Source organism: Roseobacter sp. OBYS 0001 (assembly GCF_019654895.1).
Taxonomy (GTDB): Bacteria; Pseudomonadota; Alphaproteobacteria; order Rhodobacterales; family Rhodobacteraceae; genus Roseobacter; species Roseobacter litoralis.
This window is the reverse complement of record NZ_BPES01000001.1, coordinates 172,728-229,862: the sequence shown is the minus strand read 5'-3', so window position 1 is coordinate 229,862 and position 57,135 is coordinate 172,728. Positions and strand designations below refer to the sequence as shown.

Below are 57,135 nucleotides of genomic sequence, written 5' to 3'. Positions count from 1 at the left end.
CCGTGACCATATTCAGCCCGCCGTGGCTTCGGATCAGAAAGCTCGCGTGGTGGATATAGTGAATTCGGACGGTTTCCTCATCGACCGGCGCGAGGCTCGCGGGCACGATGTATTCAATGCCCGGTGTGGCATCGGCCAGCGCCAAACAATGGCTCGGCGTGCGCTCAAGGCCCTGCGCTTGCGCAATCCCGGTCGACAGAATGAAGATAAAAAGGCTTCGCAATATCATGTCATGTCCCCTCCGCTAGCCTTAAAAACTAGCACAGAGCCGTGAAATTCCAGACCGTGGCGCGCACAAATTATCGTTGCTTGACGAAGATCTGCCCAAATGACGGGCAGATGTCTTCCTCACGACGCGGTGGTTTTGCCCCGTCGGTCAGAGCGCAGCGCCGCATAGAGCACATGCGTGCGCCAACGGCCATCAATCTGCAGATAGCTTTGCGCGACGCCCTCGTATTTGAACCCTGAGGTTTCCAACAGTCCGCGCGAGGCTTTGTTTTCCGGCAAGCATGCCGCTTCGATCCGACTGAGGTCAAGGCGCGTGAAGGCATGGTGCACCAGCGCCGTAATCGCTTCGCGCATATATCCCTGCCGGGCAAAAGGCTCACCCGTCCAATAGCCCAATGTGCCGGCTTGCGAAGGCCCGCGCCGGATATTGTCGAGCGTGATTGCGCCAAGCAGTTGTTCATCCTGTCTGCGGATCAGAAACAAGGGCAAAGCCGATCCACCCGATACGGACCGCTGCGCCCAGTAGACGCGATTGGTGAAAGCCTTTCTGCTCAGATGGTCTTCGGCCCAGTTTGGCTCCCAGGGGGTGAGGTAATCCATGCTTTGCGCGCGCAGTTGCGACCACGCGCGAAAGTCCGAATGGATCGGCGGACGCAGTGTCATCCGCTCGGTCTCAATCCTGAGTTTGCGACGACCGCGAAGTATCACGCTGCACGGCGCTCCTGTAATGCAGCAAGCGTCGGCGCGCCCTCGACCGGCCCGTAAAGGGCAAGTGCTGCCGGTGCGCTTTCCGCAATTTCGCGGGCAAATTCGCGCACATCCCCGGTGGTCACCGCATCAATCATCGCGACTGTTTCGTCCAGCGGCGGCACACGGTCCCAGATCTGGACCAGACGCGCGAGCCGCTCCGCACGGTTGGACGGGCTTTCCAGTCCCATCAAAAGACCCGCTTTCATCTGTGCACGCGCGCGCGCGACTTCGGCAGGCGACATGTCATCCACGGCGCGTTTCATCTCGTCGATTGTGATCTCGGCCAGTTGGCCGAGCTGCTCTGCACTGGTTCCGGCATAAATCGTCGTCATGCCGGTATCCGCATAGGCCCCCGCCTGCGCAAAGATCGAATAACACAGCCCGCGGTTTTCGCGGATTTCCTGAAACAGGCGGCTCGACATACCGCCACCCAAGGCGGAGGCGTAGATCTGTGCTGTGTAAATGCGATCGTCCCGGTAACCGGGGCTTTCGAAGGCCAGCGCGAAATGCGCCTGCTCCAGCGCTTTGGTCTGGCGCCGCTCGCCGCCCAGAAACTGTGCAGCATCCACATCGAACATCGGCTTGGCCTGCATGCCGCCAAAAAGCTCTTCGGCCACGCGCACAATCGCATCGTGATCGACCGCCCCCGCAGCAGACAGGATCATCTGTTCGGGTCCGTAGTGTTGCCCGATGAAGTGCTGCAAATCGGCCCGTGAGAATTGCGAAACCCGTTCGGTTGGGCCAAGAATGGTACGGCCCATCGGATGGTCGGGATAGGCCTCTTCTTGCAGCCAGTCGAAAATCACATCGTCCGGCGTGTCCAGCGATTGGCCAATTTCCTGCAGAATAACGCCGCGTTCGACTTCAATCTCGGCCTCTTCCAACGTGGGGTTAAGCAGAATATCCGCAATCACATCCAGCGCCAGCGGCACATCATTCTGCAACACCCGCGCGTAATAGGCCGTCACTTCGCGACTGGTATAAGCGTTGATGTAGCCGCCCACATCCTCGATGCTTTCCGCAATCTGCAAGGCCGTGCGCTGCTTTGTTCCCTTGAACGCCATATGTTCGAGAAAATGGGCGATGCCGTTTTGCTTGGGCGTTTCGTGACGGGCCCCCGCAGTGACCCAGACCCCGATAGAAGCCGAGGCAAGGCCCGGCATATGTTCGGTTACGATGCGAAAGCCGTTCGGCAGGCGGTGTTGGTTCAATGTCACGCTCAGATGTGCCCTTTTATATGTTTTTTCAGGGCGTCCAGATCGTTTGGCACGCGGGTCACCCTTTCGCTGCGCTCATACAGGTCAGACATACGTGCAGGCAAGGGTGGATGTATGCCCGATGCCGCCTCGACGGCTGCCGGGAATTTAGCCGGGTGGGCGGTCGCCAGCGTGACCATGGGCGTGCCGATGACGCGTTCCTCATCGGCGACTTTGACGCCAATGGCCGAATGCGGGCACAGCAACTCGCCGCTGTGTTTCAGCGCCCGCGCAATAGTATCCGACGTTTCCTGTTCAGAGGCACGCCCCGACGTGTAATGCGACTGCAGGACCTGCATCGCGCCTTGGCTTACGTCAAACCCACCGGCTTTCAGTTCGTCCATCAACTGAACGATGGCCGGTCCTTCGCGGTCATAGGCATCAAATAATGCGCGTTCAAAATTTGAGCTGACCTGAATATCCATCGACGGGCTGATCGAGGGCACTGTTTCCCCCTTGTGATAGCCCAGCCCGTTCAGACAGCGGTGCAGGATGTCGTTCTGGTTAGTTGCCACCACCAGCCGGTCAATTGGCAGGCCCATCTGCTTGGCGATATAGCCTGCGAAAACGTCTCCAAAATTGCCGGTGGGCACTGTAAAGCTGACCTTGCGGTGTGGTGCGCCCAATGCGACGGCTGCCGAAAAATAATAGACCACCTGCGCCAGCACGCGGCCCCAGTTGATCGAGTTCACCCCAGCAAGGCGCACGGTATCGCGGAAGTCGAAATCGTTGAACATATCCTTGAGCCGCGCCTGACAGTCGTCAAAGTCACCATCCACGGCCAAAGCATGCACATTGCTTTCGGTCGGCGTGGTCATCTGGCGGCGCTGCACCTCGGAAATGCGGCCATGGGGATACATGATGAACACATCCACATTGCTCAGGCCCCGGAATGCTTCAATCGCGGCGGAGCCGGTGTCACCGGATGTGGCCCCAACAATCGTCACGCGTTCGTTCTTGCGCCCCAATGCTGTTTGGAACATCTGCCCGATCAGCTGCATGGCAAAGTCCTTGAAGGCCAGCGTAGGCCCATGAAACAGCTCCAGCAGAAAATGCCCCTGATCCAACTGCTTGAGCGGCGCGCGCGCGTCATGGCCAAAGACCGCATAGGCACGCCCAATGATCTCGCGAAATTCCGTGTCCGTGAAAACATTCCCTACAAAGGGGCGCATTACGGTGTAGGCGATGTCTTCATAGCGCTGGCCTTCCATCGCGCTGATGGTATCGGGCGACAGCTGTGGGATTGTTTTGGGGACATAAAGACCGCCATCACGGGCAAGCCCGCTCAACATCGCCTCTTCAAAATTCAGCACAGGCGCCGTGCCACGGGTCGAGATGTATTGCATATCGTTCAGCTTTTGGTTGCGCCGGATTTCCGGCGGAGAAAGAAGAAAGTCATCAAGGACCAGATCGTCGCAAGGGAAAACCACGTCACCGCATATTGCAAGTGATCGTTGGGAATTGCGCGCGTGTCCACAGGCATTGGCGACAAAGGCCCGCCAAGTTGCGGCGCATCACGGCGCACGACAAGGATAGGTCGCGTTCCGAGCGCTGCTGCCATGGCGTCCACATCGCGGGCAAACCAGATGTTATTCTGCAGGTCCGGCTCGGGTGTGAACCCGTCGACTTCCTGTGGCCATTGCAGATTTCCCACAATGCTCAGCGGCGGGCCCTCTTCGAATTTCAGACCGCTGGCATTTTCCGTTGTGACAAAACCCAGATCAATCAGAATGTCACCGTCAGGATGCAACATGGGCCGGATGATCCGGTACCCGGCGCCAACGTCTTTTTTGGAAACAAGGACCCTCAGGAAATCCGCGCGCAATGTCCCCGTCACTTGCACGGGCAAATAGGCGTCGCGCGCCCGATCAAGTTGCGCCGGCAACGACACAGGGTCGGCTGCAATGCGGCTGTCGATTTCAGCGATCACGCCTTCTTTCCATGCAAGGCGCTGTATTTGCCAGACGCCGAGGCTGATCAGGATCGCGGCCCCGCCCAGTCCGATAACCACCAGAAACGCCAACCGGCCCATTCGGTGCTGCCTTTCCCAAAGAAAAGCGCGCGAAAACCGCGCGCTTTGATTTCAGAGCCTGAAGCGGCGGTTAGTGTCCGCCCGGCATCACGCTGACGCCCCAGATGTAGACCGACAAGAAGAGGAACAGCCAGACCACATCGACAAAGTGCCAGTACCAGGCTGCCGCCTCAAAGCCGACGTGTTTCTCAGGGGTGAAATGCCCCTTGATGGCACGCACAAGACATACGGTCAGAAAGATCGTCCCGATGATCACGTGCAGCCCATGAAACCCTGTGGCCATGAAGAAGTTCGAGAAGAACTTGTCGCCGCCAAACTCCCAGCCCTTGTAGAGCAGATAGGAATATTCATACGCTTGCAGTATTGTGAACAAGACGCCGAGGATGATCGAGATGGCGAGGCCCCAGATCAGGTCGCGCCGGTTGTTCTCGTGTACCAGCGCATGGTGCGCCCAAGTCACGGCACAGCCTGACAAAAGCAGAACCAGTGTGTTGATCAACGGCAGGTGGAAAGCGTCAACGTGATAAATTTCCGGCTGAACGTACTCCGTGCCCGCATATCCGCTCATCGGATAGATCGCATGTTTGAAGAACGACCAGAACCATGCCGCAAAGAACATCACCTCGGACATGATGAAGAGGATAAACCCATATCGCAGACCGATCCGCACCACCGGCGTGTGATCCCCCACTTTGCTTTCCGCGACGACCTCGGACCACCACGCGAACATCACGTAAAGCACAGCGGTAAAGCCAATCAGAAACATCCATGGGAATTGACCCTGCATCCACAGCACGGCGCCAAAGAGCATGAAAAATGCCCCGACCGCGCCAAGCAATGGCCAGATCGAGGGGTTTAAAATGTGATAGTCATGGTTCTTTTCATGCGCCATGGTTTCGTCCCTTACCTTATATTGGTCAGTTCAGACTTGTGTCTGAATTTTCTTCAGTGTCCTGCACGTCGGCGAATTCTTCGGGCAGGTCGATTTCATAGAAAGTATACGATAGCGTGATCGTGTGAATGTGCTTGCCGTCCCGGTCATCGACGATTTCCGGGTCCACGTAAAAGGTCACGGGCATCTGCACCCGCTCACCCGGTTGCAGCACCTGCTCTTCGAAGCAGAAACACTGGATTTTATTGAAAAACCCACCCGCTTGATAGGGCGTCACGTTATAGCTTGCCGATCCCGCGATTGGTCGGTCTGTCGGGTTATACGCCTCGTAGAATGCCAGACCGGATTCACCAATGCGCACGTCCATTTCGCGGACGACCGGTTTGAATTCCCACGGCATGTGATTGTTCAGCGAGCCATCAAAACGGATGGTGACGGTTTGATCAAGAATGTCCTCGGGCGCAACCTCGGAAACACCTGTTACGCCCCCAAATCCGGTCACCCGGCAAAACCAGTCATAGAGCGGTACCGATGCCCAAGCCAAAGCACCCATGAAAACCACGACACTCACGGTTTGAGCGACGGTTTTTGCAGGTCCTTGCAGAGCCATCAGTTCGATACCTCCGATGAAGCAGGCACAACAAAGTCATCACTGGTAACTTTGGCGAATGTGATGGCCAGAACAAGCACGACAAATCCGGCCAGCATTAGGCCGACGCCTACATTACGCCCCTTGCGACGCGTGTGGATCTCATGTTCAGCGCGAATAGCCATATTTTACCAGCCTCCCAAGCCGAACGGGCGCAGCGCCGCTTCCAAAAGGATGACGCCGAAATGTGCAAAAAGATACCACAAGGATAGGCGGAAAAACTTTTTCTCCACGCGGTATTCGTCAGCAATCGCCGTGTCTTCGTCGCGCCGCCAGATATCAACCGCGCCCTTGAGAAACAGAGCATTCAGAACCACCGCCGCTGCAAGATAAATCGGGCCACCAATCGCGGTGAAGCCTGTACCGACGGCAAGCACCGCCAGCAGGACCGTGTAGACGATGATGTGCGCGCGCGTCTTTTTACGACCATGGGTGACTGTCAGCATCGGCACACCAGCATCGTCGTAATCAGACTTCATGAACAGCGCGAGCGCCCAGAAATGCGGCGGCGTCCACATGAAAATCACCGCGAACATCAGCCATGCTTCAATCGACAGGCTGCCGGTCGCGATTGCCCAGCCGATCACGGGCGGGAATGCCCCTGCGGCACCACCGATCACGATGTTTTGGGGCGTCCATCGCTTGAGCCACATTGAATAGATGACGGCGTAAAAGAAAATCGTGAAAGCCAGAAGCCCCGCCGCCAAGAAGTTGGCGGTCAACGCCAGCATCATGATCGACAATCCCGACAGGGCCGCCCCCAGATTTAACGCCTCACCGGGCTGAATACGTCCGTCAGGTATCGGGCGCTTAGATGTGCGACGCATGATCGCGTCGATGTCCGCATCCCACCACATGTTCAGCGCACCAGAAGCGCCTGCACCAATGGCGACAAACAGGATTGACGCAAACCCGATGACCGGATGCACCGGTGTTGGCGCGGCCAACAATCCGACCAGTGCGGTAAAGACCACAAGTGACATCACGCGCGGCTTGAGCAGCGCGAAGTAATCGCCCAACTGCGCCTCGTACTCTTTCGCCGCCGGGGATGATGTGTAGCCTACGTCAGCCATTTTTGTGCCTCACGGTACTCTAAAGCCAAAAGTGATATCTGCGAAACCAGACCCATGTACGTCAGTTGGACGCCACGAGCCGGTCACGCGGGATGCCGGCGTATTCCTCGCGCGCTCCCTCAAGCCATTCAGCGTAGGCCGCTTCTGACACGACCTTTACCGTGATGGGCATATAGGCGTGGTAGAAACCGCACAGTTCCGAACACTGGCCGAAATAGATGCCTTCACGCTCTGCGTTGAACCACAATTCTGCCAGGCGACCGGGCACCGCGTCCTGCTTCACGCCAAAGGCAGGGATCGTCCAGGCGTGGATAACATCTGCAGCAGTGACCTGCATGACCACTGTGGTACCGACCGGCACAACGATGGAAGTGTCCGTTGCCAAAAGGAATTCGTCCCGGCTGTAGCCTGCATCGATCAACTTGGCCTCCATGTGCTCGTCCAGCACAAAGGGCGTCACATTTGCATCATCCGGACGCGCGTTTTCGTCCAGTGTCGCAGGCGAGCCGAGCATGTAGCTTTCGAACTCAAAACCTTCGTCCACATACTCGTAACCCCAATACCACTGGTATCCAGTGACCTTGATCGTCAGGTCAGCCTCAGGGATTTCCTGTTGTTTGAACAGGATAGGCAGTGAAAACGCGCCAATGAACACGAGGATCACAATCGGTACGATCGTCCATGCAATCTCAACCGGTGTGTGGTGGGTAAAACTTGCCGCTTCCGGGTTGCGTTTTGCGTTATAGCGTATCGCCACCCACGCCAGCAGCCCTGTCACGAACACCGTGATGATCGTGATGATCACGAGAATCATACCGTCCAGCCACTGCAGATCGGTTGCGAGCTCTGTCGCTGCGGGCTGAAAGCCCATCGCGCCATCAACCGGTGTTCCGATGATCTCAAGACCATCCTGTGCCCACGCAGCACTCGTCGTTGCTGCAGCCGCGAAAGCTGCCATTGAAAATAGTCGTGTCATTTGCCGTCCTGATCTTGAGCTGATCTTGGGATCATGTTGCGCATTGTGGTCGGGGTAATGGTGTGCGCACCTGCCCGCCCGTTGTAATCTGCATCCTTACAATCATATTCTGTACGTAAGATAAAGACTTCATAGCTGCGAACTTCCGACGCAGTTCTTCCTGATCACAACCCCGGACGGAGCTTTCCATGACTTCAACATCATTTTCGCCCTTTGAGGACGCTCTGGACCGGGATGCCGCCCTGCGGGTTCTCAAAGAGGCAACGGACGGCGCGGACGATGGTGAGCTTTTTCTGGAACGCCGCCGCTCTGAGTCGCTGGTTTTTGATGACGGGCGCCTCAAGACCGCCAGCTATGACGCATCCGAAGGGTTCGGTCTGCGCGCTGTGCGCGGCGAAGTCGCAGGCTATGCCCACTCCACCGAGATAACTGAGGCTGCGTTGCGCCGCGCCGCGCAGACCGCGCGTTTGGCCGTCGGCGACGGGGGCGGGACATGGGCGGATGCACCTGTTGCGACGAACAAGCGTCTGTACACGGATGTGGACCCAATAGCGGGCGCGGAATTTCCTGTGAAGGTTGAGACGTTACGAGAAATCGATGGCTTTGCCCGGGGTCTCGACAGTCGAGTCGTTCAGGTTTCGGCGACGGTGGCAGCAAGCTTGCAGGAAATCGAAATCCTGCGCCCGGATGGCTATTCGGTCCGGGATGTGCGGCCCATGACGCGCGTGAATGTTTCCGTGATCGTCGAGGAAAACGGGCGACGCGAGGCAGGCTCTGCAGGCGGTGGCGGGCGCGTCGGGCTGGACGGACTGCTCGATCCGGCGGATTGGCAGGCCAAAGCGCGAGAGGCGCTGCGGGTGGCCTGCGTCAACCTTGAGGCCGTCGCAGCGCCCGCAGGCGTGATGGATGTGGTTCTGGGACCGGGCTGGCCGGGCATTTTGCTGCACGAAGCCATCGGTCACGGGCTTGAGGGCGATTTCAACCGCAAGGGGTCATCGGCTTTTGCCGGGTTGATGGGCCAGCAGATCGCCAGCAAGGGCGTCACGGTGCTGGATGACGGCACGATCCCGGATCGGCGCGGGTCTATCACCGTCGATGACGAAGGAACGCCGTCGGGTAAAAATACCCTGATCGAAGACGGCATTCTGGTCGGTTATATGCAGGATCGCCAAAACGCGCGCCTGATGGGTGTTGCCCCCACCGGCAACGGTCGCCGCGAAAGCTATGCCCATGCGCCGATGCCGCGTATGACCAATACCTATATGCTGGGCGGCGATGCCGCGCCGGGCGAAATCGTGTCAGACCTCAAGGATGGCATCTACGCTGTGGGGTTTGGCGGCGGTCAGGTGGATATCACGAATGGAAAGTTCGTGTTTTCCTGCACCGAGGCCTACCGCGTTCAGAACGGGAAGGTTGGCGCCCCTGTAAAAGGGGCAACACTGATCGGGGATGGTGCAACGGCACTGAAACAGATCCGGGCCATCGGCAACGACATGTCGCTTGATCCGGGCATGGGCAACTGCGGCAAAGCGGGCCAGTGGGTGCCGGTGGGTGTGGGCCAGCCGACCCTGATGATTGGCGGTCTGACGGTCGGAGGGTCTGCGGCGTAAGTCAGCGCGCAAAATTAGTGCTGAATACAAGGCATTTCGTTCATCCGTTGTTAACCAAGTCGGCTTAAACCTGATTCTGCAACGGACGGAGCCTCGGATGACTGACAGGGACCACAATCCTTCTTCCACTCACCCCCCACTCCCACCCACCTCGGAAGATGAACAGTTTTCCAGGCTCCGTCTGTTGCGATCTCGCCGGGTTGGCATAGCGACGTATAAACGACTGCTGACTGAACACGGCACTGCGCAGAACGCGCTGGCCGCGCTACCTGAGGTAGCGCGTGCCGCCGGCGTTGAAAAATACGAAATTTGTCCCGAAGCGGTCATTCAGACGGAATTGAACAAGGCGCATGCCGCGCAGGCGCGCCTCGTGATGCAAGGCACCGACGCTTATCCCAAGCTGCTGAACGAACTTCAGGACGCACCGCCTTTTTTATGGGTGATCGGCGACGTTGAACTATTGAAAAAACCAATGGTGTCTCTGGTTGGGGCACGCAATGCTTCGTCGCTGGGGACCCGTATGGCCCGCGCCTTGGCACGCGATCTCGGTGCTGCGGGCTACACAGTCGTATCCGGTCTCGCGCGCGGCGTTGATGCGGCGGCCCATAACGCAGCGCTGGAAACCGGCACAATCGCGGTGCAGGCTGGTGGTGTGGACGTAATTTACCCGGCGGAAAACACCGAACTGGCACTGTCGATGGCCGAGCATGGGTTGCGCGTCTCCGAACAACCGATGGGTCTGCAACCGATGGCGCGCCATTTTCCAAGCCGCAATCGAATCATCGCGGGTCTCAGCCAGGCGACCGTTGTGGTCGAAGCCGCCGCGAAGTCCGGAAGCCTGATCACCGCACGCGATGCCTTGGATCAGGGGCGCGACGTTTTGGCTGTGCCGGGCAACCCATTCGACGCGCGTGCGGCGGGGTGCAATCAACTGATCCGCGACGGTGCGACATTAATTCGCTCTGCAGCGGATGTGATCGAAACGCTCAGCCCGATGCATCACGACGCGCCGCAATTGCCGATACCTGCCCCGACACCGCGGCGGGACAGTCCCCCGCCAGCAAAGATGAAAACCAAGTTGAAACAAGCGGCAGCGTTACACCGTCAAATCCTGTCAAGACTAAGCCCCGCGCCCGTGCCGGAGGATCAGTTGATTCGCGATTTGGCCGTCACGGCGTCGGAGGCGGCCCCCGCCCTGCTTGATCTGGAGATGGATGGCCAGATTACGCGTCAGTCAGGTGGCATGTTATCGCGCAGCTGAACCTTTCGCAGAGGCGTCACAGACATCCAACCGCGCGCAATCGCCTCTGGTCCGGCCGGGCAAAAACAGGCGTCACGACCCGCGATGGAACAATCAAAACAGGTGCCATACACTCCGGACCAGAGGGTTTGACCGCCTGTCCCGATCAGGCCCACCCCCATCGGGCAAAACAGCGTAAAATTCGATCTGCCATTGAAAATAATTACTTGCGCACCACCTGTCTCACGGCCATAGACACAAGATATTTTTGATCAGAGGTGCCTCAGTACATGCCGGTTGTTGTCGTCGAATCCCCTGCTAAAGCCAAGACAATCAATTCGTATCTGGGTGACAATTATACTGTCCTCGCCTCTTACGGTCATGTGCGGGATTTGCCCCCCAAAGACGGCTCCGTTGACCCCGACGCCGGTTTTGAGATGCTTTGGGAAGTCGGTTATGACAGCCGCAAACACGTCAAGGCCATCGCTGATGCGCTGAAAGAAGACAATGCGCTGATCCTTGCAACTGACCCCGACCGTGAAGGCGAAGCGATAAGCTGGCACCTCCAGGAGGCGCTGACGAAACGCAAATCCATCAAAAAAGATACGCCGGTCAGCCGCGTGGTGTTTAACGCGATCACCAAAGCCGCCGTGACGGAAGCAATGCAGAACCCGCGTCAGGTGGACATGCCGCTGGTTGAGGCATACCTCGCCCGCCGCGCGTTGGACTATTTGGTTGGTTTCAACCTCAGCCCGGTGTTGTGGCGCAAACTGCCCGGTGCGAAGTCTGCAGGCCGCGTGCAATCGGTTACCCTACGCCTGATCGTTGAGCGCGAGATGGAAATCGAAGCGTTCCGCGCGCGCGAATACTGGTCCGTCAAAGCACTCCTTGCCACCCCGCGCAGCCAGGAATTCGAAGCCAGGCTCACCGTTCTCGCAGGCAAGAAGCTCGACCGGTTCGACATCGAAAACCAGACGCAGGCCGAACTGGCCGTGCAAGCCATCACCAGCCGCGACCTGAGCGTCAAATCGGTGGAGGCAAAACCGGCCAACAGAAACCCCTCGGCCCCCTTCATGACATCGACGCTGCAACAGGAGGCAAGCCGCAAGTTCGGCATGGGCGCGCGCCAGACGATGAGCACCGCGCAGCGGCTTTATGAAGCGGGCTATATCACCTACATGCGGACCGACGGGATCGACATGGCCCCCGAAGCGGTGAGTGCTGCGCGCGATGCGATCAAGACGCTGTATGGTGCCGATTACGTTCCAAAAAGCCCGCGCATATACAAAAACAAGGCCAAGAACGCGCAGGAAGCGCATGAATGTATCCGACCGACGGACATGATGACAAAGGCCGAGGACCTCAAGACATCTGACGCGGATCAGCGCAAGCTCTATGACCTGATCTGGAAACGCACCCTTGCATGCCAGATGGAAGCGGCGCGTCTGGAGCGTACGACGGCCGAAATCGCAAGCGAAGACGGACAGATCGGCCTGAGAGCAACCGGTCAGGTCATGTTGTTCGACGGTTTCCTGCGCGTCTACGAAGAAGGCCGTGACGACGTGGCCGTGGTGGATGATGACGACAAGCGCCTGCCACAGATTGATCAGGGCGACCGCTTGGACAAACGCACCGTCACCCCGGAGCAGCACTTTACCCAGCCGCCGCCCAGATACACCGAAGCCACACTGGTCAAACGCATGGAAGAGTTGGGCATTGGCAGACCCTCAACCTATGCCTCTGTTGTGACGACGATTCAGGACCGTGAATACGTCCGCAAGGACAAGAACCGCCTCATCCCCGAGGACAAAGGCCGGTTGGTCACTGCGTTTCTAAGCAATTATTTCCGCAAATACGTCGGGTATGATTTCACAGCCGACCTTGAGGATCAGCTTGATACGGTCAGCGCGGGAAATGCGGATTACAAGGAAGTGCTGGGGCGGTTCTGGCGCGATTTCTCGGCTGCAATCGCCGAGACGGCAGATCTGCGGATTACTGAGGTTCTCGAAAAAATCAACGAGGTGCTTGAACCACATCTGTTCCCGGCGAATGAAGATGGAACGGACCCGCGCCTGTGCCCCAACTGCGGTGCGGGGCGTCTGAGCATGCGAACGGCCCGGTCTGGCGGTGCGTTTATCGGCTGCTCGAACTATCCGGAATGCCGTTATACCCGCGCCTTCGGCCCGCCCGGCGAAGAGGATGACAGCGGCATCCCTCCCGAAGGAAAGCTGCTGGGCGAAGATGGCGAAGATAAGATCTACGCCTTCAAGGGGCGTTTTGGCCCCTATGTTCAGCGCGGCGAAGTGACCGAAGACAACAAGAAGCCACCGCGCCAATCCATTCCAAAGGACTGGCCGCCGGAGGACGTCGACTTGCCACAGGCGCTGAAACTGCTCTCGCTGCCACGCGAAATCGGCCCTCACCCCGAAGACGGTATAACTGTCTGGGCCAATATCGGTCGCTATGGCCCCTATATCAAACACGCGCCGTCCACTTCGGACCGCGGCGGCACAAACGCCAACCTCGACGGCATTGACGAGGTCTTTACCGTCGGCATGAACCGCGCGGTCCAGCTTTTGGCGGAAAAGCTCGCGTCGCGCGGCCAGCGTGGCGGTGCGGCTAAAACCCTGCGTGATCTTGGAGAACATCCCGAAGAAGGTGGCCCCATCGCGATCATGGAGGGCAAATACGGACCTTACGTCAAATGGGAAAAGGTAAACGCCACCCTGCCCAAAGACAGTGATCCCGCCGAGTTGACCATGGAAGCCGCCGTGGCCCTGATCGACGAAAAGGCCGCATCAAAAGGCAAAAAGCGTCGCAAGGCAGCCCCCAAGAAGACAGCGGCCAAAAAGACTGCGACAAAAAAGACCGCACCAAAAAAGACCGCACCCAAGAAAAAGACCCCGGCAAAAAAAGCTGAAGAGTAACGAAGGCTTGACCGGGCGCACGGTTTTGCCCGGATCGCTCGATAAGCCGTGTTAATATCTTGTGCTACGCTCACACGTGAAATAAAACGTGGGCAACACCGGCCTGCACCGTGGCAAAATATTATGTTCATTGCCATTGGCTTCCGGTTCGCAGACTAGATGTGAGGAAGCGCGATGAATAAAGTGTACGGGTCGGCCTCTGAGGCGCTTGAGGGGGTTTTGCACGATGGCATGCTCATCGCGGCGGGTGGATTTGGACTGTGCGGCATCCCTGAATTGCTGCTCTCGGCGATCCGCGATGCTGGTACCAAAGACATGACCTTTGCGTCCAATAACGCCGGTGTTGATGATTTCGGCATCGGCATTTTGCTTCAGACACGACAGGTCAAGAAAATGATCTCTTCCTATGTTGGCGAAAACGCGGAGTTCATGCGCCAATACCTGTCGGGCGAACTGGAACTGGAGTTCAACCCGCAAGGAACTTTGGCCGAACGCATGCGCGCAGGCGGTTGCGGCATACCAGGGTTTTATACCAAAACCGGTGTTGGCACCGTGATCGCCGACGGCAAAGAGCACAAGGATTTCGACGGCGAAACGTATATTCTGGAACGCGGCATCGTTGCGGATCTGTCCATCGTAAAGGCATGGAAGGCCGACGCGACCGGCAATCTGGTGTTCAGAAAAACTGCGCGCAACTTCAACCCACCCGCCGCGATGTGCGGCAAAATCTGCGTGGTCGAGGTGGAAGAGATCGTGCCAACAGGCAGCCTTGATCCCGACAGCATCCACCTGCCCGGCATCTATGTGCATCGCCTCATTCAGGGCGCACATGAAAAACGGATCGAACAACGGACCACTAGGGCTGCGTAAGGCGCACAGCATGGCAGATACGAAAACAAAATCGCGCGCCGATGCGAAGCAAAATTCAGAGCCGTTTTCAGAACAGGACTTCGGTGGGTTTTCCCGCTCACAGGTTGCGATGGTATTGACCAACCCGAACCTTGACGACAATCCCATCGTCTATGCAAACGAAGCTTTTGTCCGCACCACCGGCTATGCCCATAGCGCTATTGTGGGGCGCAATTGTCGGTTCTTGCAGGGCGAGGATACGGACAAGGCCGCTGTGGATGTGCTGCGCCATGCCATCGAACTCGATCAAAATGTGACGGTCGATATTCTGAATTACAAAGCCAACGGCGCGCCCTTCATGAACCGTCTGGTTGTGTCGCCGATTGTGGATTCGCAGGGCAAGACCGAATATTTCATCGGCATCCAGAAAGAGTTGCGCAACGGTGAGCGGGATCCGAGTGCCGAGAAGGTGCATGATCACCTGATGGAAGTGCAAAACCGGGTTCAATCCGATCTTTCCATGATCATCACGATGATCCGAAACCAGTCGGCGGCAACCTCGGTCCCGGATGATTTCGCGGCCCTGAAGCGGCGTGTCGAGACGTTGGAATTGCTCTATGAAGAGATGAAACTGGCGGATCGGCATGCAAACCGCGATACCGTGCAGATGGGCAGCTTTGTGTCTCGGCTGGCCAGCGCGATTGCCCATACCGAAGGGCGGCCCGGCATACGGATGAACATGCAGATCGAACCGCTTGAGGTCTCCATTGAGGTGGCAACACGCGTGGGTCTTGTGGTGTCGGAATTGCTGACCAACACGTTTCAGCATGCGTTTGAGCGGATGGAAACCGGTCTTGTGGAAATCCGGATGTCGCAGTTGAGCGCGGGCGGGCTGCGCCTGATTGTGTCAGACGATGGCATCGGCATTCCGCGCTCAATGGAATGGCCCTCCAGTGCTACGGTTGGCGGACGGATCGTCTGCGGCCTGATTGAAGGTCTCGAAGGAACATTACACCTCGGCCGTGGGGCTGCGGGCAGCTTTGTAACAATTGATGTGCCAGCAGGCGCGTCAGTCACCGAATAGGATAGGACTGTTATGCCTTGGGATCGAAACCAGATGGCGGAGCGCGCGGCGCAAGAGCTTGAAGACGGCTGGTATGTAAACCTCGGGATCGGCATTCCGACGCTGGTCAGCAATTACATCCCTGACGGCATTGAAGTGACGCTTCAGTCCGAAAACGGCATGCTGGGCATGGGCCCCTTCCCGGTTGAAGGATCTGAGGACGCAGACCTCATCAACGCGGGCAAGCAGACCATCACCGAACTGCCGCAAACTGCTTATTTTGACAGCGCGCAGTCCTTCGGTATGATCCGGGGCGGCAAGATTGCAATGGCGATCCTTGGGGCGATGGAAGTGGCCGAAAACGGCGATCTGGCGAACTGGATGATCCCGGGCAAACTCGTGAAAGGCATGGGCGGCGCGATGGACCTTGTTGCGGGCGTCGGGCGCGTTGTCGTTGTGATGGATCACACCTCGAAACATGGCGATAGCAAAGTGCTGCGCGAGTGTACCCTGCCCTTGACGGGCAAAAATGTCGTGGACCGGATCATCACCAATCTGGGCGTGTTGGACGTGGTCGAGGGCGGGTTGAAAATCGTCGAGACGGCGGACGGCGTGAGCGAAGAAGACCTGCGCGCGGCAACCGAGGCCACAATCATCTGAGGTCGCGTCGGGCCAGACCGGAGCGTCCCGGGGTACCTCGTGCCTCAGCTACGTCGTCAAACCCTCTAGTTGAGCCCGGCAAAAACACATCCGTCCGACACAAGTTCGGGCGGGGTGAGACACAGCCCTCGGGCCACCTGAAATGCGCTGAGGACCTTGGGCACGTAGTCGCGTGTTTCGGGGAACGGCGGCACACCGTCATGTTTGGCCACTGACCCCTCGCCCGCGTTATATCCAGCCAGCACCATGATCGGGTCACCGTCAAATTTCTCCATCAGCCAGTCGAGATAGCGCACGCCGCCTTGGATGTTCTGACGCGCAGATAACACATCCTCGACACCAAAGCGTTCGGCTGTGGCAGGCATCAACTGCATCAAGCCTGTCGCGCCCGCTGTACTGACCGCCCCCGGATTGCCTGAGGACTCCACCGAAATCACCGCCAGAACCAAGGCGGGCGACACGCGTGTCCCCACGGTCGAGCGCAGAATGGTCGCACTGTTGTTGCGTGCGATTTCCTGCAAATGCTGCAGCCTTGGCTGGGGGATACTCCCGCCACCGCCAAGCACTGCCATCGCCTCGTGCAAACGCCCCGGCCCGGAATCCTTCAGCTGAGGGGAAATCCGTGACCAAAACCAACTGTATGCCCCGATCTTCAGGTCATCGAGAAGGGCCGCATCCTGCAATGCTGGCGTCTGAATGACAGGTACGCGGGGCCGAGCCAGCAGGCGCGCCTGCTCTTCAGGATCAATTTGCACGATCTGTGGCCGTTCGCCTGCTTTCGGCACACCCACACGTTTGGCACTGAAATCAGGAAAGGTTGCCGGGGTATCAGCCCATGCGGCGCACCCAACCGATAACGCTGCCAAAAGCGACAGTAAGAAACGAATGCGCATGATTTCTGCTCTCAGTATTTTTGGTTTTGTTTTGCGCGAAGTATCACAGATTGCCCACTCTCTGACCAGAAACCCGAGCCGGGATCAGGGCGATTTTGCCATAATCCAAACAGTGTCAGCCGACGCAAAACACAAGGTTACTTATTTTTTCAATTTTAAATCAGTGCCTTAAAGTGAAATCCGGCTATACATCAATAGATACGCAAAAGTCACAATTGGTGTCAAAATGATGCCCCAATCGCCCAGCTATATGTCCCTGTACCAAGTCGGGCCGACCAAAACACGCAAACGGTCACTGAGATCGACAAGGTGAGTACGTTTAAATCAAGTGATCCTTTGGAGGGACAAGGCATGATGAAATTTATCAATAACTTCCGCAAAGACGAAGATGGCGCCGTTACGGTTGACTGGGTCGTTTTGACCGCCGCCGTTGTTGGTCTGGCTGTTGCGGCATATAGTTCGATCAATACTGGCGCCACAGAACTGACGGGTAAGACAAGCACGTTCCTCGGCGCACAGGATCCCGCACTCGCAGCTGGCGGGAACATTCAGGGCGCTGCCGGCGGCGGCACAACAACTGACACGACCACACCGACTACGACAACACCGACTACGACAACACCGGACTAATAATCCCAGCCTGATAAAGACACAGGGGCCGCAATCTGCACGCAGAGCGCGGCCCCTTTTTTTCCGAATGCTGTTATTTGAAGAGCAGAGGATAGTTTGATGTCGATTGATTTGAAAAAATTCATGATAAACGAAAACGGCGCGATCACCGTGGATTGGGTTGTTCTAACCGCTGCCGTTGCCGGATTATGCATCGCTTTCATTGTGGAACTACGAAGTGACGCCAGCAATCTGAGCTTTTTGACACAGCGATACCTTGAGGCGCAGGACCCTCAGGCAGCCGCAGGCGGCAATATTCAAGATTGAGGATGGCGCATGAACAATCGCCTTTTCAGAAGTAATCACGGGAGGCACGCGCAACAAACCTCTGAGTTACCACGTAAAAATCGTGAAATTGCCGCATTTCGGCACCACTTTTAACGCAGCACTGAACATGCGCGCCCCAAAAAGGCGCATCGGCAAAACGAGGTGACATTATGCGAGTGATATTTGGAATGGTCCTTCTGGCGGGCGTCGCGCTCGCGGGTGGCGCCGTATATATGGCCAAAGGGTACATCGGCCAGTATCAGGCCGAGCTTGCCCGCGCACAGCAAATGCAAAGCGCGATTGTGCCGACCCAGCCCGTATTTGTCGCAACCCGCCACCTGCGTTACGGCGACACTTTGAACCCCGAAGATGTGCGGGCCGTAAACTGGCCGACAAATGCCATTCCTGAAGGGGTTTTCACGGATATTGCAGTGCTTTTCCCCGAAGGTACGGACGAACCGCGCCTGATCATACGCCCCATGGAGCCGAACGAGGCGCTGCTTGCCGTCAAGATCACCGAGCCGGGCGAGGATATTGGCCTGACCACGCGGCTCGAAAAGGGCATGCGCGCATTCGCCATTCGCGTTGACGTAGCAACCGGCGTGTCGGGGTTTCTGCGGCCCGGAGACAAGGTTGATGTGTATTGGACCGGCGGCGTCCAGACCAGCAATGGCCGTGAGGACGTCACCAAACTGATCCAGAGCGCTGTCCGCCTGATCGCGGTGGACCAGACCGAAGATCAGATGAATGGCGCGCGCATTGCCCGCACGGTGACGGTCGCTGCAAGCCCCGAACAGGTCGCAGCACTGGCGCAGGCGCAATCCACTGGCAATTTATCCTTGTCCCTTGTGGGCGCAGGTGATGATGCCGAGCTGGATGAGATCAAGGTAAATCAGGTTTCCCTGCTCGGCCTGCAACAGGCCGCCCCAGTGGTCGCAGCCCCCGTAGCCCGTGTTTGCTCGATCCGCACCCGTCGCGGCGCTGAAGTCGTGGCAATTCCCATTCCCTGCACAAACTAAGTAAATCCATGGGCTTACAAGGGCGCAATTGCATCAGTTGCGCCTTTTCCCGTTTTGCGTGTTGCCATTTATCCACATAAGGACAACCGCGGAACCCATTGATTCTTGCAAAAAATTCAAAACCTGCGCAAAGTATCGCCTATACGGGCAAAAAGACCCGAAATTGAGGCGTGATCAACAAAGGCAGGTCACATGAAAACCAATGGAATACTCAAGGCAGCCCTTCTCGGGCTGACGCTAAGCGTGAGTCCTGTTGCCTTTATGGCACCTTTGACGGCTCAGGCTGAAGCGCTGCGGATCATCGCCAGAGAAACCAGCGAAACGCTGAATGTTTCGCAAAACCGTGCTGTGGTGGTGGAAAGCGAAATCCCTTTCGCCGAGCTCAGCATCGCCAACCCCGGAATTGCGGACATATCATCCTTGTCGGACCGCAGCATTTACGTGCTTGGCAAAGTGCCGGGCATCACAACGCTGACCCTTCTGGATGCGGCCGGGCAGTTGATCACCAATGTCGAAGTCCGCGTTGCCCCCGATCTGACCGAGTTCAAGGAACGCCTCCGCCAGATCCTGCCCGGTGAAGCGATCGAAGTGCGCACCGCCAATGACGGCATCGTTCTGTCGGGACAGGTATCGAGCAGTCAGCGGCTGTCAAAAGCGCTTGAACTGGCCGCACGCTATGCGCCGGATCGCGTCTCAAACCTGATGACGGTCGGGGGTGTTCAGCAAGTGATGCTGAAAGTGCGCTTTGCCGAAATGAGCCGCGGTGTGTCCAAACAGTTGCAAAGCTCCCTTAGGATTGGCGGCACAGAGGCTCAGGCGGGGATCGGTCGCGGCATCGGCGGCATTCCAAATCTGGCCGCAGATACGGCGCAAGGCGCTGTGTTCTTTGATTTCGGGCTGGGATCAACACAGGTTCAACTGCTGTTGGAGGCACTGGAAACAAAAGGGGCCGTGCGGACATTGGCCGAACCCAACCTCGTGTCGCTGTCCGGCCAGGAAGCGAATTTCCTCGCGGGCGGCGAATACCCGGTTCCGGTTCAAAGCGAAGACGGCATCAGCGTTGATTACAAACCATTCGGCATCGAACTGAACTTTGTCCCCCGCGTTGTGGATGGCGATCTGATCAATCTGCAACTATCGGCTGCGACCTCCTCGATTGACCCCTCGAACGGGATCAGCGTTGGTGACAGCTTTACCGTGGATGCGTTTATCCGCCGGGAAGCGTCGACCACGGTCGAAATGCGCGATGGCGAGAGCTTTGCGATTGCGGGACTGCTGGAGGACAACTTCAATGATAATATCTCACAGGTGCCCTGGCTGAGCGATGTTCCGATCCTCGGTGCCCTGTTCAGAAGCACGGATTACATGCGCAACCAGACGGAACTCGTCATCATCATAACCGCACATCTGGTAACCCCGACCCGTGGCGAAGCCCTCGCCCTGCCGACGGACCGGATCAGGCCCCCAAGCGAAAAGGATCTGTTCCTGAACGGGCGCACGATCCAAACCCTGAACGCGCGCGGTGCGGCGGGCGAAGTGGCCAAACAGGACTTCGGCGGCTCTTATGGCTATGTGATGGAGTAATCAGATGTCTCTTTTCCTCACCACACCCGCACGCGCCGTTGCCATTCTGATGGGATTGGCCGCGCTGAGTGCCTGCGCACCGGACACCGGGGTTGGTCAATTTTACCGCGAGGCCGGATCACAAGTTGACTCAGGCGAATTCGGGAATGCGACGCTACACAACCAGCTTTCGCAAATCTGCCGCACAAACAGCGCGGGCGTAGGCAAAGTTGGTGGTCAGGCGGGTGATCCGCTCGTGGTACTTGACCCCGAAAGCACGTTGAACCGCAAAGTGTATCGCGTGCACTGCGATGGCACCCTGGATGGTAAGTTTGCGCAGGTTGTCTACCGCGAGTATGTCGGCAGCAGCGTGCAGACATCCAATGTGGAACAGGCCGACGCGCAATAACGCGCGCCCCGATTGCCTCGATTACACCGAAACGACAGGCAGAGCATTGCAACTCTGCCTTTTTGGTTGGCGCGGGCTAACCCAACAATTTGACAATGCTTACGCCATTGTGTCTGCAAACCCAACAATTGGGCGAATTCAGCCCTAATTATGCCCAAGTTCACTGCGACTTTCCCTCCAATGGGACACGCACGTCCGGCAGAAGCAGCCGGGCGTGAGCGTCAAAGGGGAACACGCAAAGCGCTCTTGGTGCGCCATCCTCCTTTGACCCTCTCTGGAACACGAAGGAAGACGAGGCAATGACCGGCACACCGCCAAATTCGGAGTTATCACCGATCGTCGCTTGCACGGTCAGCCGCGATGTCCAGAACTTTGATCTGTTGATCGAAGATATGGAACTGGCGCTTGGTGAAAACTGGGGCGACCTTGGGTTTGCCGAGGCGCTGGCCTTCTTTGGCCAACCCGAGGCGCAAGCGCTTGAATTCATTGCCCTTGCGATTGACGAGACCGATGAGGAAAACCTCAACCATATGGGTGAAATCATCGGGCAGGCCAAGGCGCGCGGCATCAAGGTGATCCTGATTGCCGAAGACGTGACGCCCGCCGCGCTACATTCACTGCTCAGGCAGGGCGCGGATGAATTTGTGCCCTACCCTCTGCCCGAAAATGAACTGTCCGAGGCGATCGAGCGCGTGCGCGCCGCCGAGCAAGCATTGCAGGCAAGCGCCAATACCCCCGCGTTGCATTCTGGTGCCCAGAAAGAAGGGGCCGTGATCGTCGTGCATGGGTTGGCAGGCGGCACCGGGGCCACAACCCTCGCCGTGAACCTCGCGTGGGAACTTGCGACCCATGAAAAGAAAGACGGGCCGCGCGTCTGCCTGATTGATTTCGACCTGCAATACGGCGCGGTGGCCACCTATCTGGATTTGCCACGTCGTGAAGCGGTCTACGACATGCTGGCCGACACGGAAAACATGGATGACGAGATATTTGGCCAGTGTTTGCTGACCTTTGAGGACAGGCTCGAGGTTCTGACCGCCCCTGCGGATATGTTGCCGCTCGATCTGATGTCGGCGCAGGATGTCAGTCGCATTCTGGCTATGGCGCGACGCCATTTTGACTATGTCGTCATTGATATGCCCTCCACGCTCGTGACGTGGTCCGAGACGGTGCTGAATGCGGCGCATGTCTATTTCGCGACCATGGAAATGGACATGCGCTCGGCTCAAAATGCGCTGCGTTTCAAACGCGCGCTGCAATCCGAAGACCTGCCCGTCGAAAAGCTGCGCTATGTGATGAATAAAGCACCCAAGTTCACCGATCTGTCCGGCAAAAGCCGGATCAAACGAATGGCGGAAAGCCTCGATATCTCAATCGATCTGCAAATGCCCGATGGCGGCAAACCCATCACGCAGGGGGCGGATCACGGCATACCGCTTGCCCAGTCTGCCGCCAAAAACCCGTTGCGTCGTGAAATCGCCAAGCTCGCGGCCTCCATCCTCGCGCTTGGCAGTACCGACGTCAAAGCCGCCTGATTTTCAAAGGAAGCCCTGCATGTTCTCAAAATACAAAAAAGCCAAAGCAGAAATGCCTGTCGGGCTGGATGCCTCAATCCAGAAAGCACCACCGGGCGACGCCCCGGACAACACGGCTGTGCAAAACGTCATGCGCAAGGCACCACAGGCTGCCCCGGCGCAGGTGGCCCAGATGGACAAAGAACGCAAACGCAAAGAGCGGATGGGCGAGATCAAGCTGGACCTGCATCACGTGCTGCTCGACAACCTCAACCTTTCTGCGCTTGAACATGCAACCGAACAGGATTTGCGTCAGGAAATCAGCGCCATCACCAGCGAACACCTGCAAGCCCAGAGCATCGTTCTCAACCGCGAAGACCGCCAGACGCTGACATCCGAACTCTATGATGAGGTCACAGGGCTCGGGCCCCTTGAGACGCTTTTGAAAGATGACACGGTCAACGATATTCTGGTCAACGGACCCCAGCAAATTTTTGTGGAGCGGGATGGCAAACTGCAACTCACAGACGTCATCTTCAAGGATGAACGCCACCTGCTGCGCATTATCGACAAGATCGTCTCGGCCGTTGGTCGGCGCGTCGATGAAAGCAACCCCTACGTGGATGCGCGCCTTAAGGATGGGTCGCGGTTTAACGCGATGGTGCCACCCGTGGCCGTTGACGGCAGCCTCGTGTCGATCCGGAAATTCAAGAAAGACAAGCTGGGCATTGATGATCTGGTGCACTTCGGCGCCTTTACCGAAGAGATGGCCGCCTATCTGCAGGCGGCCGTGGCGACGCGCCTCAACATCATTGTCTCGGGCGGAACGGGTTCGGGAAAAACCACAACCCTGAATGCTCTGTCGTCCTTCATCGACAACGCGGAACGTATTCTGACCATCGAGGACACGGCGGAACTGCAATTGCAGCAGACCCATGTGGGCCGCATGGAAAGTCGCCCGCCCAACGTCGAGGGCAAGGGCGAAGTTTCCCCCCGTGATTGCCTCAAGAACGCGCTGCGGATGCGGCCTGATCGCATCATTGTGGGCGAGACACGCGGCGAAGAGGTGATTGATATGCTGCAGGCGATGAACACGGGCCACGATGGATCAATGACGACGATCCACGCGAACTCTGCCCGCGACGGGGTGTCTCGACTGGAAAACATGATCGCCATGGCCGGGATCGAAATGCCGCTCAAAGCGGTGCGCAGTCAGATCTCATCGGCGGTTAATCTGATTGTTCAGGCCTCGCGCCTGCAGGACGGCTCACGCCGCATGACCTCGATCACCGAAGTGACGGGGATGGAGGGCGAAGTCATCTCGATGCAGGAAATTTTCCGCTATCAGCGCGTGGGGCTCACACCGGAAAACAAGATCATCGGCCATTACACGGCCACCGGCGTGCGCAGCGCATACGCCGAACGCTTCCGTATGTGGGGCTACGATTTGCCAGCTTCCATCTATGAACCCACCGCGGCCCAGTAAGGGTTTTCAACATGACCTACTGCTTCGCCACTTGAGGATTTGAACATGAGCCCAGAACCCATCATCTATGGCCTGATCTTCATCGGCGTGCTCGTTCTGGTCGAGGGTCTTTATCTGGTGACCTTCGGCAAATCCATCAGCCTGAACAGCCGGGTGAACCGCAGACTTGAGATGCTGGACAAGGGCACGGGCCGCGACGAAGTGCTGGAAAAGCTGCGCAAGGAGATGCAGCAGCACATGAAATCAAAGTCGATCCCGCTCTATTCCCTGCTCGGTGAAAAGGCGCAAAAGGCGGCGATTGCCTTTACCCCAAGCCAGCTGGTCATGATCATGGGCGTGCTCGCGGTCGTCGCTTTTCTGGGCCTCAGCGTGGGCACGGAATCATCCCTGCCCGTGCGGATCATGATGTCCATCGGCATTGGTGTGGGTGCGGTCTATTTCTGGGTCTCCAGCAAGGCCAACAAGCGTCTTGCCATGATCGAAGAACAACTGCCCGATGCGGTTGAACTGATGGTCCGCTCCCTGCGGGTCGGGCATCCGTTCTCCTCAGCGGTGCAAATCGTCTCCAAGGAGGTGCAGGACCCGCTGGCGTCGGAAATGGGTGTTATCGCGGATGAAAGTGCGTATGGGCGCGATGTCGGTGACGCCCTCAAGGAAATGGCGGAGCGTCTGGACATGCAGGATCTGCGCTTTCTGGCGGTTGCGGTGAACATCCAACAGACTTCCGGCGGCAACCTTGCGGAAATCCTCGCCGGGCTGGCCAAGGTGATCCGGGCGCGCTTTCGCCTCTTTCGCCGGGTCAAGGCCATCACCGCCGAGGCAAAATGGTCAGGCAAGTTCCTCTCTGCCTTTCCGGTCGTTGCGCTGATTGTGATCAATGTTGGCGATCCGAATTACTATGACGCGGTGCGCGATCATGCGTATTTCATCCCCGCCTGTTTCCTTGTGGGCGTCTTCCTCGCACTGAACCTTTTCGTCATGCGCATCCTGACCGATATCAAAGTATAGGGAATATTCCGATGGGCTTCTTGAACAATATCAACGCTTTGATTGTCGAATTTCTTGGCCCCCTTGGCCCCATGATCCTGCTGGGCACGCTGGGTCTGATCATGATCGGTGTGACTGTGGCCCTGATGCTGGCTCAACCCGAAGACCCGATGGAAAAGCTGAAAAAACAGATACAGGCCCCAGGTTCAAGCGCGCCGGAACAACGACTGCGTCAGGGGGAGCGCAATGAACAGTTGCAGAAATTTGCGTCCTTTCTCGAACCACAGGACGTCGCCGAACTGAGCGCGCGGCAATTGATGCTGCGCCAGGCCGGGTATCAAAGTCAGGACGCTGTCCGCTTTTTCCATTTTGCACAGTTTGCCCTCGGTCTTGCGGGGCTGCTGCTGGCTTTTGTCTACCTCAACCTGCTGGGCCATGGTGAGGGGTTCACCACGCAGAAAATGATGATCTTTACGATCATTCCCGGCGCGGTGGGGTATTATCTGCCGGTCTACTGGGTGCGACGCCGGGTCGATACCCGCAAGGATGAGATCACACGCGGCTTCCCCGACAGCCTTGATATGATGCTGGTCTGTGTCGAGGCGGGCCAGTCGCTGGATCAGTGCATCGTGCGTGTCTCCAAGGAATTGCATGCCTCCTACCCCGCCCTTGCGCAGGAATTTGATGTGGTGGCCTATGAGATGAAGGCGGGTAAGGACAAAACCACCGTGCTGAACGATTTTGGTGAACGCTGCGGTGTGCAGGATGTGTCGTCCTTTGTGACCGTGCTGAACCAATCCCAGCAATTCGGCACATCCATCGCCGAGGCCCTGCGCGTTTATGCGGGTGAAATGCGCGACAAACGCGTGATGCGCGCCGAAGAGGCCGCAAACAAGTTGCCAACCAAGATGACCCTTGCCACTATGATGCTGACCGTTCCGCCCCTGCTAATCATTCTGGTTGGCCCATCGGTGCACGGGATCACACAACTGGGGAATCTGGGCGCCGGACAATGAAAACAGCAAAACGGCGGGCTTTTGCCTTTGCCACCTTTGCGATCGCTGGATTGGCCGCGTGTGAAAACACAAGCAGCCTGTCGCTGCCCGAAGATCAGGTCATGGCACCGGGCGTGGATCTGCGCGCGGCGGCCAAACAGGACAGTTCAGAGGCGGTCGAAGCCGGGCACAGGTTGATTGCCGCCGGGGAATACGAACTTGCCCTGCGCGCCTTCAACCGTGCAGCTCTCAGTCGCGGCGCGTTGGATGCGGAAATCCTGTCCGGTCTCGGCACTGCCAATCTGGGCCTCGGCCGGCTCGGACAGGCCGAAGAATTGCTGCGGCGGGCCGTGCGTGACGATGCGGCACAGCCCGTGGATTACAACAATCTTGGCGTTTTATTGATGGAACAGGGCAAGACCAACGAGGCATTGCAGTATTTTCGCCGCGCCTTCGCACTCAGCAATGGCGAAAACATCGCAATCCGGGATAATCTGCGCTTGGTACTCGCAAAAACAGAAAATTCTGCTACGATTGAGCCTGAGAAAAGCAGCGAATACAAGTTGGTGCGCCGCGGAAACAGCGATTTTATCATCCGCCCGACACCATAAACGAGGCTAGAGCAGAAAAAGGACGCAAAAATGCGCCACCCTTTCGTTTTTTCCGCCTGCATTGCAGGCGCTATAATTGTTGCCGGTTGTGCCCCAAAGCCATCGGATGAGGAAACCGTCGAACGCGCTTTTCAGGACGTCAACGTTGTCGATGAAACCAACCTGTCCGAAGTCATGCTGACAGTGACGGACCCGAATGAAGCGATCTCATATTACCAGCGCACCCTGCAGAGCAGCCCCGACCGGATCGACCTGCGTCGCGGACTTGCCGCGTCTTTTGTGCGCGCCAAACGTTTCACTGAAGCAGCAAGCGCATGGGAAAAAGTCACGGAACTAAAAGACTCAACCAGCGAAGACAGCGTGAATTACGCCGACGCCCTGATCCGCAGTGGCGATTGGGACAAGGCGGAGAAGGTGTTGGACACGGTCCCCCCGACTTATGAGACATTCAAACGCTACCGCCTCGAAGCGATGATGGCAGACGCCAACGAAGAATGGAAAAAAGCCGACAGCTTTTATGAAACGGCGATCGGGCTGACCACGACACCGGCCGGTGCCTTCAACAACTGGGGTTATTCCAAACTGACGCGCGGTGATTTCGCAGGGGCGGAAAAGCTGTTTGGGCAGGCGATCCGACAGGACACCACACTGTTTACTGCCAAGAACAACCTTGTTCTGGCCCGCAGCGCACAGCGTAAATACACGCTGCCCGTGGTGCCGATGACACAAGCAGAACGCGCGCAACTGCTGCATACGATGGCGCTGTCGGCGGTCAAACAGGATGATATCCAAACCGGCAAAAGCCTGCTGCGCGACGCGATTGACACGCACCCGCAACACTTTGAAGCCGCCGTGCGTGCGCTGGAAGCCCTCGAAAGAAGCGGCTGAGGCGACATGGCATTTTCGTCGAGTGCTGCGCTGTGGTTTTTGCCCTTTGTGCTGCCGCTTTGCCTTTACGTCGCCTATACCGATCTGGCGCTGATGAAGATCACCAACAAGGCGGTTGTCACACTGGGGGCCATTTACGTGATCCTTGGCCCTTTCGTCCTGCCCTCCATTGAGGCTTATCTTTGGGGGTTTGCCCAGTTTGCGATCGCACTGGGCATTGGGTTTGTACTGAATGCCATCGGGGCAATGGGCGCGGGGGATGCTAAATTCATCGCCTTCGCAGCACCCTTTATTGCACCGGGCGACCTGCCCCGCGTTGTTTTGCTTTCCACCTGTATCCTTTTGGCGGCCCTGCTCACACATCGCGGTGTGCGCGCGAGCCGATTGCGCGACCTCGCGCCCGACTGGGTCAGCTGGTCACAAGGCAAGCGCTTTCCCCTCGGGCTCGCGCTTGGCCCCACCCTCGCCCTTTATCTGTGCCTTAGCGCGCTCAATGGTGCCTGAATTACGCCATTTTCCTATAGTATCTCACAGATAACGGGTGCCAGACGCCTCACGGAAAATGACGATAGCAAGGTCCGCAAGATGAACATGCACACCACCGACGTGATGTCGCCGCCCGCCCCAAGCAGGCTGGCCGATATGAAACTTTCGACTGTGATGATGCGCGACATTATCCTCAAGACCATGTTTCGCAAGAACGTCGATGTGGTCAGCGAACTCAGCGCCACAGTCTGCCTGCCCGTCCCGGTCACGCAGGAACTGGTTGACCTCGCCCGCAGCCAGCAATTGCTCGAAGCAACGGGGACGCTGAATGCCAACAACGGGGACGAAATGGGGTATCAGCTGACCGAACAGGGCAAAGCGCGCGCGCTGGATGCTCTGGCGCAGTCTGAATATTTCGGCCCGATGCCTGTGCCGCTGGATGTCTACCGCGCGCAGGTGAAACGGCAGTCGATCCGAAACATCATGGTCACAAAAGGCCAGTTGACCGATGCGATGGGGCATTTGGTGTTGCCAAATGATCTCTTGGGCCAACTTGGCCCTGCGGTCTCGGCCGGTCGGTCGATCCTGATGTATGGCCCGCCCGGGAACGGCAAATCCTCGATTTCAAACGGCATTCGCGACGCGCTCGGGGATCAGATATACGTGCCGCGCGCCATCGAATACGCCGGACAGGTCATCACCGTCTATGATCCCATCGTACATGTCGCCGTTGAGGACGAAGCCGAAGACCCCACATGCCTGCGCCGCCGCACCCGCTTTGACAAGCGCTACGTGAAATGCGAACGCCCGACGGTGATCACGGGCGGTGAGCTGTCACTCAATATGCTGGATCTGGTCTATAATCCAACGGCGCGCACCTATCAGGCCCCACTGCAATTGAAATCGACGGGCGGCATTTTCATCGTGGATGACCTTGGCCGACAGGCAGAACCGCCGCAGGCCCTCGTCAACCGCTGGATTGTGCCGCTGGAAGAGGGCAAGGATATTCTGGCGTTGCAGTCGGGTGAAAAATTCGAAGTGCCCTTCGACACTCTGGTGATTTTTTCCACAAACTTTCACCCCAACGAAATTTTCGATCAGGCCGCCCTGCGCAGGATCTTTTTCAAAATCAAAATTGACGGTCCAAATCAGGAAGACTTCCTGAAGATATTTGCCATGATGGCCAAGAAACGCGGGATGCCGCTGGATGAAGCGACGCTCGTGCATCTGCTCAAGGTAAAGTACCCGGAAATCGACAACGTTTACGCCAATTACCAGCCGATATTCCTGATCGATCAGATGATCGCAATTTGCGAGTTCGAAGGCATCCCCTATCAGATGCGACCCGACTTACTGGATCGCGCCTGGGCGAACATGTTCGTGAAAAGCGAAAAGATTGTGAAATAGACGCTGAAACGCCGCGCGGTATTGGCCTGACTGCCGCGCAGCACTACACTTGTCTTATGACCGGCGTACCACAACAATTTACCGATTGGTTCGCCTCAAAGGGCTGGCAAATCCATCCGCATCAGCTTGACATGCTGGCGCGCGCGGATGATCCGGCGTTACTGCTCATTGGGCCAACCGGCGGCGGCAAAACACTTGCGGGCTTTCTGCCGACGCTGATTGATCTGGCCACTGCGCCGCACGAAGGATTGCACACGCTTTACATCTCTCCTCTCAAAGCCCTCGCGGCTGATATAAAGCGCAATCTGACAACCCCTGTGACTGAAATGGACCTGCCCATCCGGGTTGAGGACCGAACAGGTGACACATCGGCCACGCGCAAGAAGCGTCAGCGCGCTGACCCCCCGCATATTCTGCTGACAACACCCGAAAGCCTTGCGTTGCTGACAAGTTACGAGGATGCGCCGCGCATGTTCAAAGGGCTGCGGCGCGTTGTGGTGGATGAGATACACGCACTGGCAGAATCCAAACGTGGCGATCAGTTGATGCTGGCCTTGGGTCGCCTGCAGCGGCTTTGCCCGGACCTGCGCCGGGTGGGTCTGTCTGCGACCGTCGATGATCCGCAGGCCATTGCACAGCTTCTGGCAAAACACCCCGACCCCTGCGAGATTTTGCTGGCCGATCCCGGCCCTGCCCCGGACATCTCCATGCTGACCACGCCCGAGGCGCCGCCTTGGTCGGGCGGCAATGCAGCCTATGCCATTCCGGCGGTGCTGGCGCAGGTCAAGGCGCATAAAACGACGCTGATTTTTCACAATACCCGCGCGCAGGCCGAGATTTTCTTTCACAATCTATGGCTTGCCAATGAGGACGGATTGCCGATCGGCATCCATCACGGATCGCTGGATCGCCAACAGCGCGAAAAGGTCGAAGCGGCGATGGTGCGGGGCGATCTGCGCGCAATTGTCTGTACCGGCAGCCTTGATCTGGGCATCGACTGGGGCGATGTGGACCTTGTCATACAGATCGGCGCACCCAAGAACGTCAAACGTCTGGTGCAGCGGATCGGACGGGCAAATCACCGCTACAACGCCCCGTCCAAGGCGCTGCTGGTTCCAGCGAACCGGTTTGAAGTTGTCGAATGCCACGCCGCTCTGGATGCGGTTTACGCCGGGCAGCTTGATGGCGAGCCACGCGGACGCGGGCCGCGCGATGTGTTGTGCCAACATGTCCTCATCACCGCCTGCGCAGGGCCCTTTGATGCGGATGCGCTTTATGGTGAAGTGATCACCGTTGGGGCCTACGCTGGCCTCAGCCGCGCGGAATTCGACGCTTGCCTGACGTTCTGTGCAACGGGCGGGTATGCGCTGCGCGCCTATGATCAGTGGCAGCGTCTGATGCAGAATGCTGACGGGTTATGGCATCTGCGCGACCCGCGCGCGGCGCAGAAAATCCGAATGAACATCGGCACGATACAGGACACGGACACGCTGAAAGTGCGCCTGCAACGCAGCCGTGGCGGCAAACCCTTGGGAGAGATCGAAGAAGGGTTCGCAGCAACGCTGACGCCCGGCGATACCTTTTTGATCGGCGGACAGATCGTGCGCTACGAGGGTTTGCGCGAAATGACAGTTGAGGTCAGCCGCAACGCTGCCAAAAAGCCCAAAGTCGCCACGTTCCTCGGAACAAAATTCGCAACCTCTACGCAACTCAGTGCGCGCGTTGTCGAAATATTTCAAGACACTGACTGGCCCTATTTGCCCGCGCATACAGCCGACTGGCTCGCACTACAACGCAAACGCAGTCAATTGCCAGCTCCGGGGCGGCTGCTGATCGAAAGCTTTCCGCATGACGGGCGCGCGCAGACTGTGGTTTACGGCTTTGCCGGGCGAAACGGGCAACAGACCCTTGGCCTTTTGCTGACCAAACGCATGGAGGAGATGGGGCTCGACCCGTTGGGGTTTGTCGCGACCGATTATGCGACGCTGATCTGGGGGCTGCAACCTGTCACAGACCCCGCACCACTGTTCGACCTTGAAGCGCTTGAAACCGGGCTGGAGACTTGGCTGGCGGGCAACGCCGTCATGAAGCGGACCTTCCGCGCCAGCGCGACGATTGCGGGGCTGATCCAGCGCAACACACCAACAGCGCGCAAATCAGGCCGGCAAGCGACCTTCAGTTCGGATATTCTCTATGACACATTGCAAAAGTATGATCCGGATCATCTTTTACTGGAAATCACCCGCGAGGAAGCCTTGCGCGGCTTGGTCGATTTTGGCCGGATCAAGGAGATGGCGGAGCGCGTTGCAGGTCGCATCGACCATGTAACCCTACCCCGCGTCAGCCCGCTTTCCGCGCCCATGCTGTTGGAAATGGGCCGCGTTCCCGTCAAGGGCGCGGCTGAGGAACGGCTGCTCGCCGAAGAAGCTGAGCGTCTTATGCACGCCGCAGGTCTGGCACAGATCACACCGCCGCCGAGCGACAAACCGAAATGGCGCGTCGGCTGGTAACCCCTTGCCAAGGTCGACCGAGTGCGCGATGGACAAATCATGAACTTTTACGATTTATCCTTTTGTGGCATTACGCTCAGGGCGATGCCTTCGGGCGCGCTTTTCTGGCCGGACGAGAACCTTCTCTGCGTTTCTGATCTTCATCTGGGAAAGTCCGAGCGGGTAGCGCGGCGCAGCGGGCAAACCCTGCCACCTTATGAGACGCGCGACACACTTGCGCGACTAGGGGATGATCTGGCCCAAACCGGTGCCCGGATCGTCATCTGTCTGGGCGATAGTTTTGATGACGTTACGGCCGCTGAGAACCTGACAGAAGAGGATCGCCACTGGCTGATGCGGCTGCAAGCGGGGCGGCACTGGATCTGGATTGAGGGCAATCATGACCCGGGCCCGGTTGAATTTGGCGGGCAGCACGTGCATCAATTGGTGCACAAAGGCCTGACCTTTCGCCATATCGCTGACCCCGGTCAACACGCTGAGATTTCCGGGCATTATCATCCCAAAGTTCAGCTTCAGACCAGAGGGCGTATGATTTCACGCCCGGCTTTTCTGGTTGATGACAGACGCCTCGTGATGCCGGCTTACGGGACATATACGGGCGGGCTGCGTACAAATCACCAAGCGCTTGACCAACTGATGGGCCCGCATGCTCTTGCAATTCTGACCGGCCCGGTGCCCACTTGTGTTCCAATGCCACGATAGGACCAGACGATGGATCAAGCAGAATTGGACCGCATTCAACACAGCTTTGAAGCGCAAAGCATGATGCATACCCTGGGCGCGGAACTGGCCAGCGTGCGTACAGCCAATGTGACCATTAAAGCACCGATTTTACCGGGCAGTCGCCAGCAGCAGGGGTTTGCCCACGCCGGGTTAACCTTTGCCATAGGGGACAGCGCTGCGGGATATGCCGCCCTGACAACCCTGCCCCTTGATCGTGAAGTCGTGACGGCTGAAATGAAAATCAACCTGCTGGCCCCTGCGCTTGGTGATTACCTCATCGCAAAGGGCAGGATCATCAAAGCAGGCCGCCAGCTGATTGTGGTGGCTGCGGATGTCTATGCGGTGACCGGCACGGACGAACGGCATATTGCCGCTCTGCAGGGCACGATGGTGCCGGTTCCCGCGACACCACAGCGTCCGGCTTAAGCGGTCAACCCTTCGGGTTCTTCCAGACCATTTGCACGACAACATGCCGTGACCGTATTGGCCAGCAGGCAGGCGATGGTCATTGGACCCACACCGCCGGGCACAGGCGTGATGGCCCCGGCAACCGCCGCACAGCTGTCGAAGTCCACATCCCCTACCAGACGCGTTTTGCCTTCGCCCTTTTCCGGCGCATCCAGACGATTGATGCCCACGTCAATCACCGTCGCACCGGGTTTGATCCAGTCACCGGGCACCATTTCAGGTCGCCCAACCGCCGCCACGACGATATCGGCGCGCCGCACGACATCCGCGAGGTCCTTGGTGCGGCTATGCGCGATGGTCACGGTGCAGCTGTCACCCAGCAAAAGCTGCGCCATCGGTTTGCCCACGATGTTTGAGCGACCGACAACAACGGCATCCATCCCCGAGAGTGAGCCATGGTAATCGCGTAGCATCATCAGGCAACCCAGTGGCGTGCAGGGCACCATGCTTTTCTGACCCGTGCCCAACAGCCCCACATTTGAGATGTGAAACCCGTCGACGTCCTTTTCTGGCGCAATGGAATTGATCACGAGGTCCTCATCAAGATGCTTTGGCAAGGGCAGCTGCACCAGAATGCCGTGGATTTCAGGGTCCTTGTTGAGTTGATCCACAATCGCCAGCAGATCGGCCTCGGACGTGTCAACATCCAGCTTGTGCTCAACTGATTTCATACCGACTTCTGTGGTCTGTTTGCCTTTGGAACGCACATAGACCTGACTTGCCGGGTCTTCCCCGACCAGCACAACGGCCAGCCCCGGTGTGATCCCATGATCGGCCTTGAGACGCGTTACATGCTCTGCAACCTGCGCACGAACGCGCGCGGCAAAGGCTTTTCCGTCAATGAGTGTAGCTGACATTTCTGATCTTCCTGTTATCTGATAAAATCGACCCGGTGAGCCCAGTTTTGGCCATCACTGATGATCAGCTCGTCAAAGGCCATCAACTGCAAAAGGTCGTAAAAAGTGGCAACGTATTGCAAGTCTTCCTGTCGGAAATACCCGCCTTGCCTGACGCTTGTCGTAAGCTGTGCAAGGATCGCACGCGCGCGATAGATGGTTGAAAACACGTCGTCATCAAGGGCCACAAGGATAAGCGTATCTGCCCCTTCGCCCTTGGTGAAGAATACGAATCTCGGGCTTTCCGGCGCTTCCAGCTGTGCTTTGGTCAGAACGTTCACAAAATCTATGCGCACGCTTTTGTTTGCACCTTCCGAGCTGCGCACAACCCGGTCAAACGTTTCCGAGGTCGCCACCTCGGGATAGTAATACCCGACATATCGGTCCTCAGCCGCTGCGTCGCCAGCAAGCAACACGGCTGCGACAAAAGCAATCCATCTCATCATTGTGGTTCCTTTCCACTCTCTGAGCGACCAGCCTGCCCGACCTGCGCACTGCGGGCAAGGTAATTTGCCCGCAGTGTTCTTTGTGAGATCAGACGATCAGAAAAGCCCTTCAACGTCTCCATCTGCGTTCAGCTTGATTGCCTCAGCCGACGGCACGCGCGGCAGCCCCGGCATGGTCATGATCTCTCCGCAGATGGCGATCACAAAACCAGCACCCGCGCTCAGGCGGACTTCACGCACCGGCACCGAAAAGCCGGTGGGCGCACCGCGCCGCTCAGGGTCCGTGGTAAAGCTGTATTGCGTCTTTGCCATACAGACCGGCAGATTGCCGTAGCCCTGCGCTTCCCAGTCCTTCAACTGGTTGCGCAGTTTTTGATCCATCAGAACCTCATCTGCGCGGTAGATACGCTTGGCGATGGTATCGATTTTGTCAAACAGGCTCATGTCATCGGGGTAGATTGGCGCGAAGTTTGCCATATCCGCATCCGCAATCTCCGCTACCCGTGTCGCCAGTTCCGCAGACCCTTCCGAGCCCAATTCCCAATGGCGCGACAGGATCGCTTCGGACCCGTGTTCTGAAACGAAATCCTTGACCGCCTGCACCTCTGCATCCGTATCCGTCACGAAGTGGTTGATCGCAACCACAACCGGAACACCAAAGGATTTGACGTTTTCGATGTGACGCCCAAGGTTCGGGCAGCCTTTTTTGACGGCATCAACATTTTCCGCACCGAGGTCCGCCTTGGCGACACCCCCATTCATTTTCATCGCCCGCACTGTGGCGACGACAACGACGCAGGACGGCGCAAGGCCAGCCTTGCGGCACTTGATGTTGAGAAACTTTTCCGCCCCGAGATCAGCACCGAAACCCGCTTCGGTCACGACGAAATCCGCCAGCTTGAGCGCTGTCGTCGTCGCGATCACCGAGTTACACCCATGCGCAATATTGGCAAATGGTCCGCCGTGCACAAAGGCAGGGTTGTTTTCAAGCGTCTGCACGAGGTTGGGCTGCATGGCGTCTTTCAGCAGCACCGTCATCGCACCGTCGGCTTTGATGTCACGCGCATAAATCGGTGTGCGGTCGCGACGGTATGCAACGATCATATCACCGAGGCGCTTTTGCAGATCTTCAAGATTATTGGCGAGGCACAGGATCGCCATAACCTCGGATGCCACCGTGATGTCAAAGCCGGCTTCACGCGGGAAGCCGTTTGCCACGCCACCAAGTGAGGCCGTAATGGTGCGTAACGCCCGATCGTTCATGTCCAGAACGCGGCGCCATACGACGCGGCGCGTGTCGATTTCCAGCTCATTGCCCCAGTAGATGTGGTTATCAATCATCGCGCTCAGCAGGTTGTGCGCTGAGGTGATCGCGTGGAAATCGCCCGTGAAATGCAGGTTCATTTCTTCCATCGGAACAACCTGCGCGTTGCCACCCCCGGCGGCGCCACCCTTCATCCCAAAATTCGGGCCCAGCGACGCTTCACGAATACAGACGGCTGCCTTGCGACCGATCCGGTTGAGACCATCACCAAGACCAACCGTCGTTGTCGTTTTTCCTTCACCGGCAGGCGTCGGGTTAATGGCGGTCACCAGGACCAGTTTGCCATTCTTATTCCCTTGTACGGAATTGATGAAAGACTGCGAAACCTTTGCCTTGTCGTGCCCATAAGGCAGCAGATCGTCACTGGATATGCCCAGCTTTGCGCCGATTTCCTGAATGGGCAGTTTTGTTGCGGCCCGCGCAATTTCGATATCGGTTTTAAAAGCCATGGAATGTCCCCCTGAAAATGCCGATTAGGCTGTGTTCTATGTTCTGCATACAGGGGTGTACCGTCAACGGAGAGTCGCAATTCCGACGTTTTCCACTCATGATGCGGCGACGAAGGCCGCATTCGTTTCTTTTCGGAAACCTGAACTTAGCTTCGTGCATCCCCCAACATCTGCCAAACCGGCTGATCCGGAATGTGCAGGCGCACAGAATCCCCGACCTTAACGGAGCCTTCACGCTCAACCCAGGCTGTCACACCGCGCCGGTTTTTAGCGGCGGGTTTGAACTTGGGCCCAAGGCCGGGGCGGTCTTTTTCAATCTCCCTGCCGGGGTAAATGCAGGGCCGGTTTTCCATATCGACCGCAAGGCTGGCCCCGCTTTCGACCTGCAACCGTGAGGACGGAGGGACATGGCTAAAGTCTGGAATTCCCTCGATGACCATCGACGCCCCGAGCCATGCCGGATCAATATCAGCCATCCCCATATCCTCGGCAATCGCGTCGAGCTCCTCTTGCGACAATATGGTGAGTTGGCGCACGTTGCGAATTTCGGTGCCCTCAGGATATTGCGCCTTGGTGCGCACGCAGGCAGGCCGTGTCAGCCCACCGTGGCATTCGCCTTCTATCCCGGAAAATTTCAAATCCGCTAAGGGCAGTGTTTCAGATCGCAGTGTTTCCTGTGTGTTGATCACGCGCCCCAGCCAAACGACGCGACCTTGAAACTTTGTCGGCACAAGTGCTGGCATGTGTCAGCCTCCGCTGTTGAGTTTACAGGCACGATGCCGAAACGACACGCAAAAGAAAAGGCCCCGCATCAGCGAGGCCTTTCTTTTCAAACGTTGGTCTGGTCAAACCGAGGGTTCAGGCTCAAGACCACCTTCTGATGGGGGTCTTTTGTTTGCCTTCGCTTTGGGAATAGCGGTAACACTTGTTGTCGCGCCGCTGTCAGGTTTATCTGCCTGATCCGCGGGTGGCACAGGTGGATCACCATTCATAACCCGCTTGATCTCTTCACCGGTCAGTGTCTCGTATTCAAGCAAGCCCTGCGCGAGGCGTTCGAACTCGACCTCGTTTTCCTTGATGATCTTGCTCGCCGATTCATAGCCGTCCTGAATGAAACGCTGCACTTCTTCTTCGATCAGCTCTTTGGTGTTTGCCGAAACCGAGAAGCCCGCTGTGTTGCCCTGATACCCTTCAGCCGCTTCTGAGTAGTCGATATTGCCGACCTTGTCAGACATGCCCCAGCGCAGCACCATTGCACGCGCCAGTGCCGAGGCCTGCATAATATCGCCAGCGGGACCATTCGATACAGAATCCGGACCATACTTGAGGATTTCCGCCGCCTTACCCGCCATCGTCATCGCGAGGCGCTGGTGACATTCGTCCTTGAACATGTTCAGGCGATCAATCTCAGGCAGGCTCATCACCATGCCCAACGCACCGCCGCGTGGAATGATCGTCGCCTTATACACAGGGTCACATTTTGGCAGCTTGATACCGACCAACGCGTGCCCCGCCTCATGATAGGCCGTCATCTCTTTTTGTTCCGCGGTCATGACCATCGACCGGCGCTCCGCGCCCATCATGATCTTGTCCTTTGCCTGCTCGAAATCAATCATCGTGACAAAGCGGCGGCCAACACGCGCGGCACCCAGAGCCGCCTCATTCACGAGGTTTGCCAGATCAGCACCGGAAAATCCGGGCGTACCGCGCGCGATGATGCGCAGATCAACATCCGGACCCAGCGGCGTTTTGCGCGCATGCACACCGAGAATTTTCTCGCGCCCCTTGATGTCGGGATTGCCGACGGTAACCTGACGGTCGAACCGACCCGGACGCAGCAAAGCAGGGTCCAGTACGTCTTTGCGGTTGGTTGCGGCGATGATGATCACGCCTTCGTTCGCCTCAAAGCCATCCATTTCGACCAGAAGCTGGTTCAATGTCTGTTCACGCTCGTCATTACCGCCGCCGTATCCAGCGCCACGATGGCGACCGACAGCGTCAATTTCATCGATGAACACGATGCAAGGCGCGTTTTTCTTGGCCTGCTCGAACATGTCACGGACACGCGAGGCACCCACACCAACGAACATTTCTACAAAATCCGACCCTGAGATCGTAAAGAACGGCACACCTGCCTCGCCCGCGATGGCGCGCGCCAGCAGCGTTTTACCGGTTCCGGGAGGGCCCTCAAGCAATGCACCTTTGGGAATTTTGCCCCCAAGGCGGCTGAATTTCTGCGGGTTGCGCAAGAATTCGACAATTTCTTCCAACTCTTCCTTGGCTTCATCAATGCCTGCGACATCGTCAAACGTGACGCGCCCATGCTTTTCGGTCAGCATCTTGGCCTTGGATTTTCCGAAGCCCATCGCGCCGCCTTTGCCGCCGCCTTGCATCCGGTTCATGAAATAAATCCAGACACCGATCAACAACAGGAAGGGCAGCAGCGACATCAGAAACGTCTGAAAGCCGGATTGCTGCTGCTGTTCAGCACGCACTGACACGTCGTTTGCGATCAATAACTGTGTGATCTCAGCGTCAGATGGCTTGATCGTGACATAGTCTGTCCCGTCTTCCTGACGGAAGCGCACATGCTCCCCATCCAGTGTCACGTTGCTGACATTGCCGGATTCGACCGCTTCAACGAATTCAGAGTAGCTGATTTCGCGGCTTTGCATGGTGCTGCCGGGGCCGCTGAACAGGTTGAACAGCGCCAAGATCAACAGAAATAGTACAACCCAAAAGGCTATATTGCGTGCATTTCCCAAGGAAAGTCTCCTAATACCGTTTGTGGTCTTGATCCGCATGATAAAGCCACACTCTTAAGATAGACGTACCACGGATATGTTCAATGGCCGAATACCCGATCGAAAAGACAGCCCGGCCTTTTTATCACTTCCGCGCGCCAGGCTGATGTGCTTTGAGCCACGGGTGCGGCGATAAGGACATCGCCCTGCCAGACGGCAGGCGTGGCAAGCAACAGCGCGCGCGGCAGGTCGGTGCCACGCCATTCAGGGCACTGCAGCAGACCATCTTCGCCTAACGCCCTGATTTCGCTGACTTCTGTGTTTTGATCGCCGATAATTTGCCACCTGTCGTCCCAAAGCGCTGAGGCATCAGACCTGATGTGCGCCACGGCCCGAAACTCCCTGAAAATCCAGAACGTATCGCCCACCCGGATCAGACGACAGCCCGCTACTGTTGCGCTGTCGCTGGTCTCCACAGCCGCCAGAGCAGCTTCGAGGGCTTTTTGTCGCGGCGCATGTGATGGTGCGGCGATCCAGTCGATGGCCGCCACCAGCAACCGGCGGGCGATCTCTTGTGGCAAACCTAGAAACCCGGACCAGGGCATTGCCGCTCCACCGCCCCGCAGGCAGACGAGATCACGAACGGCCTGCATCGTCTGGTGTTCAAGAGCGCTGCGCGCCTGCGCCATGTTCCCCGCCACCTGTGCCAGCGACGCGCGATCCACGCCCAGATCCGCCAACGTCGCAAGCGCGCGACGCGCCTTTATCCGCTCAAATTGATCGTCCTCATTGCTCGGATCCTCGCACCACACCACGCCGCGCCCCCGCAGAAATCCGCGCAATTGCGCGCGCGACATTGCCAACAGGGGCCGGTGCCAACACAGGCCCCGGTCATCGCGCCGCGCCGCCATGGCGCTGAGCCCATCAACGCCGGACGCACGCGCCAGCCCCATCAGCACGGTTTCGGCCTGATCATCCTGCGTGTGACCCAGCGCGATATCCGTAATGCCCTGCCCGCGCGCCCAATCCGCCAGCAGCCGATAGCGCGCCACGCGGGCAGCGTTTTGCGTATTGCCTTTGCCGTTCCAACCCGTCCATTTCAGAGTGACATGTGGCACATCATGCGCGGCGCAATAGGCTGCGACACCTTCCGCCTCGGCAGCTGCCTCGGGCCTCAGCCCATGATCCACGGTTGCACAGGAAAGCGCGATCCTGTTGCGTGCAGCATAGTCGCGCAGCAAGACCAGCAGCGCCATTGAATCGCTTCCCCCCGACACCGCAACGCCAAGAGCTTTTGGGATGTCAGGCGAAAAATGGGCATCGATCTCGCCTTCAGGATCGGACATGATGCGTTACGGACAGGCCAGCGTGCGACGGGCCTCTTCGGCCTGCACCACTGCCGGATCACCTGCGAACCGAATACCCACCTCTGAAAGCGTGACACAGGCTTCGGCGACCTGATTCAACGCACCCAGTGATCTGCCCAGCCGGAAGAGCGCCTGTGGCGCCACCTGCCCTGTTGGTTCTGCGCTGAAACTATCCAGATAGGCGCGCGCTGCTTCGCGTGTGCGCCCCAGCCCTTCGAGCGCCTCACCACGGCCCAGATCAGCGCCCGCCGCCAGAGGACCCCCGGGGTAATTCATTGAAAAGGCGGCAAACTGGTCCGCGGCGGATTGATAATTCCCATCTGCCAAGGCGGCCTGCGCGTTTTTGAAATCATCTTCTTCACCGACCGCAAGTTGCGACCCGCCGGGCACAACCCCGGAAGACGCAGGCGGCTGGGGCGCTGCAGTGCCGCCGGTGGTTGGCACCGAGGTGCCCGTGTCGCCGCCAAGCGTGGTGGTTTCCCCCAAGGTGCTGATATCGCCGCCTTCGAGTTCAACCAGACGAAATTCCAGATCGCCAATCCGGTTGGTCCCATCCTCAACGATCCGGTTGACCCGAAACTCCAGTTCTTCCGTTTTCGAGGTCAAACGCTGCATCTCGTTTTCCATCACGGACAACCGATCCAGTACCGTATCGCCGCCAACGGCCACCGACGGGCCGCCGGTGGTGGAAAGCTCGCGCTTCAACCGCTGCATTTCGACGTAAAGCACCGTGAGTTCCTGCCGGATGTCGGCAAGGGTCTGGTCATCCTGCGCCGCCGCCGGGAGGGGAGCAAGCAACAAAGCTACGGCACAGAGTACAACAAAACGCATCGTATTATCCGGACAGGCCGCTGGCCAGAACCGTCACAGCCCGGCGGTTTTTCGCATAGCACTCTTCGCTGCTGCAAATCTCAATCGGGCGTTCCTTGCCGTAGCTGACGGTCTGCAACCGGTTGCCCGCAACCCCGCGCGAAATCAGATATTCGCGCACCGCATTTGCCCGCCGCGCGCCAAGGGCGACGTTATATTCGCGCGTGCCCTGTTCATCTGCGTGACCCTCGATCACCGCCGTGTAATCCGTATTCGCCAGCAGCCACTGCGCCTGACCCTCTACCGTGGTCTGACCGACCGCATTGATCGCGGATTCGTCCACAGAGAACAGCACCCTGTCACCCACGGTCTGATTGAAATACGCGGTAGAGGTCGGATCATTGGCGCTGCCCGGCACAATCGCACCACCGCCAGCCCCGCCGATGCCACCAGCACCACTGCCGTCGGTGCCAAAGCGGTCCGGATCGGTACAGGCCGCCAGCGCAAGCCCCGCCACAAGTAAAAGAATATTCCGTGTAAGTTTCATGCTCTTTGCCTCATTCGGTCAAATGTTATTATTATGCGTGATATTTTATCACATGCGCGCCGCCAATAGAAATTGTTTCGCGCATATCCTTCATCTCTGCAACGGGGACCATGACGGGTCAGACCCCCCTTCGGGCGTGCGCACAGGGCGCAGGTTTCTGCCCGTGATATCCACGGAATAAAGCGTGGCGCGTCCCTGTGCGCCCTGCGTTTCGCGCGAAAACATGATCACGCGACCATTGGGCGACCATGTGGGTCCTTCGTCAAGAAACGAAGCTGTGAGCAAACGCTCTTCCGAGCCATCAAGACGCATCACGCCGATATGGAACCGCCCCGCATTTTGTTTGGTGAAGGCAACCAGATCGCCGCGCGGCGACCAGACCGGTGTGCCATAGCGCCCCGGTCCGAACGAAATACGGCGCGCCTCGCCGCCGCTTGCGGGCATCACATACAATTGCTGTGACCCCGAACGATCGCTTTCAAACACGATTTGCGTGCCATCAGGTGAATAACTCGGTGCCGTCTCAATCGAGGGGGCCGCCGTCAGCCGGGTCGCGGGCCCACCATTTACATTCATCCGGTAAATATCAGTATTCCCGCCCTGGCTGAGCGAAAAGACGATGGTTTCGCCGTCCGGTGCAAAACGCGGTGCAAAGCTCATCGTGCCTTCCTGGCTTTCCAGCGCGCGGCGCTGCACCGAGGTCACATCAAGCACATAGATGCGCGGGAATCCTGTTTCATAGCTGGTGTAAAGCACCCGCTGACCATCTGGCGAAAACCTCGGGGCCAGCACGATCGAACTGCTATCGGTGAGGTATTTCACATTTGCCCCATCGTAATCCATGATCGCCAGCCGTTTTTGACGTGCATCCTTGGTGCCGGTTTCAGAGACATAGACGACGCGGCTGTCGAAATACCCGCCCTCACCCGTGATCCGGCTATAGACCGCATCCGCCACCTTATGCGCCATGCGCCGCCAGCCTTCGGGCGTGGCGGAAAACTGCAACCCATCGCCCATTTCCGCCCCGGAAAACACATCGTAAAGCCGGAATTTCACGTTCAGCTGGTTGCCCTGCACGGCCACGGCACCTGTGATCAGCGCTTGGGCGTTGATGGCTTTCCAGTCCGCATATTGGATCGGCGCGGCAAAGCTGCTGACATTGCTGATAAAAGCGCCCGGTTCAATTTCACGAAACAGCCCGGTGCCTGTCAGGTCGGCAGAAATCACTTCAGTGATCTGTGCCGCCACGCCCGTGGCATCGGCGGTCTCGGCTTCGAAGACCGGCAATGCAAAGGGCAAAGGCTCGATCACGCCTTCCGTGATCTCAATGCGCAGCGGTCCGCTGTTCTGGGCCAGCACCGGCGCTGTGAAAAGCGATAGAACAGCCAGAATTGCTGTGAATACTCGTATCTGAAAACTCATTTGACCCGCATCCTTTCGGGATTGAATGTCATCTCAATGTCTTGCCATTGGCTGTATTTCTCAACCGGTAAATTGAATCCGCGCGCGCCACAGCGAATGATTGCACGGCGCGCCGCCTCAAATGCCTGTCTTGCGGCCGCTTCGGAACCACCGGAACTCGACGCCATCCGGATCGACCCGGTGATCGGCCTTCCGTCCTGTGACATCGACACTTCGACCACGACCGTGGTGTTAAGCGCATCCGTTGAAAGTGAACCGACGTTCCAGCAATTGGACACCTCCACCCGCAGCGCATCTTTTTCACCCGCCGACAGCGGCGGGCCTTGCGGCACGGCAGGCGCGGGCGTTTCATTCGACAGCGCCTCTTGCAGGGCGGCGTTCACGGCATCATCCGTTGATGGCGTTTCTGGTGCGGCGGGCGGTGCCACAGCAGTGCGTACGGGCGCTTCGGGTCGCCGCGCGGGCGGGCGTTGTGATTGCTCGGGCGCCCGCGCGGGGCGGTCGGCTTCGGTCACGATCTCGGTCGCGGCGGCCTCCGGTGCGGTCGCATCTGCGGGGTCCTGCGTTTCGTCCCCTGTGGCATCCGGCGCGACCGCGTCGCGCTCAACAGGGTCGGGCAAAGCTTCGGGCGCAGGCGGGGCAAAGGCTTCGGGTGCCACACGTTCTGCGGCTTGGGGCACCGGCGTGTCGCTGATGTCAGGCGCCAGAACGGCGATGTCCGCCTCGGGCTGATCGAGAACAGGCGCTTGATCCGAGATGTCGGCGCGCGGGGGCAAGGGTTCAATCTCGGACACATCCGGCGGCGTTTCCGCCTCCGGCGTGAGGGTCGCCTGCGGGGTCGTCAGATCGGTCTGATCTTCTGGCTGATCCGGCACTTGCGGTGCGTCCGGCACCACGGAGGGTGTCGCAGGTTGCGCAATCTCTGTCACGGATTGCGGCGGTTGCACCGCAGCGACCAGTGCGGCGTATTCAGCGCTGGAAACGACCGACACATCAGTGGTCTGGGACGGCAAAGGTTCAGCGGCAAAGACATCGCCAAACGCCATCCAGCCCAGCAAAACGAGATGTCCCGCCCCTGAGATATAGTGACCGGTGTGCACCGCGCGCCTACCGATCTGCCCCGTCGGCAGCCCCGTCGCGCCCATCGAGCGTTGGGCCACCAATATCCGTCACCAAACCGATGTTGGAAAATCCACCGGCGTTCAAGGCCCCCATCACTTCCATGACGCGCAGATAAGGCACCGAGCCATCGGCACGTAAAAACACCCGGTCCGAGGTCCGCTCCGCCGCGATGGCGCGCAGTTTCGGGATCAGTTCGTTGCCTGCCGTCTCAGTGGTCTGGATTTGAATGGATCCTTCCGCCGTGATCGTAACGGTCAGGGGTTCCTCCTGATCCGTGGGCAATGCGCCTGCGGCCGTCTTTGGCAGTTCAACCGGCACGCCGACTGTCAGCAGCGGTGCGGCAACCATAAAGATGATCAACAGCACCAGCATCACATCGACGAATGGCGTTACGTTGATCTCAGACATGGGCTGCGCGCGCGTGGTCCGCCTGCGCCGCTTGGTGCTGCCGCCCGGTTTCTGGAGAACATTGGCACCCATGGCTCAACTGTCCAACTGGCGGCTGAGGATGGTTGCGAACTCATCGGCAAAGGACTCGTAACCTGCGAGAATACGGTCTGCATCCGCACTGAGCTTGTTGTAATAAATCACCGCCGGGATGGCCGCGAACAGCCCCAGACCCGTGGCGAGCAATGCCTCGGCGATACCGGGCGCGACAACGGCGAGGTTGGTGTTCTGCTGCTCTGCAATCTCGATAAAAGCGTTCATGATCCCGATGACAGTCCCGAATAGGCCAATGAACGGCGTGGACGACCCGATGGTGGCCAAGACCGTCAGGCCATCGCGCAGATGCTCGGATTCCTTGTTGATCGCCACATCCATGGAGCGGTCGATCCGCTGCGTCGCCCCTGCGATCAGCCCGCCGTCATCGTGATGCGAGCGTTGCCATTCCATCATCCCGGCGGCGAATATCTTTTCCGTACCGCCAGAAGGGGCCGGGCCGACCTCTTCGAACAGACCGTCCAGCGGCTCGCCCGACCAGAAGGCGCGATCAAAGACCGCCGCTTCATGGCGCGTCTTACGATAGAGGATCAGCTTTATCACGATCACCGACCACGCCCAGAACGAGGCCACAATCAGCATGATCATTACTAGTTTTACGACTATTGTTGCGCGCGCGAATAATCCGAAGAATGAGAAATCAATCTCATGCGCCATAGCCAGCGTTTCTGCTTCCATATGCCTGCTCTTTGCCCAATACACCCGGGGTCGATTGTTTCGACCTCCATTGATGCCAAGTCTAGCCCAGCCTTGTGCAGAAAGCTATCACTATGGTGTTATCGCCCATCACATAGGGGCAGTGAGCGGAGATTTGCTGGCAATCTCGTGGGCTTACCCCCCGGCCCGATGCACACAATCGTCACCTTTGCCGCAAACAACAGCGTCTCGTCGCGCCAAACGTCCTGCGACATCACCATACGAGCGGGCGTCAGCTGCGTCATTTCAGTGCGCACCGTCAGCCGGTCATCAAAGGTTGCCGGGGCGATGTAATCCGCCTCGACCCGCCTGACGGCGAAAACAACGCCTGCGGCTTTCATCTCAAGCTGGTCGATGCCGATCTCGCGCACCCAGTCGCTGCGCGCGCGCTCAATATAGCGCAGGTAATTGGCGTAATAGACGATCCCGGCCATATCGGTGTCTTCGTAATAGACGCGGATGGGAAAGCTGTGGCTCATTGTGACAGCCCCACGCGTGCTGCGAGCCGAAGCGCATGGCTGGCGTCCGACGATGCCACCGGCAGAACAGGATCATAGGCCGCACGGATAAGCCCGGCGATATCCGGGCGCAGAATGGTCTTCTCGCCCGCTACCGCCAAGGGTGAGCGGTCTTTGAAGGCCTTGTCCGACCACAGTAAAACCGATTGCACGATCTGACTGAGCGCGAGGGTTTCGGCAGGCACAGCGCTCAGGTTTTCTTCCATCCGCAAGAAAACGAAACAGGCCTTGATCCCGCCGTCGGTGTCAAAGTGGAAAATACGGTATTGGTTCGCATCTGCCTGTTTGAGGCGCGCCAGCAACGGCCCCAGATCGGGCACCAGTCGATCGAGCCCCGGCACCTCCGGCAACTCGTCCCAGTCGCGAAAGAAGAACATCATCAGGTTGCTGCCAAGCTCGGGGTCCGTCTCGGCCATCTTGTGCCCCGATAGCGCCATGACCGCCTCAAGCGCGCCCTTGATCACGGACAGTGTTTCATCCGTCACACCAAAAACAACAGGCGCAATGGGCCGCCCCCACCGGGCAAAAGCAAACTGACCCGCGCTGCGCGTAAAAAGCGCTTCGATCTCGCTGGCATCCATCATAAAGGCTGCTGTCTCCTGCTTGGCGGCACGCGCAGGCGCCGCTTATCCCCCAAACAAATCCGTCTGGGCGCGCGGCGCGTCAAGGCCCAGATGCGTCCAACCCTTTTGCGCCAACATGCGCCCGCGCGGCGTGCGCTGGATCAACCCCTGCTGCAACAGGAAGGGTTCGATGACCTCTTCGAGCGCATCGCGGCTTTCGCTGAGGGCCGCGCTCATCGTTTCAATGCCCACGGGTCCGCCCGCGTAGTTCTCGGCGATCAGCCGCAAATAGCGCCGGTCCGCACCATCAAGTCCCAGATGATCCACGCCCAGCCGGTTCAGCGCCATATCCGCAAGCTCGCGCGTGACACGCCCATCGCCCTCGACGACCGCGAAATCCACGACGCGGCGCAGCAACCGCCCTGCAATCCGGGGCGTACCGCGGGCCCGGCGCGCAATTTCACGCGCGCCGCCCTGATCTGCCGGGGCCCCAAGTTTGCGCGCATTCCGCTCCACGATAATGAAAAGCTCGTCTTCGGTGTAAAACTGCAACCGCGTGGGAATGCCAAATCGGTCGCGCAACGGCGTCGTCAGCAGCCCCATGCGCGTGGTCGCGCCCACAAGTGTGAAGGGCTGCAGTTCGATCCGCACCGTGCGCGCGGCAGGACCCTCCCCGATGACCAGATCAAGTTCGAAGTCTTCGAGGGCGGGGTAAAGCACTTCTTCGACGGCGGGGTTGAGCCTGTGGATTTCATCGATAAAGAGCACATCGCGTTTTTCCAGATTGGTCAGGATCGCCGCAAGATCGCCCGCCTTGGCCAGCACCGGGCCGCTGGTCATGCGAAACCCAACACCCAATTCGCGCGCCATGATCTGTGCCAGTGTCGTCTTGCCCAATCCCGGCGGACCGTGAAATAGCGTATGATCCATCGCCTCACCCCGTTGCCGTGCAGAAGCAATGAACACCTTGAGGTTGGCGCGCACGTCGGCCTGCCCCACGAATTCGTCCAGCACTTGCGGGCGCAGGGCGCGATCATGATCCTCGGGCAGAGGGTCAGGGCGTACCGTCGGGTCAATATCGCTCATGAATTATCCTGCATCTGGTCGCAGCCTATCCTTTGGGTGCGAGCCGTTTCAATGCCGCCCGGATCAGATCAGGCGTTTCTGCCTCAGGCATCTCGCCTGCCGCCTCAGCCACAGCGCCCGCCGCGTCCCCCGGACCATAGCCCAGATTGGACAGGGCTGACAGAGCCTCGGCCTGTGCCGATGGGTTTTGCAACACCGGGGCTGGCGTGGCCGTCGTTTCAATGACCGTGTCTGTGGCATCAGCGCTTGCGATGGCTTGCGTGTCGCGCATGCCCATGACGCTTGGTGCTTTGTCCTTGAGGTCAAGAACGACGCGTTGCGCGATTTTTGGGCCGACCCCCTTGGCCGCCTTGACCGCGTTCCAATCGCCGAGAGCGATGGCCCGGCTGACGCCATCCGCCCCGAGGGTGCCGAGGATTGCAAGCGACGCCTTGGCCCCGACCCCCTGTACGGAGGTCAGCAATCGATGCCATTCCTTTTCCGTGAGCGTGGTGAAACCAAAAAGCTGCATCACGTCCTCGCGCACCAGCAGGTCCGTATATAACGCGACGACCTCGCCCACACCCGGCAGAGCCGCCAATGTACGTTCCGAGCAAAAGACCAGATACCCGACGCCGCGCACATCTATCAGCACGTGATCCGTTGTGCGATATTCAAGACGGCCTGTGATCTTGCCAATCATGCGGTTGCCTTTGCAATTGCGGCGCCCAAACCAGCCGCTCCCCCGTGGTGTGCGTGACAGATGGCAATCGCCAAAGCATCCGCCGCATCCGGGCTTTTGATCTCTGCACCGGGCAATTGCAAGCGCACCATATGCAACACCTGTCCCTTGTCCGCGTGACCAACCCCCACCACCGTCTTCTTGATCTTGTTAGGCGCGTATTCACCAACGCGCAGGCCTGCCTGTGCCGGCACCAGCATCGCAATCCCGCGCGCCTGACCCAGCTTGAGCGTCCCGGCACCATCCTTGTTGACGAATGTCTGCTCGACCGCAGCCTCATCCGGCGCAAACTTCAAGACCACGGCCGTGAGTTGCTCATGCAAAGACAGCAGGCGATCTGACAATTCAGTTCCGACCGAGACACAAACCCCATTGGCCACATGCGCGATTCGACTGCCGGAAAGTTCAATGACGCCCCAGCCGAGGTTTCGTAGCCCCGGATCAATGCCAATTACCCGTGTCATAAATGCTGTCCTGCTCTTTTTATTCGTTTTTTATGTATTAGCACGAAAGGCGAACATGCGCCAAGCGGTTCCTTTTTCAAACCCTCGCGGTCGGTTTTCCGGCTTGCCGCGAATTTTAGGTCAAAAAGCGCCGTCAAATGGTTGGTTTCCGACACATACGCTGCATCATTTTTTGTTTGTTTACTTTAGGTTAACCGAAATCAAGACCTATGCGGAAATTGCATACCGCCCATGCGCTTTCTCACCTTGCTGAAAATTCGGGCAGACCCTATCTGCCTCTCACAACACACCGGCATGACCGGTCAACTCAGATAGATATAAGGACGGCTACAATGGCTACTTTTGACACCACCCGCACCACATACGGCTCCGCCACAGCATCGAGCCGTTTCTTTGCCGCCATCAGCGCAGCAATAGCAACAGTTGTTTCATGGAACGACGCGCGCGTCACACGCAACGCTCTGTCCGGTTTGACAGATCGTGAACTGGAAGACATCGGCCTGAGCCGCTCAGACATCGACGCGGTCGCAGAGAACACAATGATCCGCTAAATGAGTGCCCGTCTCGCACCGCGCGTGTGAAACGATAGGTCTCAAAGAATATAAGCCGCGTTTTCCTACATCGGAAAACGCGGCTTTTTTACACTGGACCACCTAAAACAGGCTTTCCATTACTCGTTACACAGCATCAGGCGCGGGCCTGCCACTGATCACTAACCGACTGTAGCCAGAAGAAATGTCGCGACTTTTTGCGACACCGGGTCTGCTTGCATGACCCAGGCGCAGACCTTTTCGAAAGTATTGCCTGAGGCGAGTGTATCGATACGGCCCTGATATGTTGCCGGGCCGATCACAGCGACCGCCATCGCCTTGAATGCAACAAACCCGAAAGCCACCGCGACACCAAAGCGAACCATCAGACCAGAGCGTTCTGCCTTGGGGGCAATCGTTATCAACCCATCCGGATTGACCCCGGCCACATACCCGTTTGCCAGCGCGCGATGCTTGCGTTCAAGGGTATCCAGTCGTCTTTCAAATTGAGTGAATGTGTCAGACATCCCACTCTCCCACTGACCAAGCCCCCACCCGATCAATGAAGAAGATGCTCATAAATTATGGAAAATTCAAGATAAACTGGCCATTTTCGGCAAAGTATCAGGCGAATTCAGCCATTTCTACTTAGAGTAAGCGTTGTCCAGTCAACAATCTCTTCGCGATGGTCAAGATTGAACCCGGATTGTACATAAACGTCGATGACACCATCCGCCTGTTCGTTAAGAATACCCGATAGAATTGCGTGACCACCGGGCGCGATATTGATTGCCATGTCCGGGGCCAGCGCAACCAGCGGTCCTTTGAGGATATTCGCAAACACGAGATCGAAGGGGGCTGCTGCGCGCAGAATGGGGTGATCAAACCCGGCGGCCTCGACACAGACGACCTGCCCTGTGAGCTCGTTGGCCTTGATGTTGCTATTGGCCACATCAACCGCAACTTCATCAATGTCGCTGGCGAGCACAGGGTTTTTCCAAATCCGCGCAGCCGCCATCGCCAGCACGGCGGTGCCACAGCCGATGTCCGCCACGTTTTTGCCTGAAAACCCGCTGTTGTCCAATCGATCGAGTGCGCGCAGGCAGCCCAGCGTCGTGCCGTGGTGCCCCGTGCCAAAGGCCATCGCCGCCTCGATCAGCAAAGGTTCCGTATCGGGCGGCACATTCTCTGCGTCATGGCTGCCATAGACAAAAAAACGGCCCGCCCGCACGGGTGCCAGCTCGCGCCGCACATGGGCGACCCAATCGGTTTCGGGCAGCTGTGATATCACAAAAGGCTTGGCATCCAATGCGGTCGACAGCAACAGCAAGGACGTCTCATCGGGCGGTTCGGTGAAATAACCGCCCACTTCCCACAGGCCCGAGCCATCCTCGACCTCAAAGACACCAATGCCCGTGGGTTCAGGCTGCAAACCTTCCATCGCAAGACCCAAGTTTTCGGCGGCATCCTTGCCGCGCAGTGTTGTGAGGGCAGTAAAAGTTGGCATCAGCGTCTCCGGTATCGATCAGGGTTCGGGTAGGGCCGCAGCGCTGCGACGTCAAGCGCCCGTTTGCGCGCCCCTTCCAGCCCCGCGACGTATCGCCATCCCCAAAAACAGGCCAGCGTTCCAACCAGCATGCTGGCCAGAGCCTGCCCGTAGATCACACCCGACGCCCCGAAATAGATGGCGAGAAGCGCTGCCGCCGGCCATCCGATTGCTGCTTCCTTGGACCAGTTCAGCAGCGTGGAGCGGGCTGGCTTGCCAAGGCTGTTAAAGGCGGCATTGCACACAAACAGCGGACCCACAAAGATAAACCCGCCGACCCCTACGATACTGAAGGCGCGCAATACGTCCGCACCCTGCCCGGTCAACCCGAAGAGCGCGCTGACGTAAGGCGTTGCCCAGAAAAGAGCCAACCACATTGTCAGCGTATACATCAGGCAGAAAATCAACGCGTCGCGATAGGTCGAGCGAAGCCGTGCGTAATACCCCGCACCGTAATTCTGGCCAAAGATACCACCGATCGCGCCAGACAATGCAAAGATACCGCCAAAAACCACAACGGTAAGCCGCCCGACGACCGCCCATGCTGCCACAGCGTCATCCCCGAAAGGGGCCATGATCATGGTCAGCAAATAGTTTCCGACGGGTGTGGCCATCTGGGTGGCGATGGCGGGCACGGCGATGGCAAGGTATACGGGCAAAACGGTGAGCAACGCCGTCAGATCAGGCCGCGCAATCAGCTTGTTTTGCCATGCAGCAAAATAGAGCCCCAGAAGCATCAATACCACCCGGAACAGCAACAGACCGATGGCCGCACCATCAAGCCCCCAGCCCAACCCGATGATCAGCACCGGGTCGATTACCATCAGCAAAGCCCCCGAAAGCAAGGTGATATACATCGCCTTGGCCCCGAACCCTTCGGCGCGCAGCACGCCCGATGCAATCAATCCGATGGCCATCAGCACCAGCGAGGGCATTGTGATCAGCAGATACCGCGCGGCCATGGCCGCCGTTTCACCAGTGGCCCCTGCCAGCGCCAGCAAATCGTGCCGCAGCACGATGACCAGCGTGGCCACAACGGCCTGAATGACCGCCGCCGTGACCATGGCCGCCCCCGCCTGCGTCCGCGCCTTTTCGCGGTTCCCCTCTCCGATGCTGCGCGACACCATGGCGGTGGAGGCGATCATCAACCCCACGCCAGAGGACACCGAAAAGAACTGGATTGCAAAGGCAAACCCGATGGCCGCAACGAGTCTGGGGTCTCCCAGTTGCGCAATCCAGACCAGATTGGCCGCATCGACAAGAAAAACGAACGTGATGCCAAAGGCCCCTGTGGCCGTCATGCGCACAACATGCCCCATGGTCGATCCCGTGAGGAACCGACCTTCGCTCATTCTGCCGGTGCGGGGATGCCACGCGCGAAAATGGTTTCAAACCCTTTTTCGGGATGGCGCGGGATCATCATGGCAAGAACAAAGGACACCGCCGCCATGACCGCCGCAAGAAAGAACACCGACGCCGGGGACCATAGCCACAGCAGACCAAAAGACACCGGCAGAAAGACCGCCGCGATATGGTTGATGGTAAAGGCAACAGCAGCAGTCGGCGCGATATCACCGGGATCTGCGATTTTCTGAAAGTAGGTTTTCAGCGCCAGCGCCAGACCAAAGAAGATATGATCCAGCACATAAAGCGTCGCCGCCACTGCCACGCCCCAGCTGAAATAATAAACGCCGCCATAACACAGAAACACCAGCACCAGACCGATGTATTCGAACCCGAGCGTGCGCCGTTCGCCAAAATGGCCCACCGCACGGCCCAGCAAAGGGGCGACCATTATGTTGATCACAAGGTTGACAAGGTACAGCAGCGTGATTTCATGCACATCATAGCCGAATTTTTCGACCATCATGAAACCCGCAAAAACCACAAAAATCTGACGCCGCGCCCCCGACATGAACTGCAGCGCGTAATAGAGCCAGTATCGTTTGCGCAGCACCATTTTCTTGATCTGCGGATTAGGCGCTTCAAACTGCGGATAGGCCAGCATCGCGAAGACGGCCAAAGCGACGGTAATGCCGCCGCCCGCCATATAGACTGTATTGTAGGACAGACCCAATGTATCCCACAGCGCCATGATCGCCAGATAGGCAAGCAAAGTCGCCCCTGATCCTGCCGCGAGCAGCCAGCCGAGGATACGCGGCGCTTCCTGTTTGCTCAGCCATTGCAGTTGCAGGGATTGATTGACGGTCTCGTAATAGTGAAAGCCGATCGAACTCAGCATGGTGATGGCCAGAATGCCGCCCATGGACGGGAACCATGCGGTAACCGCAGTGGCAACGCCGAGCAAGATCAACGAAACAAGGCCCAGCACCTGCTCGCGCATGAAAATGATGATCGCGATGACCCCAACCGCCAGAAATCCCGGAATCTCGCGGACCGTGTGCAAAAGCCCGATATCCGAACCATCGAAATCGGCGGCTTCAATCACAAAGTTGTTCAGCAATGCAGACCACGTATTGAACGCAATCGGCATCGCAAAGGCCATCAGGAACAGCAAGGCGATCGGCCGTCGCCACAGCGGTAGATGGTGTGCATCTGCAAGGGGAACATAGCGGGCCATACCCGTTGCTTAGTCCTTTTGTGGACCTTTGACGAGGCACAATTTTGCACCCCGCCATAGGCCACCAAGGTCTATTTCATTGCTCTTACCGTGCAGAAGACGCGACGTTGCCGTGCCAATCCTCGATATCGGACTGTTGCGCCGGGCCTTGCGATACACTGATCAAAGTCAGGGCCATGAGTATCCCGGCGACCGCCGCCAATGTGCCCTGCCGTGGCAAAGACAGGCGCGAGTTTGACCAAGGGGCGGTGTGAGTCCTGTGTTCTGTGGTCTGATAAGCCATTTCATTTCTCCTGATGCGCACAGTGGTCGGACTGACCTGTGCTTCTGATCAAGAGATATGCGCGGATGAACGATAAGCAAAACGAATGTTTATGATGCATTACATCACACATATGAATGCTAATAAAAACTCTGTGGATCAATATCGACGGCGACACGTAAATCACCTTTGATCCGCAATTGGGCCACCCAACGCGCAAGCGCCTCCTGCAAGGGGGCAGATTTCTCAGCCTTTACAAGCAGCCGCACCCTGTGACGTCCGCGAACGCGCGCAATCGGCGCGGGTGCTGGCCCGAAAACCTGCGCACCGATGGCCCGCAACGGCGCATCCTGCCGCGCCAGTTGATTGCCTGCGTCAAAGACCATCGCCACGTCGGGTCCGCTCAGGATAATACCGGCCATGCGCCCGTATGGCGGCACGCCAGCGGCCTTGCGTTCGCGCGCCTCGGCGGCCCAGAATTCATCTTCGTCCCCCGCCAGAATGGCGCGAATGACAGGATGCTCGGGTTGATAGCTTTGCAAAAGGGCCACGCCCGCTTTTTCCGCGCGGCCGGCGCGACCGGCGACCTGCCGCATGAGTTGAAACGTGCGTTCGGCGGCGCGCAGATCAGATCCCTGCAGGCCCAGATCCGCATCAATCACGCCGACCAGCGTCAGGTTGGGAAAATTGTGCCCCTTGGCCACAAGCTGCGTGCCGATGATGATGTCAGCACCGCCTGCCGCGATATCTTCAATCTCGGCCTTGAGCGCGCGGGCAGAACCATACATGTCCGAACTGAGCGCGGCAATCCGGGCGTCAGGGAACAGTTCTGTCGCCTCTTCTGCCAGCCGCTCGACACCGGGCCCGACCGCCGCCAGCCTGTCTTCGGCATTGCACGACGGACAGACCGTGGGCATCGGTTTGCTTTCGCCGCACTGATGACAGACGAGGCGCTTAAGAAACCGGTGCTCTACCATGCGCGCGTCGCAATGATCGCAGCCGATTTGATGGCCGCAGGCCCGACACAGCGTGATCGGGGCATAGCCGCGCCGGTTGATGAACAGCATCGACTGCTCCCCGCGCGCCATGCGTGCCTCCACCTCTTTGCGCAGCACATCAGAGACCCAACGGTTGGACGGCAGGCTTTCAACGCGCATATCAATGGCACGCATTTCTGGCATCACCGCGGCCCCGAACCGCGAGGTCAGTTCCAGCTTTGCGTATTTGCCTGTCTGCGCATTGGCCCAGCTTTCCAGCGAGGGCGTGGCAGAGGCAAGAACGACCTGCGCCCCGCAGATCGACGCGCGCAGCACCGCCATATCGCGCGCGTTGTACAAAACCCCCTCTTCCTGCTTGTAGGAGGTGTCGTGTTCCTCATCGACCACGATCAGGCCAAGGTTCTGATAGGGCAGAAACAGCGCCGACCGCGCGCCGATGACAAGCTGCGCCTCACCCTGACCGACCATGCGAAAGATACGCCTGCGTTCGGTCATGGTCGCCCCCGAATGCCATTCAGCAGGGCGCGCACCAAAGCGTTCCTGCACCCGGGTCAGGAATTCAGCGGTCAGGGCGATCTCGGGCAGCAGCACCAACGCTTGCCGTCCTGCCGTCAGGGCCGCCGCGACTGCCTCAAGATAAACCTCGGTCTTGCCCGAACCCGTGACACCGCGCAGCAAGGTGGTGCCATATCGTTCTGAACGGACCGCTTGCGCCAATTGCGCCGCCCCCGCCGCCTGATCCGCTGTCAGTGCCTTACCGGGGCGCGAGGGGTCAAGACGGGGAAAGGGCAGATCACGCGGGCTGTCTTCCTCGACAACAGCCCCCTGTGCGACCAGACCTTTGACCACAGACGTACCCACATCGGCCATCTCGGCGAGTTCCTTGAGCGTGAAGGCCAAATCGCCGTATTCCGCCAAGGCCGCCAACACTTTGCGCCGCGCCGCCGTCATCTTGTCAGGTTCTCCCGAACCACGCCGGTAGATCTTGCGCATCGACGGCGGATCACCCAGACCCGGCGCGCGGGTGGCAAGACGCAGCATCGCAGGCAGCGGCGTCAGCGTGTAATCCGCCGCGCGTTTAAGAAACAGACACATCTCTTCGCGCATGGGGGCGGCATCCAGCACCCGGTAGGCCTGACGGATTTTGGAGCGTTCATAATCCCCCTGCCCCGGCCCCCAGACAACACCCAGCACCTTGCGCGGTCCAAGCGGCACCTCGACAAAAGCACCCAGATGGCACCCCCCTTCCGGAGCGCGATAATCCAGCGTGCGGCCCAGAGGCTGGGTCGTCAGGACAGCGATCAACGCGTCACAATCGTAAAATTGCGGCAGGCTCAAAGGGCAGGCTCCGGCTGAAACGGCAATTGAGGGTTTCAGCATCGCAGATCATGCGGTAAAGCCAAGCGCAAGAGCGATCAACGCCGCGACACCCGAACACCGCGCTAAAAAGGATACCACACACATGAAGTTCTTCGTCGATACCGCCGACACGCAGGCCATTGCAGACCTCAACGATCTGGGCATGGTCGATGGCGTCACCACGAACCCCTCGCTGATCCTGAAATCGGGACGTGACATCATTGAGGTGACAAAGGAAATCTGCGGCATCGTCTCTGGCCCGGTTAGCGCCGAAGTGGTCGCCCTTGAGGCAGACGCAATGATCGCCGAAGGGCGCAAGCTTGCCGAGATCGCTGAGAACATCACCGTCAAACTGCCCCTGACGTGGGACGGCCTCAAGGCGTGTAAGACACTGTCGGATGAGGGTAAAATGGTCAATGTGACCCTCTGCTTTTCGGCCAATCAGGCGCTTTTGGCGGCCAAGGCCGGTGCATCTTTCATCAGCCCGTTCATCGGGCGGCTGGATGACATGAGCCTTGATGGATGCGAATTGATCGAGGACGTCCGCACGATCTATGACAACTACGGGTTTGCGACTGAAATCCTCGCGGCCTCCATCCGTACCATCAACCATGTCCAGCAAGTCGCGCTTATTGGTGCCGATGTGATGACGGCCCCCCCTGAGGTGATCCATAAACTGGCGTTTCACCCGCTGACCGACAAGGGCTTGCAACAGTTCATGTCGGACTGGGAAAAAACCGGTCAGAAGATCCTGTAAGAACCTGACATACCGCCTTACCGGCGCGCTGCCCTTACGCGGGGTGGCGCGTGCGGGCAACACATGAAGGCTGGTCGCACATTTTGGCAGATTTTGAACATGACCCGTGGTACTGTTTGAAAAAATCAAAAAATGAGCAGCATATGACCAGCACTCCGAAAATCGAAGACGCATTGCGCGCAAAGATCATCGCCACTCCCGATGTAATTCTGGACGACAAGGATGTGATGCGCGCCCTTGTTGCCGCCAACGAAAAGATCATGGGCGACAATATTGTCGATCTGCGCGGCATCGCGATGGACCGGTTGGAAAGCCGCCTTGACCGG

Annotated in this window: 59 protein-coding genes (2 of these 59 running past the window's edge); 25 read left to right on the top strand and 34 right to left on the bottom strand. The window is 58.2% G+C overall.

The genetic code is table 11. The features are described from left to right. The 10 genes from K5Q35_RS01110 to coxB all read right to left on the bottom strand — a co-directional run. Positions 1–229, bottom strand: partial view of an MBL fold metallo-hydrolase gene (locus K5Q35_RS01110; protein WP_220798121.1) — the beginning only. Its footprint begins 593 nt before the window's first position; the window shows 229 of its 822 coding nt (coding positions 1–229); its start codon is at positions 227–229; its stop codon lies beyond the left edge, outside the window. Between the two features lie 119 nt (positions 230–348). Beyond that, entirely contained in the window at positions 349–933 is a 585-nt protein-coding gene (locus tag K5Q35_RS01105; RefSeq protein ID WP_083825498.1) for a GNAT family N-acetyltransferase, read from the bottom strand. Beyond that, positions 933–2,195, bottom strand: coding sequence for a pitrilysin family protein (locus K5Q35_RS01100; protein WP_013961219.1), 1,263 nt, complete (start codon positions 2,193–2,195; stop codon positions 933–935). The genes K5Q35_RS01105 and K5Q35_RS01100 overlap by 1 nt, the downstream gene beginning before the upstream one ends. Positions 2,196–2,197: 2 nt before the next feature. Further along, a complete protein-coding gene (gene thrC / locus K5Q35_RS01095) occupies positions 2,198–3,580 on the bottom strand; it encodes a threonine synthase (protein ID WP_220798120.1) in 1,383 nt (460 codons plus the stop codon). Positions 3,581–3,585: 5 nt separating this feature from the next. Continuing rightward, positions 3,586–4,266 (bottom strand): SURF1 family protein, encoded by a 681-nt coding sequence (locus K5Q35_RS01090; protein ID WP_220798119.1) that lies wholly within the window; start codon positions 4,264–4,266, stop codon positions 3,586–3,588. Positions 4,267–4,336: 70 nt separating this feature from the next. Further along, positions 4,337–5,158, bottom strand: coding sequence for a cytochrome c oxidase subunit 3 (locus K5Q35_RS01085; protein WP_013961216.1), 822 nt, complete (start codon positions 5,156–5,158; stop codon positions 4,337–4,339). 25 nt (positions 5,159–5,183) lie between these two features. Beyond that, positions 5,184–5,768, bottom strand: coding sequence for a cytochrome c oxidase assembly protein (locus K5Q35_RS01080; RefSeq protein WP_013961215.1), 585 nt, complete (start codon positions 5,766–5,768; stop codon positions 5,184–5,186). Then, complete coding sequence (locus K5Q35_RS01075) at positions 5,768–5,932, bottom strand: hypothetical protein (RefSeq protein WP_044025234.1); 165 nt, start codon at positions 5,930–5,932, stop codon at positions 5,768–5,770. The genes K5Q35_RS01080 and K5Q35_RS01075 overlap by 1 nt, the downstream gene beginning before the upstream one ends. 3 nt (positions 5,933–5,935) lie before the next feature. Continuing rightward, complete coding sequence (gene cyoE / locus K5Q35_RS01070) at positions 5,936–6,880, bottom strand: heme o synthase (RefSeq protein ID WP_220798118.1); 945 nt, start codon at positions 6,878–6,880, stop codon at positions 5,936–5,938. Positions 6,881–6,941: 61 nt separating this feature from the next. Continuing rightward, positions 6,942–7,856 (bottom strand): cytochrome c oxidase subunit II, encoded by a 915-nt coding sequence (gene coxB / locus K5Q35_RS01065; RefSeq protein ID WP_013961213.1) that lies wholly within the window; start codon positions 7,854–7,856, stop codon positions 6,942–6,944. A gap of 188 nt (positions 7,857–8,044) precedes the next feature. Here coxB and tldD point away from each other — a divergent pair, with 188 nt between their 5' ends. The 6 genes from tldD to K5Q35_RS01035 all read left to right on the top strand — a co-directional run bounded on the left by tldD (position 8,045) and on the right by K5Q35_RS01035 (position 16,205). Continuing rightward, a complete protein-coding gene (gene tldD, locus K5Q35_RS01060) occupies positions 8,045–9,466 on the top strand; it encodes a metalloprotease TldD (protein ID WP_220798117.1) in 1,422 nt (473 codons plus the stop codon). 97 nt (positions 9,467–9,563) lie between these two features. Beyond that, on the top strand, positions 9,564–10,727 hold the full coding sequence (dprA, locus tag K5Q35_RS01055; protein ID WP_220798116.1) for a DNA-processing protein DprA: 1,164 nt from the start codon (positions 9,564–9,566) through the stop codon (positions 10,725–10,727). 269 nt (positions 10,728–10,996) lie between these two features. Beyond that, the gene (gene topA / locus K5Q35_RS01050) at positions 10,997–13,633 is read left to right on the top strand and encodes a type I DNA topoisomerase (protein WP_220798115.1); all 2,637 of its coding nucleotides are present in this window, start codon (positions 10,997–10,999) and stop codon (positions 13,631–13,633) included. A gap of 174 nt (positions 13,634–13,807) precedes the next feature. Continuing rightward, positions 13,808–14,503 carry a CoA transferase subunit A gene (locus K5Q35_RS01045; RefSeq protein ID WP_013961208.1) on the top strand — a complete coding sequence of 232 codons (696 nt, stop codon included), beginning with the start codon at positions 13,808–13,810 and terminating at the stop codon, positions 14,501–14,503. 10 nt (positions 14,504–14,513) lie between these two features. Next, positions 14,514–15,566 carry a PAS domain-containing protein gene (locus tag K5Q35_RS01040; RefSeq protein ID WP_220798114.1) on the top strand — a complete coding sequence of 351 codons (1,053 nt, stop codon included), beginning with the start codon at positions 14,514–14,516 and terminating at the stop codon, positions 15,564–15,566. Positions 15,567–15,578: 12 nt separating this feature from the next. Then, on the top strand, positions 15,579–16,205 hold the full coding sequence (locus K5Q35_RS01035; RefSeq protein ID WP_013961206.1) for a 3-oxoacid CoA-transferase subunit B: 627 nt from the start codon (positions 15,579–15,581) through the stop codon (positions 16,203–16,205). 65 nt (positions 16,206–16,270) lie between these two features. On the opposite strand, the gene K5Q35_RS01030 is transcribed toward K5Q35_RS01035, so the two are convergent. Further along, a complete protein-coding gene (locus K5Q35_RS01030) occupies positions 16,271–17,098 on the bottom strand; it encodes a lytic transglycosylase domain-containing protein (RefSeq protein ID WP_220798113.1) in 828 nt (275 codons plus the stop codon). Positions 17,099–17,449: 351 nt separating this feature from the next. Between K5Q35_RS01030 and K5Q35_RS01025 the strand changes: the two genes are divergently transcribed. The 16 genes from K5Q35_RS01025 to K5Q35_RS00950 all read left to right on the top strand — a co-directional run bounded on the left by K5Q35_RS01025 (position 17,450) and on the right by K5Q35_RS00950 (position 33,058). Next, entirely contained in the window at positions 17,450–17,728 is a 279-nt protein-coding gene (locus K5Q35_RS01025) for a hypothetical protein (RefSeq protein ID WP_013961204.1), read from the top strand. 99 nt (positions 17,729–17,827) lie between these two features. Next, complete coding sequence (locus K5Q35_RS01020; protein ID WP_013961203.1) at positions 17,828–18,034, top strand: hypothetical protein; 207 nt, start codon at positions 17,828–17,830, stop codon at positions 18,032–18,034. A gap of 170 nt (positions 18,035–18,204) precedes the next feature. After that, positions 18,205–19,053 (top strand): Flp pilus assembly protein CpaB, encoded by an 849-nt coding sequence (gene cpaB, locus K5Q35_RS01015; RefSeq protein WP_220798112.1) that lies wholly within the window; start codon positions 18,205–18,207, stop codon positions 19,051–19,053. A 192-nt stretch (positions 19,054–19,245) separates the two neighbouring features. Beyond that, positions 19,246–20,637, top strand: a complete 1,392-nt coding sequence (locus K5Q35_RS01010; protein ID WP_013961201.1) for a type II and III secretion system protein family protein — start codon at positions 19,246–19,248, stop codon at positions 20,635–20,637. Positions 20,638–20,641: 4 nt separating this feature from the next. Then, the gene (locus tag K5Q35_RS01005) at positions 20,642–21,025 is read left to right on the top strand and encodes a hypothetical protein (RefSeq protein WP_220798111.1); all 384 of its coding nucleotides are present in this window, start codon (positions 20,642–20,644) and stop codon (positions 21,023–21,025) included. Positions 21,026–21,324: 299 nt separating this feature from the next. Continuing rightward, positions 21,325–22,560: an AAA family ATPase gene (locus tag K5Q35_RS01000; RefSeq protein WP_220798110.1), complete on the top strand. Its 1,236-nt coding sequence runs from the start codon at positions 21,325–21,327 to the stop codon at positions 22,558–22,560. A 19-nt stretch (positions 22,561–22,579) separates the two neighbouring features. After that, a complete protein-coding gene (locus tag K5Q35_RS00995) occupies positions 22,580–24,025 on the top strand; it encodes a CpaF family protein (RefSeq protein ID WP_220798109.1) in 1,446 nt (481 codons plus the stop codon). A gap of 45 nt (positions 24,026–24,070) precedes the next feature. Continuing rightward, the gene (locus tag K5Q35_RS00990; RefSeq protein ID WP_013961197.1) at positions 24,071–25,033 is read left to right on the top strand and encodes a type II secretion system F family protein; all 963 of its coding nucleotides are present in this window, start codon (positions 24,071–24,073) and stop codon (positions 25,031–25,033) included. Between the two features lie 11 nt (positions 25,034–25,044). Further along, the gene (locus tag K5Q35_RS00985) at positions 25,045–26,028 is read left to right on the top strand and encodes a type II secretion system F family protein (RefSeq protein WP_220798108.1); all 984 of its coding nucleotides are present in this window, start codon (positions 25,045–25,047) and stop codon (positions 26,026–26,028) included. Beyond that, entirely contained in the window at positions 26,025–26,618 is a 594-nt protein-coding gene (locus tag K5Q35_RS00980; protein WP_220798107.1) for a tetratricopeptide repeat protein, read from the top strand. The genes K5Q35_RS00985 and K5Q35_RS00980 overlap by 4 nt, the downstream gene beginning before the upstream one ends. A gap of 30 nt (positions 26,619–26,648) precedes the next feature. Then, positions 26,649–27,506, top strand: a complete 858-nt coding sequence (locus K5Q35_RS00975) for a lipopolysaccharide assembly protein LapB (protein WP_220798106.1) — start codon at positions 26,649–26,651, stop codon at positions 27,504–27,506. Between the two features lie 6 nt (positions 27,507–27,512). Further along, complete coding sequence (locus tag K5Q35_RS00970) at positions 27,513–28,010, top strand: prepilin peptidase (protein ID WP_220798105.1); 498 nt, start codon at positions 27,513–27,515, stop codon at positions 28,008–28,010. Between the two features lie 81 nt (positions 28,011–28,091). Continuing rightward, complete coding sequence (locus K5Q35_RS00965) at positions 28,092–29,399, top strand: ATPase (protein ID WP_220798104.1); 1,308 nt, start codon at positions 28,092–28,094, stop codon at positions 29,397–29,399. A gap of 56 nt (positions 29,400–29,455) precedes the next feature. Continuing rightward, positions 29,456–31,909: a ligase-associated DNA damage response DEXH box helicase gene (locus K5Q35_RS00960; RefSeq protein ID WP_220798103.1), complete on the top strand. Its 2,454-nt coding sequence runs from the start codon at positions 29,456–29,458 to the stop codon at positions 31,907–31,909. A gap of 39 nt (positions 31,910–31,948) precedes the next feature. Further along, on the top strand, positions 31,949–32,611 hold the full coding sequence (pdeM, locus tag K5Q35_RS00955) for a ligase-associated DNA damage response endonuclease PdeM (RefSeq protein WP_220798102.1): 663 nt from the start codon (positions 31,949–31,951) through the stop codon (positions 32,609–32,611). 9 nt (positions 32,612–32,620) lie between these two features. Next, positions 32,621–33,058, top strand: a complete 438-nt coding sequence (locus tag K5Q35_RS00950; protein WP_220798101.1) for a PaaI family thioesterase — start codon at positions 32,621–32,623, stop codon at positions 33,056–33,058. Here K5Q35_RS00950 and folD read toward each other — a convergent pair. The 17 genes from folD to ruvC all read right to left on the bottom strand — a co-directional run bounded on the left by folD (position 33,055) and on the right by ruvC (position 48,776). Then, a complete protein-coding gene (gene folD / locus K5Q35_RS00945; RefSeq protein ID WP_013961188.1) occupies positions 33,055–33,957 on the bottom strand; it encodes a bifunctional methylenetetrahydrofolate dehydrogenase/methenyltetrahydrofolate cyclohydrolase FolD in 903 nt (300 codons plus the stop codon). The two genes, K5Q35_RS00950 and folD, sit on opposite strands and share 4 nt — an antisense overlap. Positions 33,958–33,971: 14 nt before the next feature. Beyond that, entirely contained in the window at positions 33,972–34,442 is a 471-nt protein-coding gene (locus tag K5Q35_RS00940; RefSeq protein ID WP_013961187.1) for a hypothetical protein, read from the bottom strand. A 96-nt stretch (positions 34,443–34,538) separates the two neighbouring features. Continuing rightward, positions 34,539–36,215, bottom strand: a complete 1,677-nt coding sequence (locus K5Q35_RS00935; protein ID WP_013961186.1) for a formate--tetrahydrofolate ligase — start codon at positions 36,213–36,215, stop codon at positions 34,539–34,541. A gap of 146 nt (positions 36,216–36,361) precedes the next feature. After that, positions 36,362–36,958 carry an MOSC domain-containing protein gene (locus K5Q35_RS00930; protein WP_220798100.1) on the bottom strand — a complete coding sequence of 199 codons (597 nt, stop codon included), beginning with the start codon at positions 36,956–36,958 and terminating at the stop codon, positions 36,362–36,364. A 102-nt stretch (positions 36,959–37,060) separates the two neighbouring features. After that, positions 37,061–38,980, bottom strand: a complete 1,920-nt coding sequence (ftsH, locus tag K5Q35_RS00925) for an ATP-dependent zinc metalloprotease FtsH (RefSeq protein ID WP_044025232.1) — start codon at positions 38,978–38,980, stop codon at positions 37,061–37,063. Positions 38,981–39,060: 80 nt separating this feature from the next. Continuing rightward, positions 39,061–40,305 (bottom strand): tRNA lysidine(34) synthetase TilS, encoded by a 1,245-nt coding sequence (gene tilS / locus K5Q35_RS00920; protein WP_220798099.1) that lies wholly within the window; start codon positions 40,303–40,305, stop codon positions 39,061–39,063. 6 nt (positions 40,306–40,311) lie between these two features. Beyond that, positions 40,312–41,157, bottom strand: a complete 846-nt coding sequence (locus K5Q35_RS00915; RefSeq protein WP_220798098.1) for a tol-pal system protein — start codon at positions 41,155–41,157, stop codon at positions 40,312–40,314. Between the two features lie 4 nt (positions 41,158–41,161). Further along, entirely contained in the window at positions 41,162–41,683 is a 522-nt protein-coding gene (gene pal, locus K5Q35_RS00910) for a peptidoglycan-associated lipoprotein Pal (RefSeq protein ID WP_220798097.1), read from the bottom strand. Positions 41,684–41,773: 90 nt separating this feature from the next. Next, positions 41,774–43,105: a Tol-Pal system beta propeller repeat protein TolB gene (gene tolB / locus K5Q35_RS00905; RefSeq protein WP_220798096.1), complete on the bottom strand. Its 1,332-nt coding sequence runs from the start codon at positions 43,103–43,105 to the stop codon at positions 41,774–41,776. After that, positions 43,102–44,250: an energy transducer TonB gene (locus tag K5Q35_RS00900; RefSeq protein ID WP_220798739.1), complete on the bottom strand. Its 1,149-nt coding sequence runs from the start codon at positions 44,248–44,250 to the stop codon at positions 43,102–43,104. Before K5Q35_RS00900 ends, tolB begins: the two co-directional genes overlap by 4 nt. Further along, complete coding sequence (tolR, locus tag K5Q35_RS00895) at positions 44,213–44,707, bottom strand: protein TolR (RefSeq protein ID WP_013961178.1); 495 nt, start codon at positions 44,705–44,707, stop codon at positions 44,213–44,215. The genes K5Q35_RS00900 and tolR overlap by 38 nt, the downstream gene beginning before the upstream one ends. A 3-nt stretch (positions 44,708–44,710) precedes the next feature. Beyond that, a complete protein-coding gene (gene tolQ, locus K5Q35_RS00890) occupies positions 44,711–45,406 on the bottom strand; it encodes a protein TolQ (protein ID WP_013961177.1) in 696 nt (231 codons plus the stop codon). A 98-nt stretch (positions 45,407–45,504) separates the two neighbouring features. Continuing rightward, positions 45,505–45,903, bottom strand: a complete 399-nt coding sequence (ybgC, locus tag K5Q35_RS00885; protein ID WP_220798095.1) for a tol-pal system-associated acyl-CoA thioesterase — start codon at positions 45,901–45,903, stop codon at positions 45,505–45,507. Beyond that, positions 45,900–46,526, bottom strand: coding sequence for a hypothetical protein (locus tag K5Q35_RS00880; protein ID WP_220798094.1), 627 nt, complete (start codon positions 46,524–46,526; stop codon positions 45,900–45,902). The genes ybgC and K5Q35_RS00880 overlap by 4 nt, the downstream gene beginning before the upstream one ends. Before the next feature lie 42 nt (positions 46,527–46,568). After that, on the bottom strand, positions 46,569–47,591 hold the full coding sequence (gene ruvB, locus K5Q35_RS00875) for a Holliday junction branch migration DNA helicase RuvB (RefSeq protein ID WP_013961174.1): 1,023 nt from the start codon (positions 47,589–47,591) through the stop codon (positions 46,569–46,571). Between the two features lie 25 nt (positions 47,592–47,616). Next, a complete protein-coding gene (gene ruvA / locus K5Q35_RS00870; RefSeq protein ID WP_013961173.1) occupies positions 47,617–48,273 on the bottom strand; it encodes a Holliday junction branch migration protein RuvA in 657 nt (218 codons plus the stop codon). Next, positions 48,270–48,776 carry a crossover junction endodeoxyribonuclease RuvC gene (gene ruvC, locus K5Q35_RS00865; protein ID WP_013961172.1) on the bottom strand — a complete coding sequence of 169 codons (507 nt, stop codon included), beginning with the start codon at positions 48,774–48,776 and terminating at the stop codon, positions 48,270–48,272. Before ruvC ends, ruvA begins: the two co-directional genes overlap by 4 nt. A gap of 332 nt (positions 48,777–49,108) precedes the next feature. On the opposite strand from ruvC, the gene K5Q35_RS00860 reads away from it, so the two are divergent. Beyond that, positions 49,109–49,327 carry a DUF1127 domain-containing protein gene (locus K5Q35_RS00860; RefSeq protein WP_220798093.1) on the top strand — a complete coding sequence of 73 codons (219 nt, stop codon included), beginning with the start codon at positions 49,109–49,111 and terminating at the stop codon, positions 49,325–49,327. A 161-nt stretch (positions 49,328–49,488) separates the two neighbouring features. Here K5Q35_RS00860 and K5Q35_RS00855 read toward each other — a convergent pair whose 3' ends face one another. The 6 genes from K5Q35_RS00855 to K5Q35_RS00830 form a co-directional block, all read right to left on the bottom strand. Further along, positions 49,489–49,833 (bottom strand): hypothetical protein, encoded by a 345-nt coding sequence (locus K5Q35_RS00855; RefSeq protein WP_013961170.1) that lies wholly within the window; start codon positions 49,831–49,833, stop codon positions 49,489–49,491. 107 nt (positions 49,834–49,940) lie between these two features. Further along, a complete protein-coding gene (locus K5Q35_RS00850; protein ID WP_220798092.1) occupies positions 49,941–50,813 on the bottom strand; it encodes a 50S ribosomal protein L11 methyltransferase in 873 nt (290 codons plus the stop codon). Continuing rightward, positions 50,813–52,204, bottom strand: a complete 1,392-nt coding sequence (locus K5Q35_RS00845; RefSeq protein ID WP_259650426.1) for an MATE family efflux transporter — start codon at positions 52,202–52,204, stop codon at positions 50,813–50,815. The genes K5Q35_RS00850 and K5Q35_RS00845 overlap by 1 nt, the downstream gene beginning before the upstream one ends. Continuing rightward, on the bottom strand, positions 52,201–53,433 hold the full coding sequence (locus K5Q35_RS00840) for an MFS transporter (protein ID WP_220798091.1): 1,233 nt from the start codon (positions 53,431–53,433) through the stop codon (positions 52,201–52,203). The genes K5Q35_RS00845 and K5Q35_RS00840 overlap by 4 nt, the downstream gene beginning before the upstream one ends. A gap of 85 nt (positions 53,434–53,518) precedes the next feature. Further along, positions 53,519–53,716: a hypothetical protein gene (locus K5Q35_RS00835; RefSeq protein WP_013961166.1), complete on the bottom strand. Its 198-nt coding sequence runs from the start codon at positions 53,714–53,716 to the stop codon at positions 53,519–53,521. Positions 53,717–53,835: 119 nt separating this feature from the next. Beyond that, complete coding sequence (locus K5Q35_RS00830) at positions 53,836–56,073, bottom strand: primosomal protein N' (protein ID WP_259650425.1); 2,238 nt, start codon at positions 56,071–56,073, stop codon at positions 53,836–53,838. Positions 56,074–56,155: 82 nt separating this feature from the next. Between K5Q35_RS00830 and fsa the strand changes: the two genes are divergently transcribed. Both fsa and K5Q35_RS00820 read left to right on the top strand, forming a co-directional pair. Next, on the top strand, positions 56,156–56,809 hold the full coding sequence (fsa, locus tag K5Q35_RS00825) for a fructose-6-phosphate aldolase (RefSeq protein WP_220798090.1): 654 nt from the start codon (positions 56,156–56,158) through the stop codon (positions 56,807–56,809). A 143-nt stretch (positions 56,810–56,952) separates the two neighbouring features. Next, positions 56,953–57,135 carry the beginning of a DUF484 family protein gene (locus K5Q35_RS00820; protein ID WP_220798089.1) on the top strand. 525 nt of this gene lie beyond the right edge of the window, so the window shows 183 of its 708 coding nt (coding positions 1–183); it begins with the start codon at positions 56,953–56,955; its stop codon lies beyond the right edge, outside the window.

Coding starts and splice junctions, on each gene's coding strand:
- tolB (WP_220798096.1), bottom strand. CDS start 43,105: ATGAGTTTTCAGATACGAGTATTCACAGCAATTCTGGCTGTTCTATCG.
- K5Q35_RS00965 (WP_220798104.1), top strand. CDS start 28,092: ATGAACATGCACACCACCGACGTGATGTCGCCGCCCGCCCCAAGCAGG.
- coxB (WP_013961213.1), bottom strand. CDS start 7,856: ATGACACGACTATTTTCAATGGCAGCTTTCGCGGCTGCAGCAACGACG.
- tolR (WP_013961178.1), bottom strand. CDS start 44,707: ATGGGTGCCAATGTTCTCCAGAAACCGGGCGGCAGCACCAAGCGGCGC.
- cyoE (WP_220798118.1), bottom strand. CDS start 6,880: ATGGCTGACGTAGGCTACACATCATCCCCGGCGGCGAAAGAGTACGAG.
- K5Q35_RS01090 (WP_220798119.1), bottom strand. CDS start 4,266: ATGGGCCGGTTGGCGTTTCTGGTGGTTATCGGACTGGGCGGGGCCGCG.
- folD (WP_013961188.1), bottom strand. CDS start 33,957: ATGTCAGCTACACTCATTGACGGAAAAGCCTTTGCCGCGCGCGTTCGT.
- K5Q35_RS00840 (WP_220798091.1), bottom strand. CDS start 53,433: ATGGCCCGCTATGTTCCCCTTGCAGATGCACACCATCTACCGCTGTGG.
- K5Q35_RS00980 (WP_220798107.1), top strand. CDS start 26,025: ATGAAAACAGCAAAACGGCGGGCTTTTGCCTTTGCCACCTTTGCGATC.
- dprA (WP_220798116.1), top strand. CDS start 9,564: ATGACTGACAGGGACCACAATCCTTCTTCCACTCACCCCCCACTCCCA.
- K5Q35_RS01025 (WP_013961204.1), top strand. CDS start 17,450: ATGATGAAATTTATCAATAACTTCCGCAAAGACGAAGATGGCGCCGTT.
- fsa (WP_220798090.1), top strand. CDS start 56,156: ATGAAGTTCTTCGTCGATACCGCCGACACGCAGGCCATTGCAGACCTC.
- K5Q35_RS00860 (WP_220798093.1), top strand. CDS start 49,109: ATGGCTACTTTTGACACCACCCGCACCACATACGGCTCCGCCACAGCA.
- K5Q35_RS01030 (WP_220798113.1), bottom strand. CDS start 17,098: ATGCGCATTCGTTTCTTACTGTCGCTTTTGGCAGCGTTATCGGTTGGG.
- K5Q35_RS01020 (WP_013961203.1), top strand. CDS start 17,828: ATGTCGATTGATTTGAAAAAATTCATGATAAACGAAAACGGCGCGATC.
- K5Q35_RS01075 (WP_044025234.1), bottom strand. CDS start 5,932: ATGGCTATTCGCGCTGAACATGAGATCCACACGCGTCGCAAGGGGCGT.
- K5Q35_RS00850 (WP_220798092.1), bottom strand. CDS start 50,813: ATGCCAACTTTTACTGCCCTCACAACACTGCGCGGCAAGGATGCCGCC.
- K5Q35_RS00930 (WP_220798100.1), bottom strand. CDS start 36,958: ATGCCAGCACTTGTGCCGACAAAGTTTCAAGGTCGCGTCGTTTGGCTG.
- K5Q35_RS01000 (WP_220798110.1), top strand. CDS start 21,325: ATGACCGGCACACCGCCAAATTCGGAGTTATCACCGATCGTCGCTTGC.
- K5Q35_RS00995 (WP_220798109.1), top strand. CDS start 22,580: ATGTTCTCAAAATACAAAAAAGCCAAAGCAGAAATGCCTGTCGGGCTG.
- pdeM (WP_220798102.1), top strand. CDS start 31,949: ATGAACTTTTACGATTTATCCTTTTGTGGCATTACGCTCAGGGCGATG.
- K5Q35_RS01005 (WP_220798111.1), top strand. CDS start 20,642: ATGTCTCTTTTCCTCACCACACCCGCACGCGCCGTTGCCATTCTGATG.
- K5Q35_RS00950 (WP_220798101.1), top strand. CDS start 32,621: ATGGATCAAGCAGAATTGGACCGCATTCAACACAGCTTTGAAGCGCAA.
- K5Q35_RS00985 (WP_220798108.1), top strand. CDS start 25,045: ATGGGCTTCTTGAACAATATCAACGCTTTGATTGTCGAATTTCTTGGC.
- K5Q35_RS00970 (WP_220798105.1), top strand. CDS start 27,513: ATGGCATTTTCGTCGAGTGCTGCGCTGTGGTTTTTGCCCTTTGTGCTG.
- K5Q35_RS01040 (WP_220798114.1), top strand. CDS start 14,514: ATGGCAGATACGAAAACAAAATCGCGCGCCGATGCGAAGCAAAATTCA.
- K5Q35_RS00880 (WP_220798094.1), bottom strand. CDS start 46,526: ATGATGGATGCCAGCGAGATCGAAGCGCTTTTTACGCGCAGCGCGGGT.
- K5Q35_RS01085 (WP_013961216.1), bottom strand. CDS start 5,158: ATGGCGCATGAAAAGAACCATGACTATCACATTTTAAACCCCTCGATC.
- K5Q35_RS01010 (WP_013961201.1), top strand. CDS start 19,246: ATGAAAACCAATGGAATACTCAAGGCAGCCCTTCTCGGGCTGACGCTA.
- K5Q35_RS00940 (WP_013961187.1), bottom strand. CDS start 34,442: ATGATGAGATGGATTGCTTTTGTCGCAGCCGTGTTGCTTGCTGGCGAC.
- K5Q35_RS01045 (WP_013961208.1), top strand. CDS start 13,808: ATGAATAAAGTGTACGGGTCGGCCTCTGAGGCGCTTGAGGGGGTTTTG.
- K5Q35_RS00830 (WP_259650425.1), bottom strand. CDS start 56,073: ATGCTGAAACCCTCAATTGCCGTTTCAGCCGGAGCCTGCCCTTTGAGC.
- tilS (WP_220798099.1), bottom strand. CDS start 40,305: ATGTCCGATCCTGAAGGCGAGATCGATGCCCATTTTTCGCCTGACATC.
- thrC (WP_220798120.1), bottom strand. CDS start 3,580: ATGCAATACATCTCGACCCGTGGCACGGCGCCTGTGCTGAATTTTGAA.
- ybgC (WP_220798095.1), bottom strand. CDS start 45,903: ATGAGCCACAGCTTTCCCATCCGCGTCTATTACGAAGACACCGATATG.
- ruvB (WP_013961174.1), bottom strand. CDS start 47,591: ATGAGCGATATTGACCCGACGGTACGCCCTGACCCTCTGCCCGAGGAT.
- K5Q35_RS00900 (WP_220798739.1), bottom strand. CDS start 44,250: ATGGGCGCGACGGGGCTGCCGACGGGGCAGATCGGTAGGCGCGCGGTG.
- K5Q35_RS00915 (WP_220798098.1), bottom strand. CDS start 41,157: ATGCGTTTTGTTGTACTCTGTGCCGTAGCTTTGTTGCTTGCTCCCCTC.
- ruvA (WP_013961173.1), bottom strand. CDS start 48,273: ATGATTGGCAAGATCACAGGCCGTCTTGAATATCGCACAACGGATCAC.
- topA (WP_220798115.1), top strand. CDS start 10,997: ATGCCGGTTGTTGTCGTCGAATCCCCTGCTAAAGCCAAGACAATCAAT.
- K5Q35_RS00845 (WP_259650426.1), bottom strand. CDS start 52,204: ATGAGCGAAGGTCGGTTCCTCACGGGATCGACCATGGGGCATGTTGTG.
- K5Q35_RS00975 (WP_220798106.1), top strand. CDS start 26,649: ATGCGCCACCCTTTCGTTTTTTCCGCCTGCATTGCAGGCGCTATAATT.
- K5Q35_RS00990 (WP_013961197.1), top strand. CDS start 24,071: ATGAGCCCAGAACCCATCATCTATGGCCTGATCTTCATCGGCGTGCTC.
- pal (WP_220798097.1), bottom strand. CDS start 41,683: ATGAAACTTACACGGAATATTCTTTTACTTGTGGCGGGGCTTGCGCTG.
- K5Q35_RS00855 (WP_013961170.1), bottom strand. CDS start 49,833: ATGTCTGACACATTCACTCAATTTGAAAGACGACTGGATACCCTTGAA.
- ruvC (WP_013961172.1), bottom strand. CDS start 48,776: ATGACACGGGTAATTGGCATTGATCCGGGGCTACGAAACCTCGGCTGG.
- K5Q35_RS01080 (WP_013961215.1), bottom strand. CDS start 5,768: ATGGCTCTGCAAGGACCTGCAAAAACCGTCGCTCAAACCGTGAGTGTC.
- K5Q35_RS00960 (WP_220798103.1), top strand. CDS start 29,456: ATGACCGGCGTACCACAACAATTTACCGATTGGTTCGCCTCAAAGGGC.
- K5Q35_RS01035 (WP_013961206.1), top strand. CDS start 15,579: ATGCCTTGGGATCGAAACCAGATGGCGGAGCGCGCGGCGCAAGAGCTT.
- K5Q35_RS00835 (WP_013961166.1), bottom strand. CDS start 53,716: ATGGCTTATCAGACCACAGAACACAGGACTCACACCGCCCCTTGGTCA.
- K5Q35_RS00935 (WP_013961186.1), bottom strand. CDS start 36,215: ATGGCTTTTAAAACCGATATCGAAATTGCGCGGGCCGCAACAAAACTG.
- cpaB (WP_220798112.1), top strand. CDS start 18,205: ATGCGAGTGATATTTGGAATGGTCCTTCTGGCGGGCGTCGCGCTCGCG.
- tolQ (WP_013961177.1), bottom strand. CDS start 45,406: ATGGAAGCAGAAACGCTGGCTATGGCGCATGAGATTGATTTCTCATTC.
- tldD (WP_220798117.1), top strand. CDS start 8,045: ATGACTTCAACATCATTTTCGCCCTTTGAGGACGCTCTGGACCGGGAT.